Below are 55,688 nucleotides of genomic sequence, written 5' to 3' on the forward strand. Positions count from 1 at the left end.
AACGGACGCTTCCTTTGTACTCACCCTCTCGGGCTTTCCTCCGGGCTTTCGTTCTGTGTTGTTCTGTTCTTGCGTTTCCGACTCTATCAGACTCTCTCGGGCCCGATTTCCTCGGTGCTTTCCAGGTCATGCGCTTCCGCGCTTTTCCCTTTCCGGCGATTCCAACTCTACCAGATCATTTCCGGGCCGTTTGTCGACCTGAATTTGAATTCGGTGACCGTTGGGGGTCTTTGGCCTTTCGGCGCTCCGCTACGTTAGCGCTTCCCCCTCGCGACTCATAATCGAGCCGACGGCGAGTAATTCGGGCATGCCGAAAAGGACCCCGCCAGGGGTAAGTCGTAGGTAGTGGTTTGGCCGTTCTGGGGGTCTGCTGAGGCAGTGCCCCGTTCAAGCGGCTCGGACTACGTTAGGCGTCCGGAAGGGTGGAGTCAAGTTGTCCGGCGGCGTGGTGCGTGAGCGCGGTACGGGCTGACCGTGGGGTCGTCCGTGATCCAGTAGCGGTACGGGTGGGCGGCGCCGGCGCCGCCCACTCCCGTGCGCGGGCCGTTGCTCACCAGGTCGGCCGGGGTGGCCGTGCCGGTGAGGAGGGACAGGGGGGAGTCCGGGCCGGCGCAGAGGTCGGTGCCGTCGAGCGAACGGTCCACGTCCAGGGCGGTGGCCAGACGGGCGGGGCCCTTGGCCAGTTCGCGCGGGTATTTGGCTGAGAGCCGACGTTTGGCGGCCAGGTCGGCGCCGACGGTGATCTCGCCGGCGCGCAGGAGTACGCCGCTCGCGTGGCCGGGCGGGCCGCAGACCAGGTTGAGGCTGAACCACATGCCGTAGATGAAGTAGACGTACGCGTGTCCGGGCGGACCGAACATCGATGCGTTGCGGGCGGTGGGGCCGCGGTAGGCGTGGGAGCCGGGGTCGGCCTGTCCCTCGTACGCCTCCACCTCCGTGATGCGCAGTTCGAGGGGGCCGTCCGGGGTGCGGCGGACCAGGGTGCGGCCCAGCAGGTCCGGGGCCACCGTGAGGACCGGGCGGTCGAAGAAGGAACGGGGCAGGGGCGTACGGTCGGGGCGCGCGCTCATCCGGTCGAGCGTAACGGAACGCGCCTCCCTGCAACCGGGGCCTAAGGTTCCGCGTTGGTAAAGGGGGTAGGCGCGTGAGTCGCCACGTCCTTCGTACAGGCCTTAAGGGGAGTTTGAGCATGGGGTTCAGGAAGCTGTTCGCGAGCCTGGGTGCCGGCGGTGCGTCGGTGGACACGATCATCACCGAGCCGAACGTGGTGCCGGGCGGGATCGTCCAGGGTGAGGTGCGGATCCAGGGCGGGTCCGTGGAGCAGCAGATCGAGGGGCTGTCCGTCGGGCTGCAGGCGCGGGTGGAGGTGGAGGGCGGCGACCAGGAGTACAAGCAGGACGTCGTCTTTTCGAAGCAGCGTCTCGGGGGTGCCCTCCAGGTGCAGGCCGGCGCACTGCACGTGGTGCCGTTCGGGCTGGAGATCCCGGCGGAGACGCCGATCACCCACTTCGGGGGTCAGCACCTGCACGGGATGAACATCGGGGTCAGCACCGAGCTGGAGATCGCGCGCGCGGTCGACGCCGGTGACCTGGACCCGATCAACGTGCACCCGGTGCCCGCGCAGCAGGCGATCCTCGACGCGTTCCGGCAGCTGGGCTTCTCGTTCCGCAGTGCGGACATGGAGCGCGGGCACATCCGCGGGACCCGGCAGACGCTGCCGTTCTACCAGGAGATCGAGTTCCTGCCGCCGTCGCAGTACCGCGGGCTGCACCAGGTGGAGCTGACCTTCGTCTCCGACGGGCGCGAGATGGACGTCGTGCTGGAGATGGACAAGAAGCCGGGGCTGTTCAGCGAGGGCAGCGACACCTACCGCTGCTTCCAGGTGGGGCTGCAGTCGTACCAGGAGACCGACTGGGCCGCGTACCTGAACCAGTGGATCGCGTCCGTCGGTTCGCAGCGCAACTGGTTCTAGGCTCGGACCGGTACGCGCAGTCGATCAGGAGGTTCAACAGTGGTTGAGCAGCACAGGGCGCCCCTCCCCCACGCCTTCCACCCGGAGGTCCCCTCCTTCACCGTGACGAGCGCCGATCTGGCGTCCGGCGCGGAGTTGGGCGGGGACCAGGTGCTGTCGGGCGGGAACGTCTCGCCGGCGTTGCGGTGGGAGGGGTCCCCGAGGGGACGAAGAGCTTCGCCGTGACCTGCTTCGATCCGGACGCGCCGACGGGCAGCGGGTTCTGGCACTGGGTGCTGTTCGACCTGCCGGCCTCGGTGACCGAGCTGCCGGCCGGGGCGGGCAGCGGGAAGTTCGAGGGACTGCCCGCCGGGGCCGTGCACGTGCGCAACGACTACGGCACGAAGGACTTCGGCGGAGCGGCCCCGCCGGCCGGGGAGCGGCACCGGTACGTGTTCACGGTGTACGCGGTGGATCAGGAGAAGCTCGGGCCGGACGGGGACGTGTCCCCCGCCGTGGTCGGGTTCAATCTGCGCTTCCACACCCTCGGGCGGGCCCAGCTGATCGGTGAGTACGCGGAGCCCGCGGGCTGATCGTTCGCCGAACGTTTGCCCGGTCCTGGTCTAAAGACGGCCAGGACCGGGCATTTTTATTGCGTTGTCCCGCGTGGCGCGCGCGGCCAGAGTGGTGACGGGCCCTGCCGCCGGTGTGGTCGCGGGCCTGCACACGGGAGGTGGGCGAGATGCGGGACACGCTGGTGCTGAACGCGAGCTTCGAGCCGCTGTCGACGGTGACCTTGAACCGGGCGGTGGTGCTCGTGCTCCAGGACAAGGCCGTGGTCGAGCAGTCGCATCCCGAGCTGCGTGTGCGGGCGGCCACCATGGAGCTTCCGATGCCGCGGGTGATCAGGCTCTGCCGGTACGTGCGGGTGCCCTTCCGAAGACATGCTCCCTGGTCACGGAGGGGGGTGTTGGTCCGGGACCAACACCGTTGCGCGTACTGCGGGAAGCGCGCGACGACCGTGGACCACGTCCTGCCGCGCGCCCAGGGCGGTGGGGACTCCTGGCTGAACACGGTGGCCTCCTGCGCCGAGGACAACCACCGCAAGGCGGCGCGGACTCCCGAGGAGGCCGGCATGCCGTTGCTGCGCAAACCGTTCGTGCCGTCGCCGGCCGACGCGATGCTGCTCGCGCTGGGGGTGGGCGGGCGGGACCCGCTGCCGGAGTGGCTGTCGCGGTCCGCTTAGTCGTCCGCCCCGCGCGCCCGGTTGCCGGGTGCGCGGGGCGGCGTATGTCTCCTACGTCGTTCAGCGGAGCAGGATCTGGACGATGGCGAGGATTCCGACCGTCACGATGACTCCGCGCAGGACGGTCGGCGGGAGGCGGCGTCCGACCTTCGCGCCGATCTGTCCGCCGAGCGTGGAGCCGACGGCGATGAGGAGGACGGCCGTCCAGTCGAACTCCGCGACGAAGAGGAAGAAGACGGCGGCGATGCCGTTCACGAGGGCGGCGATGACGTTCTTGACGGCGTTGACGCGTTGCAGGTCCTCGTGGAGCAGCAGGCCCATGAGGCCGAGGTAGAGCACGCCCTGGGCGGCACCGAAGTACCCTCCGTACGCGCTGGAGAACAGCATGCCGGTGAGGAGGACGGGGCCGCCTTCGCCTTCCGCCGTGTCGGCGCCGGCGGCTTCCCGGCGGCGGCGCAGGGACGCGGCGAGGCGGGGTTGGAGGACGACGAGGACGAGGGCCAGTCCGATGAGGACGGGCACGATCGTGTCGAAGGACTCCGGGGGCAGGACCAGGAGCAGGACCGCTCCCGCGAGGCCGCCGACGAGGGAGACGGCGCCGAGGCGCAGGATGCGGTCGCGCTGCCCCTTGAGTTCGTTGCGGTAGCCGATGGCGCCGCTGATGGAGCCGGGCACCAGGCCGAGGGTGTTGGAGACGTTGGCGGTGACCGGGGGCAGGCCGGTGGCGAGGAGCACCGGGAAGGTGATCAGGGTGCCGGAGCCGACGATGGTGTTGATCGTGCCGGCGCCGATTCCGGCGGCGAGGACCGCGAGTGATTCCCAGATGGACATGGACATGGACGGAGCCATCCCCTTTGCGTGAGTGAGTCGCCTCCCCGCCATGAAGGTCGAGGGGCCTCACCGATCATGCACGAGGGGAGGCCGGGTCAGTCGATGGGGGGCTGCTCGCGCCGGTCGCCGGCGCCCGTCGTGTCGGTGCCGCCCTTGCCGTTGTTCTGCGGGTTGAAGCCGCTCGGGCTGCCGCCGCCCATGGGGCCGAAGTTGCCCATGGCGCCCGAGAGGCCCTTGAGCGCGTCTCCGATTTCGCTGGGCACGATCCAGAGCTTGTTGGCGTCGCCCTCGGCGATCTTCGGGAGCATCTGGAGGTACTGGTAGGCGAGGAGCTTCTGGTCGGCGTCGCCGGCGTGGATGGACTCGAAGACCGTACGGATGGCCTGGGCCTCGCCCTCGGCGCGCAGGGCGGCGGCCTTGGCGTCACCTTCGGCGCGCAGGATGGAGGACTGCTTCTCACCCTCGGCGCGCAGGATCTCGGACTGCCGGACACCTTCGGCCTGGAGGATGGCGGCGCGCTTGTCGCGGTCGGCGCGCATCTGCTTCTCCATCGAGTCCTGGATGGAGGTCGGCGGCTCGATGGCCTTGAGCTCGACGCGGTTGACGCGGATGCCCCACTTGCCGGTGGCCTCGTCGAGGACTCCGCGCAGGGCCGCGTTGATCTCCTCGCGGGAGGTCAGGGTCCGCTCCAGGTCCATGCCGCCGATGATGTTGCGCAGGGTGGTGACGGTGAGCTGCTCGATGGCCTGGATGTAGCTGGCCACTTCGTACGTCGCGGCGCGGGCGTCGGTCACCTGGTAGTAGATGACGGTGTCGATGTTGACGACCAGGTTGTCCTGGGTGATCACCGGCTGCGGCGGGAACGGCACGACCTGTTCGCGCAGGTCGATGCGGTTGCGGATCGAGTCGATGAACGGGACGACGATGTTGAGGCCCGCGTTGAGCGTGCGGGTGTAGCGGCCGAAGCGCTCGACGATGGCTGCGCTGGCCTGCGGGATCACCTGGATCGTCTTGACCAGGGCGATGAAGACCAGAACCACCAGGATGATCAGGACGATGATGATCGGTTGCATGCGGTTCCCCGTGCCCTTCCGGCTGTCTGTGCTGCCCCGTTGAGCGGAGTCTCGCAGACCCCGGGGCCGCGGGTCGGCTGCTTTCTCACATCACGACGGCGGTCGCTCCGTCGATGTCGACGACGTCGACGGACCGGCCGGGTTCGAAACTGGTGTCCGCGTCGAGGCTCCGGGCGGACCAGACCTCGCCGGCCAGTTTGATCCGGCCGCCGCTGCCGTCCACGCGTTCCAGGACGACGGCGGTCCTGCCCTTCAACGCGTCGATGCCGCTGCGGTGTTGGGGGCGTTGGTTGCGGTGCCGGTTGGCGATCGGGCGGACCACGGCGATGAGCGCCACGGACACGATCACGAACACCAGGACCTGGGCGACCACTCCCCCGCCGAGGGCCGCCGTGACGGCGGCCGCCACCGCGCCGACGGCGAACATGCCGAACTCCGGTAGGGCGGTGAGGACCAGGGGGATGCCCAGTCCGACCGCGCCGATGAGCCACCACACCCATGCGTCGATGTCCACATGGTCATGGTAGGTCGGTCGGACGCGGTCGGGACAGGGTGCGACCGGTACGGACCGCTAGCGCAGGGGCAGTCCCTGGGCGGTCCAGCGGTCGTGGTCGTTGCGCTCGACGACCAGCGGGAGGCCGAAGCAGAGGGACAGGTTGCGGGAGGTGAGTTCGAGGTCGATGGGGCCGGCGGCGACGACCTTGCCCTGACGGATCATCAGGACGTGGGTGAAGCCGGGGGCGATCTCATCGACGTGGTGCGTGACCATGACCATGGAGGGGGCGAGCGGGTCCCGGGCGAGGCGGCCGAGGCGGCGTACGAGGTCCTCACGACCGCCGAGGTCGAGGCCGGCGGCGGGCTCGTCGAGGAGGAGCAGCTCGGGGTCGGTCATCAGGGCGCGGGCGATCAGGGTGCGCTTGCGCTCGCCCTCGGAGAGCGTGCCGAACCTGCGCTCCAGGTAGTCGGTCATGCCGAGGCGGTCGAGGAAGGCGCGGGCGCGCTGCTCGTCGATGTCCTCGTACTCCTCGTGCCAGGTCGCCGTCATGCCGTAGGCGGCGGTGAGCACGGTCTGCAGGACGGTCTGCCGCTTGGGCAGCTTGTCGGCCATGGCGATGCCGGCCACACCGATGCGGGGGCGCAGCTCGAACACGTCGGTACCCGGCTTGCCGAGGGTGCCGCCGAGGATCGTGGTGGTGCCCTTGGTGGGGTACAGGTAGCTGGAGGCGAGGTTCAGCAGGGTGGTCTTGCCGGCGCCGTTGGGGCCGAGGATCACCCAGCGCTCCCCCTCCTTCACCGACCAGGAGACCTGGTCCACCAGAGCCCGGCCCTCGCGGACCACGGATACGTCCACCAGCTCCAGAACATCGCTCATGAGCGTGTTGTCACCCCTTGCAGTCACGGTTCTCTGTGCGCCGGCAGGCGCAGCCCCTGGGGAAAACCTACGCCACTCGGGGAGGGGTCCGGTTCCGGGGCCGGGTGCCGGGGCCGATCCGTAAAGTGGGGGGATGCTTTTCGAACCACGTTCAGGGCGGCTGGCCGCCTGGGGGAACGCGCTGCTGGCCGGTTTGGTGTCGCCCGACGAGGCCGCGTCGTCGATCGTCGGTGAGGACGCCGTGCACCGGGTGTCCGGGCTGCCGGGGGAATCGGGTCCGGTGGGGCTCACGCTGGCGCTCGGCCGGTTGCGGGTGCTGGGGGTGAGCGGGCTGCGGGTGGCGCTGCCCGCGCCGGGGCATCCGTTGGGGCTGAGCGGGCCGGCGGAGTTCAACGCGCGGGCGTTGGAGGCCGAGGAGGCGGTGGTCGCGGTGGGGGCGGCGCTGGGATTGGTGCCGGAGGTGGCGGAGGCCGGGCCGGCCGGGGACCTGCACGTCTCGGTGACCTGGCACTGCCTGCCGGTGCGGGAGGCCCCGCCGGCGGACGTGCCGTCGCTCGGGGAGGCGGAGCGGGAGCTGGCGGAGGCGCTGCGCGAGGCGACGGTCGTCCTGACCCGGCTGGACGTGGCGGGGTCGGGGCCGGTCGCGGACGCGGCCCTGTCGGCGTACCGGGCGCGGGCGGAGGCGGGGCGTGACGTCCTGGCCCCGGGGTATCCGCCGCGGGCGGTACGGGTGCTGGCGCTGGCGCAGCGGGTGGACCTGCTGGTGTCGCTGGCGTACGCGAACGGGCCCGGCGGTGCGGTGGCCGCCTCGGAGATGGCGGCGCGCTCGGAGGCGCTGCGGCCGGTGGAGCGGGTGGCGCGGCGGGCCCTGGTGGCGGCGTACAACGCGGCGGTCGAGGAACGCGAGCGGGGCTGACGCCGGAACCGACCGCGCCGCGGCCCCGCTTCCCGGGGAGAGGTGGGGAAGCGGGGCCGCGGGCGTGGGTCAGTGGTTGACGCCGAAGTTGCCGAAGGCGGGGTTGAGCAGGCCGATCACGTTGACGGTGTTGCCGACGACGTTGACGGGGACGTTCACGGGGACCTGGAGCAGGTTCCCGGAGGCCACGCCGGGCGAGTGCTGGGCCACGCCCTCCGCGGACGCACCGCCGTGCGCCGAGGAGACACCCGCGCCGGCGGCGACGAGGCCGCCCGCGATCATGGTGACGGCTGCGGCCTTCTTGAAGTTCTTCACGTTCTCGTCCTCCAGTACGTCTGCCGCGACCAGCCGTCGCGGCACGCCATGGAGAACGCCCGGCCGACGGCCGGGATACGCCATGTGGGGTACATACACCCGACCGTATGAATCTCTGCTGAATCGCCGTGCGCGCACCGATGATCTGATCAGCGCGCCGCGCTCCGCCGTTCCGTCCTACTCCACCATTCCGTGCCTGACCGCCCACAGCGCGGCCTGGGTCCGGTCGGAGAGGTCCAGTTTCATCAGGATGTTCGAGACGTGCGTCTTGACCGTCTTCTCCGACAGCACCAGCGCCCGGGCGATCTCCCGGTTGGAGCGGCCGTCCGCGATCAGGCCGAGGACCTCGCGTTCGCGGTCGGTCAGGGAGCCCGGGCGACCGGCCGAGGAGGGCTGGTCCTCCTGGGCGAGGAGCGCCTGTGCCACCTCCGGCTGGAGCAGGACGTGGCCCGCGTGGACGGAACGGATGGCTCCGGCCAGCGCGTCGGGGTCGATGTCCTTGTAGACGTAGCCGGCCGCGCCGGCCCGCAGGGCGGGGACGACCGTGCGCTGCTCGGTGAAGCTGGTGACGATCAGGACGCGTGCCGGGTTGCCCAGCGAGCGCAGCCGGCGCAGGGCCTCGACGCCGTCGAGGCCGGGCATCTTGACGTCCATCAGGATGACGTCGGGCCGCAGTTCCTCGGCGCGCTCGATGCCCTCCTCGCCGTCGCCGCCCTCGCCGACCACCTCTATGTCGTCCTGGACCTCCAGGAACGTGCGCAGGCCGCGCCGGACCACCTGGTGGTCGTCGACGAGCAGGACGCGGATGCGGGCCGGGGTGTCAGCCACCTGGTACCTCCATCTCGATCGTGGTGCCCTCGCCGGGCTCGGAGCGGACCTCCAGCCGTCCGCCGGAGCCGCTCGCGCGGTCCCGCATGGAGACCAGGCCGAGGTGCCGGCCGGCCTTGCGGACCGTGGAAGGGGAGAAGCCGCACCCCCAGTCGCGCACGCGCAGGACCGCGCCGCCCGCGGGGGTCCGGGCGAGGGTGACCTCGACGCGGTCGGCGCCGGAGTGCCGCAGGGCGTTGTGGAGGGCTTCCTGGGCGACGCGCAGCAGTGCCTCCTCCTGGGTCGCGGGCAGGGCCCGTACGCCGTCGCTGGTGAAGGAGACGTGCGCGGTGTGGGCCCGGTCCAGGACGCGGACGTGGTTGCGCAGGGTCGCGACGAGGCCGTCCTCGTCCAGTGCGGCCGGGCGGAGCTCGGTCACGGCGGCGCGCAGTTCGTCGGCGGCCTCCGCGGCCAGGACGGCGACCTGGTGGAGTTCGCCCTTGGCCCGGCCGGGGTCGCGGTCCACGAGGGCGGCGGCGGCCTGGGCGGTCAGGCGCAGGGAGAAGAGCTTCTGGCTGACGGCGTCGTGCAGCTCGTGGGCGAGGCGGGAGCGTTCCTCGGCGATGGTGAGTTCGCGGCTGCGCTCGTAGAGGCGGGCGTTGGTCAGGGCGATGGCCGCGTGCTGGGCGAGGAGGGAGAGGAGCTCCTCGTCCTCGTCGGTGAAGCCGGGGCGGTCGCTCCCGTCGGCGGGGGCGCCGTGGGCGTGGCGCTTGTTGGCGAGGAAGAGGGCGCCCAGGGTCTCCTCGCCGTCCTTGATGGGCATGCCGAGGAAGGCGGACATGTCGGGGTGGGCGGCGGGCCAGCCCCCGAAGCGCGGGTCCTGGCGTACGTCGGCCAGTCGCTCGGGGGCGTCCTGGTGGAGCATCGCGGCGAGGACGCCGTGCTGGCGGGGCAGGGGGCCGATGCGGCGCCACTGTTCCTCGCTGATGCCGTCCACGACGAACTGGGCGAAGCCCCCGTGGTCGTCCGGGACGCCGAGGGCGGCGTACTCGGCGTCGAGCAGTTCGCGGGCCGACGCGACGATGGTGCGCAGTACGTCGTGGACCTCCAGGCGGCGGCTCATGGCGAGCAGCGCGGTGCTGACGGCAGCGAGTCCCGTACAGGGTCCGTAGTGCATGGGCTCACCGTACCGGCGGCCCTGACCTGCGGGATCGGGCTTCGGGCCTAGGTCGGGCGGCCCGGGGCGTACGGCGGAGGGAGGGGGTCGGGCGGGCGCCGGCTCTGCCCCGGGGACGAGGCGGGAAGGGGTGGGGTCCTCCTCAGGGATGAGGCGGGCGGGCCGGCGGTCACGTTGCGCATTGCTGTCGCAACACCTGGTGAGACCGTTACGTGCCCGATGTGAGCCCCGGCATAGGACCCACATCACTTACGAAGCTGCGTAGTGGACAGGTAAAGGTCCTGTCAGGTCCGGTGCGCCTAGTGCGGTGTCCGTCATTCCCGCTTCGTCCGGGGGCCCTGATCCACTAAGCGGGATCGTACGTCACACCTTTGCCAGGCGTTTTTGCCACCGCTAAGAATGTCGACGTCGCACAGCGCCGCGGATCCCGGATCCGAGCGGCGCCTTCCTGCGACTCCCGCTATTCGAAGAGGTTGCCCCGCCATGTCTGCTTCCAGCACTCCCGGTCACAGTCGTCTGACGAAGGCACACAAGCTGTCCGCTGCCGGCGTCGCCACGCTCGGTGCCGCCGCGCTCGCCTTCTCCCTCGTCCCGGCCGGTGCCGCGCAGACGCAGCAGGCGGTGACGATCAACGCCGCTCCGGTGGCGTGGACCCCCTCGGTACAGCAGCACCTCGGCGCGCAGCAGGCCGTCGCGAACAAGCTGGCGAAGGACTCGGCGGCCGCGAAGGCCAAGGCCGCGGCCGCCGCCAAGGCGGAGCGCGACAAGACGGCGGCCGCGAGCCGGTCCGCCGTCCGCACCCCGGTCTTCGCGAACAACCTCGACGGTTGGATCAAGGAAGCGCTCTTCATCATGAAGCGCGAGGGGATTCCGGGCTCGTACGCCGGTATCCACAAGAACGTGATGCGCGAGTCCAGCGGCAACCCGCTGGCGATCAACAAGTGGGACATCAACGCCCAGAACGGCATTCCCAGCAAGGGGCTGCTCCAGGTCATCCTCCCGACCTTCAAGGCGTACCACGTCAAGGGCACCAAGTTCGACCAGTACGACCCGGTCGCGAACATCGTCGCCGCCTGCAACTACGCGGCCGACCGCTACGGCTCGATGGACAACGTCAACAGCGCCTACTAGGCCGCCGACGCCCCCCAGAACCCCCCATGCGCCTCAGGGCGGCCCCCGGAACCGGGTGGCCGCCCTGAGGCGTTTTCGTGCGCCGGCGGGGCGCGGGGCCCGCGTGCGCGGCGCCGTTACTTGCCGGCGCGCATGACCTCGGGCTCGTGGCGGCGCAGCAGGCGCTGGACCAGGAAGCCGCAGGCGATGCCGATGAGCAGCAGGACGGTGATGTTCAGGCTCCACTGCCCGATGGTGGCGTCCCAGAGCGGGTCGGTGTTCGTCGGGTTGTCGCGGTCCCACGGAGGCATGAGCCTGCCGAGGTTCAGCGTGGCGCCGGCGGCGGCGATGGCCCAGCGGGAGGGCATCAGCCAGGCGAACTGTTCCAGGCCCGGGGAGTCGTAGACCTGGAAGAGGATGCCGGTGAAGACGACCTGGACGATCGCGAACATGACCAGCAGCGGCATGGTCTTCTCGGCGGTCCTGACCAGCGAGGAGATCACGAGGCCGAACATCATCGAGGTGAAGCCGAGGGCGATGACCGACAGGCACAGCTCGACGGCCGGCGGCATCAGCAGGCCCTCGGCGGGCAGGTCGCGCGGGAAGAAGCCGATCGCGCAGATGACCACGCCCTGGACGGCCGTGATGACGCCGAGGACGATCACCTTCGACATGAGGTACGCGGACCGGGACAGGCCGGTCGCGCGCTCACGTTCGTAGATGACGCGTTCCTTGATCAGTTCTCGGACCGAGTTCGCGGCGCCCGAGAAGCACATGCCGACCGCGAGGATCAGCATGATCGTGCCGGCGTCGCCGTTGAACTGGGACGGCGGCCGCGGGGGCGCGAGTCCGAAGGTCGCGGGGATGACCGTGGAGACCACGCCCAGCACCGCGGGCAGGATCAGCATGAGGCCGATGAAGCCCTTGTCGGAGGCGATCACCGAGACGTAGCGGCGGATCAGCGTCCAGAGCTGCGAGCCCCAGCCCTGCGGCTTGGGCGGGCGCATCTGCTGCGGCGAGGGGAAGGCGACGGACTGCGGGGCGACGGCGTCGATGTCGGCGGCGTACAGCTGGTAGTGCTGCGAGCCCTTCCAGCGGCCGGCCCAGTCGTAGTCGCGGAACTCCTCGAAGGCGGAGAACACGTCGGCCCAGGTGCTGTAGCCGAAGAAGTTCAGCGCGTCGTCCGGCGGGCCGAAGTAGGCGACCGAACCGCCGGGCGCCATGACGAGCAGCTTGTCGCAGATGGCCAGCTCGGCGACGGAGTGGGTGACGACGAGGACCGTGCGGCCGTCGTCGGCGAGACCGCGCAGCAGCTGCATGACGTCGCGGTCCATGCCCGGGTCGAGGCCGGAGGTCGGCTCGTCCAGGAAGATCAGCGACGGCTTGGTGAGCAGCTCCAGGGCCACGGACACGCGCTTGCGCTGACCACCGGAGAGCGAGGTGATCTTCTTGTCCTTGTGGACGTCGAGCTTGAGCTCGCGCAGCACCTCGTTGATGCGGGCGACGCGCTCGGATTCGGCGGTGTCGCCGGGGAAGCGGAGCTTGGCCGCGTACTTGAGCGCGGTGCTGACCTTGAGTTCCTTGTGCAGGATGTCGTCCTGCGGGACCAGGCCGATGCGCTGACGGAGCTCCGCGAACTGCTTGTACAGGTTTCGGTTGTCGTAGAGGACGTCGCCCTGGTCGGCGGGCCGGTAGCCGGTCAGCGCCTTCAGGAGCGTCGACTTGCCGGAACCGGAGGGGCCGATGACGCCGATCAGCGACTTCTCGGGGACGCCGAAGGTGACGTCCTTGAGGATCTGCTTGCCGCCGTCGACGGTCACGGTGAGGTGGCGGGCCGAGAAGGAGACCTCGCCGGTGTCGACGAACTCCTCCAGCCGGTCGCCGACGATGCGGAACGTCGAGTGGCCGACGCCGACGATGTCGTTCGGGCCGAGGAGCGCCGTACCGGACTTGGCCAGCGGCTGACCGTTGACGTAGGTGCCGTTGTGGCTGCCGAGGTCGTGGATCTCGAAGCGGCCGCCGGGCATCGAGCGGAACTCGGCGTGGTGGCGGGAGACCTGGAGGTCGGAGACGACCAGCTCGTTCTCCAGCGCGCGACCGATGCGCATGACGTTGCCCAGCGAGAGCTGGTGGAACGTCGTCGGGCTGCGGTGGTCGTGGTGGCCGGGGTTCGGCGCGCTCTGCGCCGGGCCGCCGCCCTGCTGCTGCGGCACGTGCGGCTGCTGGGCCTGGTGCTGCTGCGGCTGGTGCTGCTGGTGCTGCGGCGGCTGCTCCCAGGGCTGCTGCTGGACCGGGGCCTGGTAGGCCGGGGCCTGCTGGTGCGCCTGCCCCTGCGCGGCCGGGACCTGGTAGGCCGGGGCGGACCGGGCGGCGGCCGGGGCGGCGGCGGTCAGGTTCAGCCGCGGTCCGTCGGTCGCGTTGCCGAGGTGGACCGGCGTGCCGGGTACCAGCTCGGTCTGCTGGACCCGCGCTCCGTGCACGTAGGTGCCGTTGGTGCTGCCGTGGTCCTCGATGCCCCAATTCCGGCCGTTCCAGGTGATGGTGGCGTGCCGCCACGACACCCGGGCGTCGTCGATCACCACGTCGCCCTGGGGATCACGCCCCAGTGAGTACGACCGGGACGGATCCAGCGTCCAGGTCCTGCCATTCAATTCCAGTACGAGTTCCGGCACTCCAGCCCCACTTAAGTCCCCCGAGAATCCCCCTGACGTCAGGGAGTCTAGGGATGGCGAACATCCGGGGGAACTATTTCAGGCCTGCGGCCACATGTGGAATCGGGGCCCGACGGGGGTGCCCGCGGTCGCCCCCGGGCGGGGGTAGAAGTCGCCCGGAGAGTGAGATACGGGGACTTCTCGCCCGGGATCCGCCCGGGTGCGGGACCCCTGCGGGGCCGGTGCGGGGCCGGTGCGGGACCCCTGCGGGGCCGGTGCGGGGCCGGTGCGGGGCGGCGGACGGGCCCGTGCGAAGGGGGCGGCTCAGGGAGTGGGACGGATGTCCGTCCGGCGGGGCCGGGAAGATACGGTGAGAGCACCATGAGCGCTTCGCAGACCTCCGACGTCCCCACCCTCCTCGTCAAGATCTTCGGCAAGGACCGTCCCGGGATCACCGCCGGGCTGTTCGACACCCTCGCCGCCTATTCCGTCGATGTCGTCGACATCGAGCAGGTCGTCACCCGTGGCCGCATCGTCCTGTGCGCCCTCGTCACCAAACCGGCCGGCGCCGGCGAGGGCGAGTTGCGGGCCACCGTCCACAGCTGGGCAGAGTCGCTCAAGCTCCAGGCCGAGATCCTCTCCGGGACCGGCGACAACCGGCCGCGCGGCAGCGGCCGCTCCCACGTGACCGTCCTCGGGCACCCGCTCACCGCGGAGTCCACGGCGGCCATAGCGGCTCGGATCACCGGGTCCGGCGGCAACATCGACCGCATCTTCCGGCTCGCCAAGTATCCGGTGACGGCGGTCGAGTTCGCCGTGTCCGGCGTGGAGACGGCTCCGCTGCGCACCGCCCTGGCCACCGCCTCCGCGCAGATCGGCGTCGACGTGGCCGTGGTCTCGGCGGGGCTGCACCGCCGCGCGCAGCGGTTGGTCGTCATGGACGTGGACTCGACCCTGATCCAGGACGAGGTCATCGAACTGTTCGCCGCGCACGCGGGCTGCGAGGCCGAGGTCGCCGAGGTGACCGAGCGGGCGATGCGCGGGGAGCTGGACTTCGAGCAGTCCCTGCACGCCCGGGTCGCGCTGCTGGCGGGGCTGGACGCCTCGGTGATCGACAAGGTCCGCTCCGAGGTCCGGCTGACCCCGGGCGCGCGGACGCTGATCCGCACGCTGAAGACCCTCGGTTACCAGGTGGGCGTGGTCTCGGGCGGTTTCACCCAGGTGACGGACGACCTGCGGGAGCGGCTCGGACTGGACTTCGCCTCGGCGAACACTCTGGAGATCCTGGAGGGCAAGCTGACCGGCCGGGTCACGGGCGAGATCGTGGACCGTGCCGGCAAGGCCCGGCTGTTGCGGCGATTCGCCGCCGAGGCGGGTGTTCCGCTGGCCCAGACGGTGGCGATCGGGGACGGTGCCAACGACCTCGACATGTTGAACGCGGCGGGTCTGGGAGTGGCCTTCAATGCGAAGCCCGTGGTGCGCGAGGCCGCGCACACGGCGGTGAACGTGCCTTTCCTGGACGCCGTCCTGTACCTGCTCGGCATCACCCGCGAGGAAGTCGAGGCCGCTGACCTGGCCTGACGGGCCAGAGGCACCACATCCGACGTTCCGTACCGCCCGGCCGGGTTCTTCCGGCCGGGCGGTCTTTCGTATCCGGCCACCCGAAGCCCTCCGCCGGGCGCCCGAACCGGCCACGACCGGCGTCCGGGGAGCGGCGCACGGCATGGCGGATCAACGCAATGCGCCCCGGCACAAGAGCAGTCCCGGCCAACGGTCGCTCGAAGTCGCGCTATTCGCGGCGCACTTGCGACAAATACTGTGACCGCGCTGTCGTGAACGCGACGGCGCCCATCGCTCTGTCGTGATCGTTCAAGGGGAAACAATGGTGACTCGAAGTGTCCTCGTCACCGGGGGTTCGGGCGGTATCGGCCGGGCCTGCGTGGAGAGGTTCGCCCTGGAAGAGGACTGGACGGTCTGGTTCACCTACCGCAACGGCCGGGCCCGGGCCGAGGAGCTGGTGCACGAACTGGCCCTCACCGGCCACGCCAAGGTGGAGGCCTTCCCCTTCGACCAGGGCAACTGGGAGGACCACGAACGGCTCCTGGACCGGCTTCCCGGCCCGGTCGAGGTCCTGGTGAACAACGCCGCCGTCGGATCCAAGACCATCGACCACTACACCGACGGCGCCCGGCACGAGAAGGCCTCGGAGTTCTTCCGGATCAACGCGGTGGGCCCGCTGTGGCTCACCGAACAGTTACTTCCCGGCATGGTGGAGAACGGCTACGGCAAGATCATCAACGTCTCCAGCGTGGGCGGCGGGATCTTCCAGTTCCCCGGCTTCCACCCCGCCGACGGCATGAGCAAGGCCGCGCTCACGTACCTGACCCGCCATCTCGCCGCCGACCTCGTACACAGCCCGGTGGACGTGTTCGCCGTCTGCCCCGGCGCCGTCGAGACCGCGATGTTCCAGGCCAGCACCCTCGACCAGCTCTCCCCAGAGGAACTCGCGGACCTGACGTCCAGGCTGCCCAAGAGGCGCCTGATCCGCTCCGAGGAGATCGCGGAACTCATCTGGTGGCTGGCCGGCGAGCACTCCACCTCGCTCCACGGCGCCGTGATCGACGCCTCCATGGGCCTCGGGGTCAACCCGGGACTGCTCACCGCCGCCGGCGTCGACAGCGGGAGGGCCCGATGATCTCCCGCCAGGCCGCCCGCCTCCTCGCCGACACCCCGGCCATCGCCGAGGCCCACTTCCGCGCCGAGGCCGAGCCCTACGACGCGCTGCTGCGCCCCGACGGCTACCTCAACCTCGGCACCGCCGAGAACCGGCTGCTGTGGGACCTGCTCCGCGACAAGCTCGCCGCCCTTCCCCCGCTGACCGAGGCCGGCGCCCGCTACGCGCCGCTGCACGGCACCGACGAACTGCGCGGGCGGGTCGCCGACCTGCTCTCCGCGACCTGCCGGACCCCGCTGGACGCCGACGACCTCGTGGTGATCAGCGGTGCGACCGGGGCGCTCGACGCCATCGCCTCCGTCCTGTGCGACCCGGGCGAGGCCATCGTGGTGCCCGCCCCCTACTACGGGGCCTTCGACACCGATCTCGGCGGCCGTTCCGGTGCCCGGATCCTGCCCGCCCCGCTCTCCCCGGAGGACGGCTTCCGGCTGACCGCCGACGCCGTCGACCGGGCCCTGAAGGAGGCCCGGTCCGAAGGCACCACGGTCCGCGCGGTCGCCCTGTCCTCCCCGTCCAACCCGATCGGCGAGGTGCACCCGCCCGAGGTCCTCGCCGACCTGTTGCGGGTGGTCCGCGAGCACGACGTCGACCTGATCTCCGACGAGATCTACGCCCACGCCGTCTTCGGCGACCGCCCCTTCACCAGCGCCGCCGATCCGGCCGTCAACCCGTACTGGGCCGAGCGCACCCACGTGGTGTGGGGCTTCGCGAAGGACTTCGGGCTGCCCGGCCTGAAGACCGGCGTCCTGCACACCCGCGCCCCGCGCGTGCGCGACGCGGCCCGGGCGATGGCCTACTTCGCCCCCGTCTCCACCGCCACCCAGGCCACCCTCGCCGGGCTCCTCGCGGACCCGGCGTGGGTCGCCGCCTTCCTCGCGGCGGGCCGCGCCCGGCTGGCCTCCTCGTACGGGCACCTCGTCGCGCTGCTGGAGGCGCACGGCATCCCGTACGCCCCGGCCGAGGCGGGCTTCTCCGTCTGGCTGGACCTGCGCCGGTGGCTGCCCGGCACCGACTTCGAGGCGGAACGCCTGCTGTGGCGCGCCCTGTTCGAGACCGCGAAGGTCAGCATCCTGCCCGGCGGGGCGTTCCGCTCCCCGCAGCCGGGCTGGTTCCGGCTCTGTCACACCGTCGACGCGCCCCTGGTGGCCGAGGCGGTCCGTCGGATCGCCGCCCACCCGGGTCCGGCCGGCGCGCCGCCGGCCCCCACCGGCGAGGACCTCTCCGCCCCCCTCCCCCACGCACCGAACGGAAGACGCCCATGAGCACGGCCCCAGGCCCCCTCGACCGCTGGTACGAGACCGCGGGCGTACGCGGCGGCGTCCGGCGGATCTTCCACGCCGAGGCCGAGCAGGGCCGGGTGTTCTTCCCCGACGCCCTGGTACCGCACCTGTCCCACCCCGAGGTGAAGGCCCTGGAGCCGGAGCTGGTCCGCGAGGTCTCCGTACGGCACCTCTACCAGTTCCTGCACTCGACCACCCACCTGGAGACACGGGTCGTCAACGGGGCGGCCGAGCCCGTCGCCAACGGGAACTCCGGCCTGCACTTCCCCACCGCGCTGCGGATGGACGCCTTCAAGGTGTACTGCGACGAGGGCTACCACGCCCTGTACAGCCTGGACCTCGCCGACCAGGTGGCGGCCGTCACCGGCATCGCCGTGCCCGACGTCGACTACGGCGGGTTCGTCACGGCGCTCCAGGACACCGGACGCCGGCTGCTGCCCGAAGACCCGATCCTCGCCGGGCAGTTGCAGGCGGTCGTGTTCGAGACGCTGATCACCGCCGTCCTCAACGAGGTCCCGCAGGACCCGAGCGTGGTGAGCACGGTGCGCGAGCTGATGCGCGACCACGCCAAGGACGAGGGCCGCCACCACCGCTTCTTCTCCGCCTTCTTCCTCGAACTGTGGGCCCGCCTCGACCAACGGCGCCGGATCCTCGCCGCCCGGGCCCTGCCCGCGATGATCCGCGCCGCCCTCGACTGGGACCTGGAGCCGGTGTACGACTCGCTGCGCCGCGCCGGCCTGGACGAGGACCGCACCGAAGCCGTCCTGACCGACACCTACGGCGGGGACGCGGGCATCGACCGCATCCAGACGATCTCCCGTTCCACGCTGCGATTGTGCGCCCAGGTCGACGCCTTCGACCTGCCCGGCGTCACCGACGCCTTCGCCCTGTACGGACTGCGCGCACCGGAGGACTCCGATGTCTGACACCGTCACCTACGCCGACTACCTGCGACTGCCCGAACTGCTGACCCTCCAGGTGCCCCTGGCCGACGGGGTGCGCGACGAGCGCCTGTTCATCACCGTCCACCAGGTGCAGGAACTGTGGTTCGGGCAGCTCCTCGACGACCTGAGCGGGGCCCGCGACCGGATCCTGGACGGCGACCCGCGCGCCGCCCGGGCCGGGCTGGCCCGCGGCGCGGTGATCACCCGGGCCCTGATCGCCGGGATCCATCCGCTGCGCGGCATGCCGCCGCGGGAGTTCCACGCCTTCCGCGGGGCGCTCGGCAGCAGCAGCGGCGCCCAGTCCGCGCAGTACGTGGAGATCTCGGCGCTGTCCGGGGCGGACTGGGTGCACGGTCCGTACGGGGCCCGCGTCGCGGCCGGGCTGAGCCCCGCCGAGCGGGAGCGGCTGCGGACGCGGCTCGAAGAGCCCTCGCTGTGGGAGGCGTTCGTCGGGCTGCTGGGCAAGGCCGGCTTCGAGGTGGCGACGCAGGACGGCCGACGGGCGGCGTACGCGCGCCTCGCGGACCGCCCGCGCGACGGGGACCCGGCCGAGCTCGCCGAACTGGCCGAGCTGGCGGAGGCACTGGTCGACCACGACGAGGTCTGGACGGAGTGGCGGGCCTGCCACGCGCTGCTCGTGGAGCGGCAGATCGGCGGGTTGCCGGGCACCGGGGGCAGCACGGGCGTGGCCCACCTGCGGGCGGCGGTGTACCGGCGGTTCTACACGGAGTTGTGGGAGGCGCGGGGCGCGGATCCGGCGGTGCCGCCCGGCCGGTGACGGCTCCCGGACGCGCCGGAGCCCGAGCCGCTCACGAGGGCGGCCCGGGTTCCGCGGCGATCGGGACCCGGGGCTCCGGGATCACGTCGTCCGGTCCCGGGCGGCGGGCCCGCTCAGTGGTCCTTCGGGGTCCAGAAGTCCAGCAGGGTTCCCACCCCGTGCTCCAGCGACTTCCACGAGCCGGTGAAGGAGACGATCGCGAGGGCGGCGGTCGGGAAGCCGGTCCGCGTCATCCGGGCCAGGGCGTCGCCCTCGGCGCGGGCGCAGAGGGCGTCGGCGAGGGCGTGCATGCCCGGATTGTGGCCGATGACCAGCAGGTCGCGGACCTCGTCGGAGGTCTCGTTCAGCAGGGCGATGAGCTCGCCCGGCGAGGCGTCGTAGACGCGTTCCTCGTACGAGGTCCTCGGCCGGTGCGGGAGTTCCTGGACTGCGAGCTTCCACGTCTCCCGGGTGCGGGCGGCGGTGGAGCAGAGGGCCAGGTCGAAGCTGATGCCCGTCTCGGCCAGCTTCAGCCCGACGGCCGGTGAGTCCTTCCGGCCGCGTTCCGCCAGCGGGCGTTCGTGGTCGGCCACCTGGGGCCAGTCGGCCTTGGCGTGCCGGAGGAGGGCGATCCTGCGGGGTGTATCGGCGCTCATGACTCCCAGCTTCGCATGAAATGAGCCACGGGGCGCAGGGTGTTGGGAGGCCGCCGTCCGCCGGTGGAGCGCGGCCCGGCGCGGGGGGTCAGCCGACGGCGCGCAGGAGTTGCTGGGTGACCTGGATCAGTCCCGAGGGCTCGGCGGGGACCGCGTGGGCCTCGCCGGATCCGGCGAGGAGCAGCAGGAGCAGGCCGAAGGCGAGGGCGGGCAGGGCCAGTGCCCACCAGTGCAGTCGGGCGTTCGCGCCGGCGTGGGCCGGGGTGCGGCGGCGGGCGGGGCGCGCGGTGCGGGACGGGGTCTGTGCGGGGGCCGACATGGCCGCCTCCGGGGGGGTGCTGGGCCGGGACTGGATCGCTGCTACGAATCTATGGATCCGAAGCGGCGGTTCCCATCCGGGGCGCACCCCAGTCGACCCTGAGCCTGACCCCCTAGGGGAGGGTGGGGTTGGCCCCACCCCCGCGGGAGCGGGCCGGGGCTCAGGGGGAGGCGATGGTCGCGATGACGGCGATGATCACGGTCACGGCGAGCATGGCGCCGAGCACCAGGCCCAGCTTCTTGCGGCCGTTCTGGGGGTTCGGTTCGAGTACGGGCGACATGCCGTTCAGTTTCGCATGCCGCATTCGTCCTCGATCGTGCGGTCCCGTCCCGCGAGGACACCGAGCGCGATCTGCGGGACGAGGAGGCCCGCCATCAGGGCGAGGGGCAGGTCCCAGCCCCCGCTGTGCTGGTAGAGGGTGCCGATGACGAGCGGGCCCGGGATGGAGATGAGGTACCCGGTGCTCTGGGCGAAGGCGGAGAGCTTGACGACGCCGGCCGGGGACTTGGCGCGCAGCCCGATCATCGTGATGACGAGGGGGAAGGCGCAGTTGGAGATGCCGAGCAGCAGCGCCCATGCCCAGGCGCCGGCGGCCGGGGCGAGGTAGAGCCCGAGGTAACCGGCGAGGCCGAAGAGGCCGAGGGCGACGGCGATGGGTCCCTGGTGGCGCATCCGGCCGGCGAGGCCGGGGATGACGAAGGCGAGCGGGACGCCCATGACCATGGTGACGGCGAGCAGGACGCCGGCGGTGGAGGCGGAGACCCCGGCGTCGCGGAAGATCTGTGGGAGCCAGCCCATGGTGACGTAGGCGCCGGTGGCCTGGAGGCCGAAGTAGCAGGCCAGGGCCCAGGCGGTGCGGCTGCGGACGACGGAGGGGCCGCTGTCCTCGCGCGGGGCGGCGGGCGCGGCGGCCTTCTCGCGGCGGCTCGCGGCGGCGATGGGCAGCCAGGGCAGTACGGCGGCCGCGGCGAGGGCGGCCCAGATCAGCAGGCCGGTGCGCCAGCTGCCGCCGAGGGCGGAGGTCAGCGGGACGGTCGCGGCGGCGGCCAGGGAGGTGCCGGCGGCCAGGGCCATGGAGTACAGGCCGGTCATGGTGCCGACGCGGTCGGGGAACCAGCGCTTGACGATGACCGGGAGCAGGACGTTGGTCAGGGCGATGCCGGCCAGGGACAGGGCGCTGGCGGCGAGGAAGCCCGCGGCGTTGGTCGCGAAGGGGCGGATCAGCAGTCCGGCGGCGACGGCGGCCATGCCCGCGCAGACGACGGCGGCCGGCCCGAAGCGGCGGGAGAGCCGGGGCGCGGTGACGCCGAAGACGGCGAAGCAGAGGGCGGGCACCGAGGTGATGAGCCCGGCGACGGCGCCGCTCATGTGCAGGCCGGTGCGGGTCTCCTCGAAGAGGGCGCCGAGGCTGGTGATGGCGGGCCGCAGGTTCAGGGCGGCCAGCACGATTCCGACGATGAGCACCGGACCGAGCCACTGGGGGGTGGTGTGGGCGGCGGGGAGCGTCCGGTCGACAGGGCCGGTGACGGCCTGCGGGCGGGGGAGGGTCTGGATTTCTTCGTCGGACATTCGACCATCATAGAATCATGGGATGATTAATTGTCCAGTCGCGCTCACGTCACACTGGAGCTCGCGCCCCTCGTGAACTCGCGCCCCGCACGAGTTCACGGCGCACCGGAGTCCGCGTCCCGCCCGAGAGGAACCCATGCCACTGACCTCGCCCCGCCGGTCGGCGCTCGTCGACCAGGTGATCACCCAGCTGCGGAACCAGATCACCTCCGGCGAGTGGCCCGTCGGCTCCCGCATCCCCACCGAACCGGAGCTGGTGGAGCTGCTGGGCGTCGCCCGCAACACCGTGCGCGAGGCCGTCCGCGCGCTCGCCCACAACGGGCTGCTGGACATCCGACAGGGTTCGGGCACGTACGTGATCGCCACCAGCGAGCTCGCCGGGGTGATGCACCGGCGATTCGCCGGCGCCGACCCGCGGCACATCGCGGAGCTGCGTTCGACGCTGGAGTCCTCGGCCGCCCGGCTGGCGGCGGAGCGGCGGACCGCGCGGGACCTCGTCCAGCTGGACGCGCTGCTGGCCCGGCGCGAGGAGGCGTGGGAGAGCGGGGACGCGGAGCTGTTCGTGGCGGCGGACGTCAGTCTGCACATGGCGGTGGTGACGGCCTCGCACAACGACGTGCTGATCGAGCTGTACGCGGACCTCGGCGACCTGGTGGCCGACTGGCTGCGCACGGACGTGGGCACCGAGCTGACGCCGGCCTCCCACCTGGACCACGCCCGGCTGATCGAGGCGATCCGCGGCGGGGACGCGGACGCGGCGGCCTCGGAGGCGGCGGGCTACCCGTTCGTCTGCCTGGGCCGGGAGTGACGGCCCGCGCCGGATCCGTCCCCGCGCGCCTCAGGTCGCCGGCCTGCGGTGGGTCACCCAGGCCGAGCGGACCTCCTTCCAGCAGCGGCCGGTGAGCCGGATGCGGCCCGCCGGGTCCAGGGCCACGACCGCGGCGTCCCCGTCCACGTCCCACCAGCGGTCGCACTCCACGTGCAGCCGGATCAGGTCGGTCTCGGGATAGGCGTTGTGGCAGTACGCCGTCACCTGCGAGCCCTCGATCGAGGTGTCGCAGTCGGCGCCGTACAGGGCCCGATCGAGGGACGGCGCGGGCCCCACGGGCGGCTCCGCCGGGTACTCGGCGAGGTCCGCGACCGCCGGGACCGCCGCCTCGGGGCCGGGGGCGGGGTCGGGCCCGGCGGACTGCGCGACGGCCCCCGGCATCAGGAGTCCGGTCAGCACGACCGAGGTGATCAGCAGGGATACCGTCCGGTTCGGCCTCGTACGCACGCCGTACCTCCGCCCCGACCACGCCGGGAAGATCCCGACGAGGTCAGTTTGCAGTCATCTGTCCGGGTTTTCGACTCGGAAAGATCCGGCCGGACGACGAACATCCGATCGAACCGGAGCCCGCATCCCGGCCCCCGTACGCGAGACGGCGGTGGCCGCGCCTCCCCCGAGGGGGAAGCGCGGCCACCGCCGTACGGACGCGGGACGCCGTGATCCGGGGTGCCGTGATCCGGGGATGCCCGGGGTCAGGCACCCATCGCGTGCAGACCGCCGTCCACGTGGACGATCTCGCCCGTGGTCTTCGGGAACCAGTCCGACAGCAGGGCGACGACGCCCTTGCCGGTCGGCTCCGGGTCGCTCATGTCCCAGTCCAGCATCGAGCGGGAGTTCCAGACCTCGGCCAGCTCGCCGAAGCCCGGGATGGACTTGGCGGCCATGGAGCCGATCGGACCGGCCGAGACCAGGTTGCAGCGGATGTTCTCCTTGCCCAGGTCGCGGGCGAGGTAACGGCTGGTGGCCTCCAGGGCCGCCTTGGCCGGACCCATCCAGTCGTACTGCGGCCAGGCGAACTGCGCGTCGAAGGTGAGACCGACGATGGCCGCGCCCTCCGCCGGGAACAGCGGCTTGCAGGCCATGGCGAGCGACTTCAGCGAGAACGCCGAGACGTGCATGGCCGTGGCGACCGACTCGAACGGCGTGTTCAGGAAGTTGCCGCCGAGGGCGTCCTGCGGGGCGAAACCGATCGAGTGCACGACGCCGTCGAGGCCACCGAGCTCGTCACGGACCAGGCCCTCCAGGCGGTCCAGGTGCTCCTGGTTGGTGACGTCGAGCTCGATCACCTTGACCGGCTTCGGCAACTTCTTGGCGATGCGCTCGGTCAGCGACGGACGCGGCCACGCCGTCAGGATGACCTCGGCGCCCTGCTCCTGGGCCAGCTTGGCGGTGTGGAAGGCGATGGACGATTCCATCAGCACCCCGGTGATGAGGATGCGCTTGCCGTCGAGAATTCCGCTCATGTGATCAGTGACCCATGCCCAATCCGCCGTCAACGGGAATGACGGCTCCTGTGATGTACGCGGCGTCGTCGGACGCCAGGAAGCTCACGGCTGCCGCGATCTCCTCGGGCCGCGCGTACCGGGCCAGCGGCACCTGGGCCACGATGCCCGCGCGCTGCTCGTCGGTGAGCACCTTCGTCATGTCGGTGTCCACGAAGCCGGGGGCGACCACGTTGAAGGTGATGTTGCGGGAGCCGAGCTCTCGGGCGAGCGAGCGGGCGAAGCCCACCAGCGCCGCCTTCGAGGCAGCGTAGTTGGCCTGGCCCGCGGATCCCAGCAGTCCGACGACCGAGGAGATCAGGACCACGCGGCCCTTCTTCGCGCGGAGCATGCCGCGGTTGGCGCGCTTGACGACCCGGAAGGTGCCGGTGAGGTTGGTGTCGACGACGGACGCGAAGTCTTCCTCCGACATCCGCATCAGCAGCGTGTCCTTGGTGATACCGGCGTTGGCCACCAGTACCTCGACCGCGCCCTGCTTGTCCTCGATCTCCTTGTAGGCCTGCTCCACCTGATCGGAGTCGGTGATGTCGCAGCGCACCGCCAGAACACCCAGCGAGGTGAGTTCCTCCGGTGGCTCGCCCGACCGGTACGTGATCGCGACCTTGTCGCCGGCCTGCGCGAACGCTCGGGCGATGGCGAGGCCGATGCCCCGGTTTCCTCCGGTGACGAGAACCGAGCGGCTCAACGGATCACCCTTTCGCTAGCTGTCTTGATTACCGAAAACCTATAGGCCGCCCCGGGCATCCGGAGAATCCGGCTCCGACAGGGCCTCGGGGCGGGCTCTGTCGAGTCCCTACAGAAAGATGTAGGCACAACGGCCTTGAGCGCGACATGATCGGGGCTATCGGCCCCGACCCCGGGAGGACTTCCGTGGCCCATTCCATCGACGCGGCTTTCACCGCGCTGCCCCTGCGGGCGCTCGCCGACGCGGCGCTCGCCCGGGCGCGCGCGCTGGGCGCCGACCACGCCGACTTCCGGCTGGAGCGCATCCGCAGCGCCTCCTGGCGACTGCGTGACGCCAAGCCCTCCGGCGGCTCCGACACCACCGACCTCGGGTACGCGGTGCGCGTCGTGCACGGGGGCAGCTGGGGCTTCGCCTCCGGTGTGGACCTGACCATGGACGCCGCCGCCAAGGTCGCCTCACAGGCCGTGGCCATGGCGAAGCTGTCCGCCCAGGTGATCAAGGCCGCGGGCTCCGACGAGCGCGTGGAACTGGCCGCCGAGCCGGTGCACGCCGACCGGACCTGGATCTCCGCGTACGACGTGAACCCGTTCGAGGTGCCGGACGGCGAGAAGGCCGCGCTGCTCGCCGACTGGAGCGCACGCCTGCTGGCCGCCGACGGCGTCGCACACGTCGACGCCTCGCTGCTCGCCGTCCACGAGAACAAGTTCTACGCCGACTCCGCCGGCACCTCCACCACGCAGCAGCGCGTACGGATCCACCCGCAGCTCACCGCCGTCGCCGTGAACGGCGTGAGCGGCGAGTTCGACTCCATGCGCACCATCGCCCCGCCCGCCGGGCGCGGCTGGGAGTACCTGACCGGCACCGGCTGGGACTGGAACGCCGAGCTGGAGGAGATCCCCGGCCTGCTCGCCGAGAAGATGCGGGCCCCGAGCGTCGAAGCGGGGCGCTACGACCTCGTCGTGGACCCGTCCAACCTGTGGCTCACCATCCACGAGTCCATCGGCCACGCCACCGAGCTGGACCGGGCGCTGGGCTACGAGGCGGCGTACGCGGGGACCTCCTTCGCCACCTTCGACCAGCTGGGCAAGCTCAAGTACGGCTCCTCGATCATGAACGTGACCGGTGACCGCACGGCCGAGCACGGCCTGGCCACGATCGGCTACGACGACGAGGGCGTGGAGGCGCAGAGCTGGGACCTCGTCAAGGACGGCACCCTGGCCGGCTACCAGACCGACCGGCGGATCGCGAAGCTGACCGGCCTGGGCCGCTCCAACGGCTGCGCCTACGCCGACTCCCCCGGGCACGTGCCGGTCCAGCGGATGGCGAACGTCTCTCTCCAGCCGGATCCCGGCGGGCTGTCCACGGATGACCTCATCGGCGGGGTGGAGCGCGGGATCTACGTGGTCGGCGACCGTTCGTGGTCGATCGACATGCAGCGCTACAACTTCCAGTTCACCGGGCAGCGCTTCTTCCGCATCGAGAACGGCCGGCTGGCCGGGCAGCTGCGCGACGTCGCGTACCAGGCCACGACGACCGACTTCTGGGGCTCGATGGAGAAGGTCGGCGGACCGCAGACCTACGTCCTGGGCGGCGCCTTCAACTGCGGCAAGGCCCAGCCCGGCCAGGTCGCGGCGGTCTCGCACGGCTGCCCGTCCGCCCTGTTCCGCGACGTGAACATCCTGAACACCACGCAGGAGGCCGGCCGATGAGGGCTGACGCTCACTCCCCCGCCCCCCGGGGGTCCGGGGGGCGCCCCCCGGGACGGCACAGTCTCAACACCACGCAGGAGGCCGGACGCTGATGTCGACCCGAACCAAGCCGCACGAGATCGTCGAACGGGCCCTGGAGCTGTCCACGGCCGACGGCTGCGTCGTCATCGCCGACGAGGAGTCGAGCGCCAACCTGCGCTGGGCCGGCAACGCCCTGACCACGAACGGCGTCACCCGGGGCCGGACCCTGACGGTCATCGCCACCGTCGACGGCAAGGAGGGGACGGCCTCGGGGGTCGTGTCACGCTCCGCCGTCACCGCCGCCGACCTGGAGCCGCTCGTACGGGCCGCCGAGGCGGCCGCCCGCGGGGCCGGGCCGGCCGAGGACGCCCAGCCACTGGTCACCGGTACGCCGGCCTCCCCGGACTTCACCGACGCCCCGGCGGAGACCTCCTCGGCGGTGTTCGCCGACTTCGCGCCGGCCCTCGGCGAGGCCTTCGCCCGGGCCCGCGCGGGCGGCCGGGAGCTGTACGGCTTCGCCAACCACGAGCTGGTCTCCACGTACGTCGGCACCTCCACGGGCCTGCGGCTGCGCCACGACCAGCCGAACGGGACCCTGGAGGTCAACGCCAAGTCCCCGGACCGGCTGCGCTCGGCCTGGGCGGGTCGGTCCACCCGGGACTTCAAGGACGTCGACCCGACGGTCCTGGACGCGGAACTCGCGGTGCGCCTGGGCTGGGCGGAGCGGAAGGTCGTGCTGCCCGCCGGGCGGTACGAGACCCTGCTGCCGCCGACGGCCGTGGCCGACCTGCTGATCTACCAGATGTGGTCGGCGGCCGCCCGGGACGCCGTGGAGGGCCGGACGGTCTTCTCCCAGCCCGGTGGCGGCACCCGGCTCGGTGAGCGGCTGTCCCCGCTGCCGCTGACCCTGCGCAGCGATCCGAACGCGCCGGGCCTGGAGTCCGCGCCGTTCGTGATCGCGCACAGCTCCGGCGACGACGCGTCCGTCTTCGACAACGGCCTGCCGGTCCCGCCGACGGACTGGATCGCCGAGGGCGAGCTGAAGCGGCTGACGACGACCCGGCACAGCGCCGCACTGACCGGGCTGGACCTCTCCCCCGGCTTCGGGAACCTGATCCTGGACGGGGGCGGCGAGAAGTCCCTGGAGGAGATGGTGGCCGGCACCTCGCGCGGGCTGCTGCTGACCTGCCTCTGGTACATCCGCGAGGTGGACCCGGCCACGCTGCTGCTCACGGGCCTCACCCGGGACGGCGTGTACCTGGTGGAGGACGGGCAGGTCGTGGGCGAGGTGAACAACTTCCGGTTCAACGAGTCCCCCGTCGACCTGCTGTCGCGGGCGACGGAGGCCGGCCGGACCGAGAAGACCCTGCCGCGCGAGTGGGGCGACTGGTTCACCCGGGCCGCGATGCCGGCGCTGCGCATCCCGGACTTCAACATGAGCTCGGTCAGCAAGGGCGTCTGACCGACCTAGACTGACCATGGCAATTTCAGACACCGAAGGAGTCGAGAGACCGTGACGGACATCGTCGACGAACTGAAGTGGCGCGGGCTCTTCGCCCAGTCCACCGACGAAGAAGCGCTGCGCAAGGCGTTCGCGGACGGTCCGGTCACGTTCTATTGCGGCTACGACCCGACGGCGGCCTCGCTGCACGTGGGTCACCTGGTCCAGGTCCTGACCATGCGCCGGCTCCAACTGGCGGGCAACCGTCCGCTGGCGCTGGTCGGCGGGGCCACCGGTCAGATCGGCGACCCGCGTCCGACGGCAGAGCGCACCCTGAACGACCCCTCGGTCATCGCGGAGTGGGTCAACCGGCTGCGTTCGCAGATCGAGCCGTTCCTGTCCTTCGAGGGCGAGAACGCGGCGGTCCTGGTGAACAACCTGGACTGGACGGCGGGCATGTCCGCCATCGAGTTCCTGCGGGACATCGGCAAGCACTTCCGCGTCAACAAGATGCTGACGAAGGACTCGGTCGCCAAGCGGCTGGAGTCGGACCAGGGCATCAGCTACACCGAGTTCAGCTACCAGCTGCTCCAGGGCATGGACTTCCTGGAGCTGTACCGGCGCCACGGCTGCGTGCTCCAGCAGGGCGGCTCGGACCAGTGGGGCAACCTGACGGCCGGCCTCGACCTGATCCACCGGGTCGAGCCGGGCGCGCGGGTGCACGCGATGGCGACGCCGCTGATGGTCAAGGCGGACGGCACGAAGTTCGGCAAGACCGAGGGCGGGGCCGTCTGGCTGGACCCGGAGATGACCACCCCGTACGCGTTCTACCAGTTCTGGCTGAACGTGGACGACCGGGACATCTCGACCTACATGCGGATCCTGTCCTTCCAGTCCCGTGCGGAGCTGGAGGCACTGGAGGCGCAGACCGCCGAGCGGCCGCAGGCGCGCGCCGCCCAGCGGGCGCTGGCCGAGGAGCTGACCACGCTGGTGCACGGCGCGGACCAGTGCGCCGCCGTGATCGCCGCGTCGAAGGCGCTGTTCGGGCAGGGTGAGCTGGCGGAGCTGGACGAGGCCACGCTGGCCGCGGCCCTGTCCGAGCTGCCGCACGCGAAGGTCGCCGAGCCGGGCCAGGTCGTGGACCTGTTCGCGGAGACCGGCCTGGTCGCCAGCAAGTCGGCGGCCCGACGGACCGTGAAGGAGGGCGGTGCGTACGTGAACAACGTGAAGGTCACCGCCGAGGACGCGGTCGCCTCCCCGGAGGACCTGCTGCACGGCCGTTGGCTGGTGCTGCGGCGCGGCAAGAAGAACCTGGCCGCCGTCGAGGTCACCGGCTGACATACCCCGCACGCGGCGAGGGGCCGGTACGGACGCACTGTCCGGTACCGGCCCCTCGTCGCGCGTGCGGTGCGGCGTCAGGCGGTGCGTTTGTTGCCCCGCAGCGCCATGTAGGCCATGTCGCCGAGGCCGACGATAAGCACCGCTCCGACCAGTTGCAGCAGGTGCCTGATCCAGTCGATGCCCTTGGTGTCGGCGACCCCGATCCAGGTGGCGACGGCGTTGCCGAGGACGCTGCCGATGATGCCGAAGATCACGGTCAGCCAGAGGGGCTGGTGCTGCTTGCCGGGCAGGATCGCCCGGGCAATCAGGCCAAGTACCAAACCGACGATGATCGCCCACAACCAATGCATGTCGCCTCCTCCGGCGCGGTGTGCGCATGTCGCACCAGTCTCGATCCGCGCGATGAACGGCGCATTTCGGCCAGAGCCGTTCGGGGGACACCCCCTCACCACGCCGGCCGACGGGAAGCGTACGGTGGAAGGGTTCCGGACCGGGGTGCGTCCGGCGGGTGGATCGGTGGTGGAACGTGCGGCTGACGAAGCGGAACGAGGCCGAGGTCTTTCGGATCACCGGGGCCCGGATGGGCCTCGCCGAGGACGTGCGGGGGCGACAGCGCCGGTACGTCATCTCGATGACGATCAGGACCCTCTCGGTCATCGCGACGGTGGTCCTGTGGAACGTGGAGCGCCACGTGGCGATCGTGACGTTGGTCGCCGGCGCCCTGTTGCCGTACGTCGCGGTGGTCATCGCCAATGCCGGGCGGGAGTCGACGCCCTCCCTGCCCTCGCACTTCGTGCCGGCGCCCGTGCGCCCCGCGCTGGAGCCCGAAAACCTCAATAAGAGCTCAGATCAATCCTGAAGTTCCGGTGCACCCGACCGGGTCCTGCGTGACATACTGCCTACGCGCTCCGCATCCCCCGTCGGAGCGACGGACCGACGCCGGGCAGCTCCCCCCGTGGCTGCCCGGCGTCGCCCATCCGAAGCCCTCCCGGGTGCTGTTTGTAGGGTTGAGCCGTGAACTCCCCTGATGTGAACGCACCGGACCCCGAGGCGGCTCCCGAACCCGCCCCCACTTGCTCCGCCAAGGGCTGCCGCGACGCGGCCGTGTGGGTCCTCGCGTGGAACAACCCGACGCTGCACACCCCGCAGCGGCGCAAGACCTGGCTGGCGTGCGAGGAGCACCGCGAGCACCTCTCGCAGTTCCTCGGGGTGCGCGGCTTCCTCAAGGACGTCGTGAAGATCGAAGAGTGGGTGCAGCCGGAGGGCTCGGAACGCGCCTGAGCCCCGGTCGGGGCCGGGGCTCGGGCAGGGCTCGTCGCGGTGGGCGCGGCGGGTCGGACGCCGGTCCGGGCCCGCTCAGCCGCCGATCGCGGACATGGGGCGGTCGGGCTGGAGGAACGACGGGTCGTCCAGGCCGGAGCCGGCCTTCTTGCCCCACATCGCCACCTTCCACAGGCGGGCGATCTCCTCGTCCGGGGCTCCGGAGCGCAGCGCGGCCCGCAGGTCGGACTCCTCGGTGGCGAACAGGCACGTACGGATCTGGCCGTCGGCCGTGAGCCGGGTGCGGTCGCACGCTCCGCAGAAGGGGCGGGTGACGGAGGCGATGACGCCGACCGTGGCCGGGCCGCCGTCGACCACCCAGCGCTCGGCGGGGGCGGAGCCGCGTTCGTCGGCGCCTTCCTCGGTGAGCGTGAAGCGGGTGCGCAGGGACTCCAGGATGTCCCCGGCGGTGATCATGCCGTCGCGCTTCCAGCCGTGCTGGGCGTCCAGGGGCATCTGCTCGATGAAGCGGAGCTCGTACTCGTTCTCCACGGCCCAGGCGAGCAGGTCGGGGGCCTCGTCGTCGTTGAGGCCGGGCATCAGGACGGCGTTGACCTTGACGGGCGTCAGGCCGGCCTCGCGGGCGGCCGACATGCCCTCGATGACGTCCTTGTGACGGTCACGGCGGGTCAGGGTCTTGAAGACGTCGGGGCGCAGGGTGTCGAGCGAAACGTTCACCCGGTCCAGGCCGGCCGCCTTCAGCGCCCCGGCGGTGCGCTTGAGGCCGATGCCGTTGGTGGTCAGCGACATCCGGGGGCGGGGCTCCAGGGCGGCGCACTGCTCGACGATGCCGACCAGGCCGGGCCGGAGCAGCGGCTCACCGCCGGTGAAGCGGACCTCGGTGATCCCGAGCCGTGTCACGGCGATGCGGATCAGCCGGACGATCTCGTCGTCGCTCAGCAGGTCCGACTTGCCGAGCCACTGCAGTCCCTCTTCGGGCATGCAGTAGGTACAGCGCAGGTTGCACCGGTCGGTGAGTGAGACGCGCAGGTCAGTGGCCACGCGGCCGTACGTGTCGAGAAGCACTGTGGCCCCCCTCTCCTGTCCGTTCAGCCGAGTAGGACGCCGTCGCGGGGACGCGGTGGCGCTGCCTTCGAGCGTACGCGACCTGGTTGGCGGGTTGGCGTGCCCGATTGAACGAGACGCGACGTGGCCGTGTCGTACGGAAGTACGACACGGCCACGCTGCGTGTTCGGTGGATCTCAGTGCGCCCCTGTTCCGGTGAGGGAGCGCACCTCCAGCTCGGCGAACTTCTGCGGGTCGGCCTTCTCCTTGGTGAGGACGGTTCCCAGCCATCCGAGGAGGAAGCCGAGGGGGATGGAGATGATGCCGGGGTTCTCCAGCGGGAACCAGTAGAAGTCGGCGTCCTTGAACATCGAGGTGGGCTTGCCGGAGACCACCGGGGAGAAGAGGACCAGACCGACCGCCGAGATCAGGCCGCCGTAGATCGACCACAGGGCGCCCTGGGTGGTGAAGCGCTTCCAGAACAGGCTGTAGAGGATGGTCGGGAGGTTGGCGGAGGCGGCCACCGCGAAGGCGAGGGCGACGAGGCCGGCCACGTTCAGGTCGCGGGCCAGGGCGCCGAGGCCGATGGCGACGGCGCCGATGACCACGGTGGACCAGCGGGCCGCGCGGACCTCCTCCTTCTCGGTCGCCTTGCCCTTGCGGATGACGTTCACGTACAGGTCGTGCGCGAAGGACGACGAGGACGCGAGGGTGAGGCCCGCGACCACCGCGAGGATGGTGGCGAAGGCGACGGCGGAGATCACCGCGAGGAGGATCGCGCCGCCGGTGGATCCCGCGCCGCCGCCGATCTCCTGGGCGAGCAGCGGGGCCGCGGTGTTGCCGGCCTTGTTGGAGGCCAGGATGTCGGCCCGGTTGAGCAGGGCCGCGGCGCCGAAGCCGAGGGCGATGGTCATCAGGTAGAAGGCGCCGATGATGCCGATGGCCCAGTTCACGGACTTCCGGGCGGCCTGGGCGGTGGGGACCGTGTAGAAGCGGATCAGGATGTGCGGCAGGCCCGCGGTGCCGAGGACCAGGGCGAGGCCCAGCGAGATGAAGTCCAGCTTGCTGAGGGAGTCCTTGCCGTACTTGAGCCCGGGCTCCAGGAACTTGGTGCCCTGTCCGCTGTTCTCGGCGGCCTGGCCCAGCAGCGAGGAGATGTTGAAGTTGAACTCCAGCAGCACCAGGAAGGTGATCAGCAGGGCGCCCGCGATCAGCAGCACCGCCTTGATCATCTGGACCCAGGTGGTGCCCTTCATCCCGCCGATGGTCACGTAGACGATCATCAGGAGGCCGACCAGCGCGACCACGGCCACCTTGCCGCCGTCGCTGGTGATGCCGAGGAGCAGCGAGACCAGGACGCCGGCGCCGGCCATCTGGGCGAGCAGGTAGAAGATCGAGACCACGATGGTGGAGGTACCGGCCGCGGTCCGCACGGGCCGCTGGCGCATCCGGTACGCGAGGACGTCTCCCATCGTGTAGCGGCCGGAGTTGCGCAGCGGTTCGGCGACCAGGAGCAGGGCCACCAGCCAGGCCACGAGGAAGCCGATGGAGTAGAGGAAGCCGTCGTAACCGAACAGTGCGATGGCTCCGGCGATGCCGAGGAAGGACGCGGCGGACATGTAGTCGCCGGAGATGGCCAGGCCGTTCTGGAAACCGGTGAACTGGCGGCCGCCCGCGTAGAAGTCGGCGGCGTCCTTGGTCTGACGGCCGGCCCAGATCGTGATGATGAGCGTGGCGACGACGAACAGGCCGAACAGGGTGATGATCAGCGGGCGGTGCTCGGTCGCCCCGGCCGCGAGGGTCAGCTGTGGGATCGCGCTCATTCTCCGGCCTCCATCCGGGCCTTGATGGCCTGGGCCTTGGGGTCGAGCTTGGTGGCGGCGTGCCGCGAGTACAGCCACGCGATGAGGAACGTCGTGGCGAACTGGGCGAGGCCGAGGACCAGGGCGACGTTGATGTTCCCGAAGAGCTTGATCCCCATGAAGCCGCCCGCGTAGCTGGACAGCAGGACGTAGAGCAGGTACCAGGCGATGAAGGCGACGGTGAGCGGGAACGCGAAGGAGCGGTACGAGCTGCGCAGTTCGGCGAACTCCGGGCTCTGTTGGACGCGTGTGAAGTCTTCGGCCGTGGGACTCGCGGGGGTCGGTCCCGCGCTGCCGTGGGGCGGCGCTGCTTCGGTGGTCACGGGGGGCTCTCCCTGTGTCGCGGGTGCGGTGGGGACGACGGACAAAACAACCTCCGTAGGGGGGACGGTGGTGCCGAGGTCCCCTGTCAACGGCACGGCCGGCGCGTCGGGGCGGTTCAACACCTGTGATTTCTTTGAAAACTGATTCCTCGAACTGATGGCGGAGAGGGGAACACCGGCACTAGGTTCGCGTGTCATGAACCCGTCCCGCGCAAACCGCGTGCGGACGGCTTTTTCACGGATGATGTGGAGAACCCATGGCGCATCTGGGGTCGCGTACCGACCGGAAGAGCAAGCGTCTGGCCGTACCGGTCGGACTGGCGCTCACCGCTTCGCTCGCCTTCCTGCCCTCGGTCGCGGCGTCCGCCGCCCCGCTCGGCAACACGGCGGCCACGGCCACCGCGGCGAAGCCCGCCGCGGACGGCCCGAAGCTCTCCTACGTGGCGAACCTGACCGCGTACGGGACGGCCAAGCAGGCGAAGAAGGCCATCGAGCGGGCCGGCGGAACGGTGGTGACGACCCATGAGCAGATCGGGGTCGTCGTCGCACACTCCCAGAACCCCGAGTTCGCCAAGACGCTGCGCTCCCAGCGCAGCCTCTTCGTGTCGGTGGGCGCCACTCGGACGGCCCCCCTCTCCGCAATGCAGACCACCGAGGAGGGCGCCACGCAGAAGCTGAGCGCGGCCGACGCCGCCAAGGCGGCGGCGCAGGCGACACCGGGGCAGGAGCCGCTGGAGCCCAACCAGTGGGACCTGCGGACGATCAAGGCCGACCAGGCTCACAAGATCAACGATGGCAGCCCGAACGTCACCGTGGGCGTCATCGACACGGGTGTGGACGACACCCACCCCGATCTCGCCCCGAACTTCTCCAAGAGCCAGTCCGCCAACTGTGTCGGCGGCGTCGCGGACACCTCCGAGGGCGCCTGGCGTCCGTACCCGGACGGCAGCGACCACGGCACGCACGTGGCGGGCACCATCGCGGCACCGCGCAACGGCGTGGGCGTCAGCGGTGTCGCGCCGGGCGTGAAGGTCGCCGGCATCAAGGTGAGCGAGCCCGCGACCAGCCTCTTCTACACCGAGGCGGTCGTCTGCGGCTTCATGTTCGCCGCCGAGAAGGGGATAGAGGTGACCAACAACAGCTACTACGTCGACCCGTGGAACTACACCTGCAAGAACGACGACGACCAGAAGGCGCTGGTGGAGGCCCTCGCCCGGGCGACGAAGTACGCGGAGCGCAAGGGCGTGCTCAGCGTGGCCTCGGCCGGCAACTCCGACCACGACCTGGCCGGGGACTCGATCCTCGACGACACCAGCCCGAACGACAGCACCCCGGTGCCGCGCCCCATCGACCCGAAGGTCTGCCTGGACCTGCCCACCCAGCTGCCGGGCGTGGTCACCGTCTCGGCCACCGGTGACCAGGGGCTGCGCTCGTACTACTCCAGCTACGGCCTCGGCGTCGTGGACGTCGCCGCTCCCGGCGGCGACAAGTGGCAGGTGCCGGCGACCCCGGACGCCAACGGCCGCGTCCTGTCGACCGTCCCGGGCGGCGGCTACGGCTACAAGCAGGGCACCTCGATGGCCGCCCCGCACGTCGCCGGCGTCGCGGCGCTGCTCAAGAGCGCCCACCCGTGGGCCTCGCCCTCGCAGCTCCAGGCGATGCTGAAGGGCCAGGCGACGAAGGTCGCCTGCCCGACGAAGATCTACGACGGCACCGGCAACCTGATCGACGCCACCACGTGCGAGGCCAAGTGGGGCCAGACCGGCTACTACGGCGCCGGTGTGGTCGACGCGCTCAAGGCCGTCAAGTAACGGCGCTCGAAACCGTCGGGCAACAACGCGGCGGGCCGGCCCCGGGAGTGTCCCGGGGCCGGCCCGCCGGCTTGCGTACGCCGGAGCGTCAGGGCGTCAGGGCGTCAGGGCGTCAGGGCGTGATCATGACCTTCAGTGCGCTGCGGTCGTCCATCGCGCGGTAGCCGTCCGGGACCTCGTCCAGGGACACGGTGCGGTCGAAGACGGGCGCCGGGTCGATCGCGCCGCTCAGCACGTCCACCAGCAGCTCCGGGATGTACGCGCGCACCGGTGCCACACCGCCGCGCAGGGTGATGTTGCGGTTGAACATCACGCCGAGGTCCAGACCGGTACCGCTGCCGTGCGGGACGCCGACGTAGCCGATGGCCCCGCCGTCGCGGGAGATGTTGACCGCGGTGCGCATGGACTGTTCGGTACCGACGGCCTCGATGACGGAGTGCGCGCCCTGCCCGCCGGTCAGCTCGCGGACGGCCGCCACGGCCTCCTCCCCGCGCGCGGCGACCACGTCGGTGGCGCCGAAGAGCTTGGCGATGTCCGTCCGGACGGCATGCCGGCCCAGGGCGATGATCCGCTCGGCGCCGAGCCGCTTGGCGGCCAGTACGCCGCACAGGCCGACCGCGCCGTCCCCGACGACGGCGACCGTGGAGCCCGCGCGGACGCCGGCGCCCAGGGCGGCGTGGTGGCCGGTGCCCATGACGTCGGAGAGCGCGAGCAGGCCCGTCAGCAGGTGGTCGTCGGAGACGGCCTCGGCGGGCAGCTTCACCAGGGTGCCGTCGGCGTACGGGACCCGGACGGCCTCGCCCTGGCCGCCGTCGTGACCGACCGCGCCCCAGAAGCCGCCGTGCTCGCAGGAGGTGTACAGGCCCTCGGAGCAGTAGGCGCAAGTGCCGTCCGACCACATGAACGGGGCGACGACGAGGTCCCCGGCGCGCAGGCCGGAGACGGCGGAGCCGGTCTCCTCGACGACGCCGAGGAACTCGTGCCCGATGCGCTGACCGGGCTGCCGCGCGGCCTCGCCGCGGTAGGCCCAGAGGTCGCTGCCGCAGATGCAGGCGCGCAGCACGCGGACGACGGCGTCCTCGGGACGCCGGATCGCGGCGTCGGGCACCTCCTCCACGCGGATGTCGTGCGGGGCGTGGATGACGGTGGCGCGCATGGTGGTGCAGCCCTCCGGAGTGCGGTCCTGTATGACCGTCCTACCGTACGCCCGTCCCCGGATCGGGGCGGCCCGGGACCCGGCCCAGCACCCCGATGGCCAGCAGGTACTGGGCCGCCAGGTAGGTCGCCATGATCCAGAAGTCGGGCCGGGGCAGCTGGGGCCACTCGGCGACCCCGGTCGCGATGAGGGTGTCGGAGAGCAGGAACAGCGCCCCGCCCGCTCCGGCGACCCGGCCGAGGGCGCTCGCCCGGTAGGCCATGGCGGTGAGCAACAGGCTGTAGCCGGCGACGGGGATCCGCAGGTCGGCCGGCAGGTCGCCCCACAGCAGGGCGACGGTCCCGATCAGGGCCGCGGCGTACGCGGCGCCGAGGAGCGGGCCGGTGCGGCGTCGGCCGAACAGGACGAGGTAGCAGACGTGCCCGGCGGCGAAGGAGCCCATGCCGAGCAGGAAGGCGATCTCGGCGTCGAAGAGCAGCGCCAGGTCCCCGCCCCAGCCGAACAGCAGCGCGGCGACCAGCAGCCGGGGGGCGCGGCGGGTGATGACGTGGGCCACCAGCAGCGGCATCAGCAGCGGCTTGAACAGGACGTGCCCGAGGTGCCAGTCGGCGAGGAGGGAGCCGAGGTCGGCGACGGCGGCGACCACGAAGGCCGCGAGCAGGATCCGTCCGGCGCGATCGGAGGCGGCGGCGGACCCGGGGCGGGCGGCCCAGGAGGGGGTACGGGCCGCGGTGGCGCTCACGCGGCCCGCTCCGGCTCCGGAGCGACGGCGGCCCGGGGGGCGGCGGGGGGTGCGGCAGCGGCGGGCGCGGTTTCGGGGGCGGCCCCGGCGTCGGCCGGTGCCGGGCGGGCGGGCTGCCAGCCGGGGCCGCCGAAGACGCGTCCGGCGCGTTCGCGCCAGGTGTCGGCGGCCCGGACGTCGCGCGCGATGGCGGCGTACTCGTGGGTGGCCACCCGCAGCGGGTTGTGGGTGCCGATGTTCTTGGTGAGGCCGTAGACGGGGCGCTCGGTCTCCCCCACCCAGGAGCCGAACATCCGGTCCCAGACGATCAGGATCCCGCCGAAGTTGCGGTCCAGGTAGCCGCCCTGGGAGGCGTGGTGGACGCGGTGGTGGGAGGGGGTGTTGAAGACGTACTCGTAGGCGCGGGGCAGTTTCCCGATGCGCTCGGTGTGGACCCAGAACTGGTAGAGGAGGTTGATCCCGTAGCAGAACGGGATCGCCGCCGGGTGCACGCCGAGGGCGACCATCGGCAGGTAGAACCACCAGGTGGTGGCGCTGGTCCAGGGCTGGCGCAGGGCGGTGGTGAGGTTGAACCTGCGGCTGCTGTGGTGGACCACGTGGCAGGCCCACAGGATGCGGATGACGTGGTGGAGCCGGTGCTGCCAGTAGTAGAGGAAGTCCTGGACGAGCAGCATCAGCAGTGCCGTCCACCACAGGAACGGCACCCGCAGCGGGGTGAGTTCGTACACCGCCGTGAAGACCGCGACGACCGGGATCTTCCACAGCAGGTCGAAGCCGATGCTGCCGAGCCCCATCGTGACGCTCGTGACGGCGTCCTTGGTGTCGTACCCGGTCGCGTCCTCGTCGGGATGCAGCCGGTAGCTCACCACCTCGATGACGGTGAGCAGCACGAAGGCAGGTATGGACCACAGCACGACATCGGGCAGGTTCGGCATGTCCCGCACCATAGAGCCGGCTCCGGGGGCGCCGCTAGGGGTTGTTACCGATCGGTATCCGACGGCGTTACCCCGGGTACCGGAGTGGCCTCCCGCAGCCGGACCGGACCCGGCGGGGCGGCTCCCGCGCTTGGCGGGAGCCGCCCCGCCGGGTGGGTCACCAGACGCGGACCGAGGCGCCGCGGGCGAAGGCGGGGCTGGTGGCGCCGGCGGGGATCTCGTCGAGGGGCTCGGCGATCTCCCGGACCAGGGGGCCGTGCTTGGCCGCCAGGGTGTCCAGGAAGGGCAGGTCGAAGCCGTAGACGCGGGCGGCGTTGCCGCCCACCATGGCGGCGACCTCCTCCCGGGGCAGGCCCGCGTAGGCGATGCGCAGGCCTTCGCGGGAGAAGGGGGTGGTGCCCTCGTCGTGGGGGAAGTCGCTGCCCCACATGATCTTGTCGAGGCCGATGCGGTCCCGCAGCGGGACCTCGTGGGGGCGCATGAAGCTCGCCCCGACGAAGCAGTTGTCCCGCCAGACCTCGCTCGGCCCCTTGCCCATGGACGCGGCCAGCCCGGCGCCGAACTTGGCCTCGGCGGTGGACGAGGCCGCGACCAGCCGGCCGTGGTAGTAGTCCAGCATCTCCAGCACGCCCGGGATCCAGCCGGAACCCTGCTCGGTCAGGACCAGCTTGAGGTTCGGGTGGCGCCGGAAGGCGCCGCCGAAGATCAGGTGCCACAGGGCCCGGTGCGAGAACCAGGTGGTCTCCACCATGAACACCGCCCGGGCCGCCGGTTCGTCGCCGAGCGGCGGCGAGGCCGATCCGCCGTGGTGGTTGACCGGGACGTCCAGTTCGGCGCAGACCGCCCAGAGCGGGTCGTACGCCGAGGAGTACAGCTCGGGGACGGGTGAGCCCGGCGGGACGCCCGGCAGCAGGATGCCGCCGGTCAGCCCGTCCGTCCGGGTGCGGCGGATCTCCGCGACCGCCGCGTCCACGTCGTTGAGCAGGATCTGGACGACGCCGGCCCGCCGGCCCGGCGCGTCGGCGCAGAAGTCCGCGAGCCACCGGTTGTGGGCCTGGAGGCCGGCCCAGCGCAGCTCGTACTCGTCGCGGGTGGGCGGATGGGCCATCAGGGAGGCCTTGGGGAAGAACGGCGGGATCGTGTTCGGGAAGAGGACCTCGGCGACGATCCCGTCCGCTTCGAGTTCCGCCACGCGGCGGGCCGAGTTCCAGTTCAGGTCGGCGGTGTCGGCGAGGAGGTCCTCGTACGGGTTGACGTAGCCGGCCGCCCAGGCGTCGAAGGCCTCGTGGTGGCGCTCGGCCAGGTACGGCCGGTAGTCCAGCAGGTCGGCGCCCGCGTGGCAGTCGGCCGAGATGACGGTGTAGCGGTCGTCCGTCACGGTGAGACCCCCAGGACCGGGAAGTCGTGCCCGGTCAGCCAGTGCCGGCCGGTCTCGCGCGAGCGGGCCCAGGAGGCCTCGACCGACGCCTGGTCCGGGGACTGGCCGAGCTCGGCCGGGGTGGGGCCGATGCGGCGGGCGATCGGGGCGAGGGCGTCGGTGTCGAAGCCGAAGACCTCGGCCGCCGCCAGCCCGAGCATGCGGCGGGTCTCGGTGACCGGGATGTCGTGGAAGGTGTTCCGCAGCCAGTTGCGGGTGTCGGGCCACGTCCCCTCGGGGTGCGGGAAGTCGGAGCCCCAGAGGATGTTGTCCACGCCGATCTCGTAGCGCTGGGCCAGTTCGCGGCGCTTGGTGTTGGTCGCGCAGACGAAGACCTGGCGGTCCAGGTATTCGCTCGGCGGCCGTTTCAGCTCCTCGAACGGGGACAGCTTCTTGCCGCCGTGCGCGCCGAGGTAGAGCCGGTCCATGAACCACAGCTGGTTGGGAAGCCACCAGCAACCCGACTCGGCGACGCCGAACTTGAGACCCGGGTGCCGTTCGAAGACCCCGGACCAGAGCAGGAACCACAGGGGGCGGGCGGGCCACCAGGTGACCTCGGAGACGAAGATGCCCAGGTGGTCGCCGTACTCGTGGCGGGGCGAGGAGCCGGAGTGTGTGACGATCGGCATCCGGGTCTCGGCGGCCGCCGCCCACACGGGGTCGTAGCGGCGGTCGTGGTAGGGCGCCTTGTCCACCCACATGGCGGGGATCATCAGCGCGCCGAGGCCGGACTCCTTGGCCCGGTGGACCTCGGCGACGACCTTGTCCGGCTCCGCGGTGATGGGGAGCAGCGCCACACCGCAGTGGCGTTCGGGATGCTGCGAGACGAACTCGGCGAGCCAGCGGTTGTGCGCCCGCGCTCCGGCCATGCCCAGTTCGGGGTCCTGGTCGCCGGAGAGGCCGAGGCCCACCCCGAAGGGGGCGGCGGTCCGGCTGTCGACGGCGTCCGCGTCGGGGAAGACGACCTCGCCGGCCACGCCGTCGCCGTCGAGTTCCTTCAGCCGCTGTCCGGTGTCCCAGCCTCCGCGCAGGCCCTCCTCGTGGTCGTGGAACCACTTCTCGGCGAACGCCTCGTTGCGGACGCCGAGTCGGGTGGCCTCCTCCCGGCGGGCGTCGCGCTGACCGAGGAACTCGTCGAACGGGCGGTGGAAGCGGGAGTCGAGGTAGGGGCGGTACCGCTCGGTCGGCAGGCCCGCGTGGCAGTCGGAGGAGATGATCAGGTACGGGTCCTCGAACCCGTCCCCGGACCGCGCTGCGGCCGGGTCGTTCGCATGCGTGTCAGGCACGGCGGGCCCCTCAGTCGAGGATGAAGCGTTCCAGGTAGGCGGGGTTGGCGCGGTCGAGCATCGACTGCGACCGGGCGCGGATCTGACGGTCGCTGTGCTCGCCGGCCGGGAGCATCCAGAAGCGGTCGGCGCGGATGCCGTCGACCACGTGCTCGGCGACCTCCTCGACCGGCGTGAACCGCACCTCCTGCCCGGCCTCCCGCATCGCGGCCTCGTACTGGTCGAGGGTGCGGTAGGGGGACCTGCGCGGCCGCTCCTTCGCATAGCGGTCCGGCCGGTTCCGGTGCGACTCCCACAAACCGGTGCGCAGCATGTGCGGTCCGGGGAACAGGACGGAGGCGCCGACGGACACGCCCTCCGCCCTGAGGTGGGCGTACAGGGACTCGGTCATGGTGACGACGGCCGCCTTGGTGACGGCGTACACGGAGGCGGTGGGCAGCGGGGCGATGCCGCCGTCGCCGGACGAGGTGTTGACGACGTGGCCGGGGACGCCGCCCGCGATCATGCGGGGGACGAAGGCCTGGATGCCGTGGAAGACGCCCCAGACGTTGACGGCGAAGGCCCACTTCCAGTCGTTGGGCTCGTGCTCCCACATCCGGCCCTCGGCTCCGGAGCCGACGCCCGCGTTGTTGCACAGGACGTGGACGGCGCCGAAGGTCTCGTACGCGGCGTCGGCGAGGGCGGTCACGGAGTCGCGGTCACTGACGTCGACGAGCCGGGCGAGCACCTCGGCGCCGTCGGCGGTGAGTTCCCCGGCGGCCTTGCGCAGGGCGCCCTCCTCGACGTCGGCGAGGACCACCTTCAGGCCCTCGGCGGCGAAGCGGCGGGCCATCGCGAGGCCGATGCCGCCGGCCGCGCCGGTGACGACGGCGACCTGTCCCGGTTCGAGCCGCATGTCACACCGCCCCTTCGGGAGGTCCGTCCAGGATGTGCAGGGGGTCGTCGTAGCGCTGGTGGATGTACGGCAGGAGCGCTTGGGCGCTGACCCGCTCGACGACCCGACCCTTCTGGTCGGTGGTCTTCTCGCCGATGGTGATCTCCACGATGCGGCGCACGACGAGGTCGGCCACCGGGTCGAACATGGACTCGCGCAGGACGACGTCCCCGGTGAGGTGCTCCAGCTTGCGGACCTTCTCGTTGCGCGTGCAGTGGACGAGGACCGGGTCCGCGTCGAAGCCCGAACCGTCCACCGCGGGCAGGAACTTGAAGTAGAAGTCGGTCTTCTGCGTGGGTTCGGGCAGCGGCAGCGCCCGGTCGACGGCGCCGCGGACCTCCACGAAGGCGATCCCGTGCCGGGCGAGGACGGCCCGCACGACGAGCCCGTCGCGCTCGACGGTGACCTCGCCCAGCTTCTTGGGCTCGCCGAACACCTCGCGGCCGCCGATCAGGGCGCGCTCGTGGGTCATCGGCATGACCAGCGGGTACCAGCCCTCGACCCCGCCGTGTTCGGCGGCCACTGCGACCGAGCCGGCGCCGAGCGGGTAGCCGGGCAGGTCGACCTTGCTGATGTTGGCCCGTACGAGGGGCCGTGCGGCGGGCTTGAGCGGCGGGGGCAGGACCGCCGCGACCACGTCCGGGTCGCTCTCCCAGACGGCGACCACGCCGGTGGACCAGATGTCGGGGAGCTTGGAACTCTTCGCGCGCGACGCCGCGATCTCGGCCTCGGTCCGCGCTCCGTACCGTACGCGTGCCATGTCCAGCACCACCCTTCGGTCGGTTCTGTAACACAGTTACACTGCCGTCGGTGAAGGGTAAAGCCCCCTGCACCCAAGAACTGACGATTCGACAGACGAGGTGCCCGCCGATGACGAGGAACGCGCTGACCCGCGAGGAGGTACTGGCGGCGGCCGCGTCCCTGGTCATGCGGGACGGCCCGGCGGCGCTCACCATGCGCGGGCTGGCCGCAGCCCTGGGCACGGCGGTGACCTCCATCTACTGGCACGTCGGCAACCGCGAGTCGCTCCTCGACGCACTCGTGGAGCGGACCGTGCGCGAGGTGGGCGCGATCACCCCGACCGGGACCACGCCCGCCGCCCGCATCCTGTCGGTGGCCCGGATCCTGCGCCGCGAACTGCGCACCCGTCCGCACCTGGTCGCGATGGTCCACGAACGCGGGCTCACCGACCGGATGTTCCTCCCCGCCCAACAGGCCCTGGTCCACGAGGTGCACGCCGCCGGACTGCGCGGCGCGCGGGCCGCCGACGCGGTGCGCGCCATCCAGTTCCAGATCGTCGGGTTCCTGCTCGTCGAACGCAACCGCGAGCGCTCCCCCGCCCAATCACCCGCCGAGGGCGAACTGTGGGACCCGGCGGCCGCACCGGACGACCCGGCGCTCGCCCGCGCCCTGGCCCGGCCCGCCGACCCGGAGCACCTGTTCCTGCTGTCCGTACGGGCGCTGACCGAGGCCCTGCTCACCCCGGGCGGGTAGGCCGTGCCTTCCGGACCCTGCCCGGCCGGCGTCGTGCGGCGACCGGGCCGACATATCCGTTTGCGGCCGCGCGCGGACCCGTGATGGGATCGATGGTGCGGGGGCGGCTCCGCGGCGTGCATCCTTCTCATTCCTTTACGAAAAGTTCCGCGCGCCCACTCTCCGCCCCCGCTTTGTCGTTCGCGGAGGGGAACCAGAGCTGTGTCCGTCATCGATTCCGTCCTGCTGCGCCGGCTCGGGACCGTCCACGTGGACCGGCCGCGGGCCGCCGCCTCACCCGACCGTGAAGGGGTCCGCCCCCTGGAGGGCGAGCTCCTGGAGCGCGGCCACGCGCTGAGCCCGGAACTGCACGCGGCGCTGTCCGCGCTCGCGCCCACCGACCTCGCCGAGGAACGCCTGCGGCTGCTCGCGCTGGTGGACGAACTGATGGGCGCCGACCGGGTGCACAAGCCGCTCTTCCGCCGCTTCCCCTTCTCCGTCCCGCGCGACACCGAGCGCTGGTACGTCCGCCGCGTCTTCGCCCTGCTGGCCCAGGAACCCGAGCAGCCGTGCGTGCTGTGCGGCGAGCCCGGCACGGTCCACGCCGTCGACCCGTGCGCCCACCTCGTCTGCCGCGCCTGCTGGGACGGCTCCAACCTGACCGGTTGCCCGGTCTGCCACCGACGCGTCGACCCCGCCGACCCCTTCCTGCGCCCCGAGCGCGCCGCCCCCTCCGCCGCGGGCCGGTCCCGCAAGGACCGCGGGCTGCCCGCGGGCCCGCTGCGCCTGCTCCGGCTCTGCGCCGACCCGGCCGCCGAGGCGGCCTCCGTCGTCGCGGCGCTGCTCGCCCGGCGGACGCCGCTCCCGCCCCAGGACCTCGGGGACCTGGCCGTCCTGCTGCCCGCCACCCCGGCCGACCCGCACTGGCTCCCCGAGGACATACCCGTACGGGAGACCAAGGCCTTCGTCCTGGGCCGGTTGCTCCCCCGCACCGAGGACCGGGCGCCGCTGCTGCGTCGCCTCACCACCGCCACCGACGTGCTGCGCCTGCTGGCCGTGCTCTCCTGCGGCGAGGCCGGCCTGCGCCCGCTCCCCCGCTTCGCCGGCGTCGACCGGCGGCTGCGCCGCGAACTCCTCGGCGTGCTCGACGCGTTGCCGACCCCCTACCTGATCGAGGACGTGCTGCGGCACCCGGCCGGCTGGAAGCGGGCCGGGGAGAGCCTGCACCCCTTCGAGAAGCCCGCCCGGCATCCGCGGGCCGCGCTCGCCTTCGCCGTGCTGCGCGCCACCACCGTGTCCCCCCTCACCCCCTTCGGCGCCGCCCTGCTGGAGACGGCCGCCGCACACCCCGACGCGGTCCGCGTGGACGGGCCCCGCATCCGCCCCGCCACCTGGGCGGGCCGGCTGGAACAGGCCCTCGGTGAGGGGGACGCGGCGGCCGCGGCCGCGCTCGCCGGGCAACGCCCCGGGGAACTGCTGCGCCGCCTCGACCACCTGCTGCGCCTCCACCCGGGCGGGGAACCCCTACCCGAACTGGAGGCGGCCCTCGACCACGGGCTGCCGGCCGTCGGCGCGGGCCCCCTGCTGTCGGCGCTCGGCGCCCTGCGGGTGCGTGCCGAGGACCGCACCGGCACGCGGCGGGTGTTCTTCCCGGCCGGTCGGGTGACCTCCGCCCTGTCGGTGGTCGAGGAACGACCGCCGCTGCCCGGCCCGCTCGTCACGGCGGTCGTGTCCCGGCTGGAGGCGGAGGTGCTGCGCAGGTTCGCCGCCGCCGACGGGGACCCGTACGACCTGGCCGTCCTCGACCCGGCCCTGTCGGACCTGATGGCTCCCTTCGCCGAGCGGACGGCGGCCCGGGCCCTGGTCTCCGTACCGCGGGGCAGTACGCAGCACCTGCCCGCGGGCGAGGTGCTGCGGTTGTTCCTGCACTGGACGGAGCCCGCGGGCGAACGCACCGACCTGGACCTGTCCGTGGCCTTCTTCGACGCCGACTGGAAGTACACCGGCCTGTGCGACTACACGAGGCTGCGGCACGGGGGCGAGGCGGCCGTGCACTCGGGCGACCTCACCTCGGCCCCCGCGCCGGACGGCGCCACCGAGTACGTCGACCTGGACCTCGCCGCCCTCGCACGGCGCGATGACGCCTTCGCCGTGCCGATGGTGTTCAGCTTCAACAACGTGCCCTTCGACACGCTGCCGGACGCCTTCGCCGGGTTCATGACCCTGTCCGCGGACCGCCCACGAGGCTCCTCGTACGACCCGCGCACCGTGCGTCAGCGCTTCGACCTGGCCGGCGCATCACAGGTCTGCATGCCGATGGTGGTGGACCTGGCGGCCCGGCGCGCGCTGTGGACGGACGTCCATCTGCCGCCGTCCGGCGGCTTCCAGAGCGTCTCCTCCCACGGGGACCGGCTGGCCGAGGTGGCCCGCGACGTCAGCGAGCACTTCGCCGCCGGCTCCCGCACGACCCTGTGGGACCTCGCGGTGTGGCGGGCCGCGGCCCGGACCCGCGAGGTGGCCGTCGTACGCCGGGCACCGGTGCCCGGCCCCGTCGACGAGGTGTGGCTGTACCGGGCGCGGCCCGCCGAGGAACCGGCCGCGTTCGCCGCCCGCATCCGCGCCCTCAAGGCCCCGGATGCCCGGATGCCGCGGTCGGACTCCTACGGGGGCGCCGCCGAAATGGCCGCGGGCCGACGGGTGTTCCTGGCGACGGTCCATGCGGGCCCGGCGCAGGCCGGGGCGTCGGGGACCTCGTACCGGCTGTTCCCGGGACCGGTCGAAGTACCGGACTCCTTCGCCCGGGTGAGCGCCGGGGACCTCGTGGCCGAGCTGGGCTGAAGGGGCGTCGGGCCACGGCTGTCGGTCGGGCCCGATATCCTCTGTGACCATGCTCGCCGACCGTACGACCGCAGAGACGACCTGGCCGACCGCGTACCCACAGGGGTACGCGGTCGTCGACGTGGAGACCACCGGGCTCGCTCGCGACGACCGGATAGTGTCCGCGGCCGTCTACCGGCTCGACGCGCAGGGCAACGTGGAGGACCACTGGTACTCCCTCGTCAACCCGCGCCGGGATCCGGGACCGGTCTGGATCCACGGCCTGACGAGCGACATGCTCCGGGACGCGCCGCTCTTCGAGGACATCGCCGAGGAGTTCGCCGGTCGGCTCGACGGCCGGGTCCTGGTCGCGCACAACGCCATCTTCGACTGGCAGATGATCGCCCGGGAGTACGCGCGGGCCGCGGCGACCGCGCCGGTCCGTCAGCGGCTGTGCACCATCGCCCTGTCGAAGGAACTGAACCTGCCGCTGCCCAACCACAAGCTGGAGTCCCTGGCCGCGCACTTCGGCGTGGTGCAGCAGCGCGCCCACCACGCGCTGGACGACGCCCGCGTGCTCGCGGAGGCCTTCCGCCCTTCCCTGCACACGGCCGCCCGGGACGGCGTACGACTGCCGCTGCTGGAGTGCCGTCCGCTGACGGAGTGGTCGGACACCCCCGCCGCGCCCCGGATCGGCCACCAGGCCTCGTACGGCGGGGGCAGCTGGCGCGCCTCGCGCAAGCGGCCGCCGTGCCCGCACCCGAACCCGGGGCGGTTCGAGGACGGCAAGCCGCTGAAGCAGGGCATGCGCATCGCCTTCTCCGGGGACACCTCCGTGGACCGGGAGTTGTTGGAGGACCGGGCGGTGGAGGCGGGCCTGCACATCGCGACGAGCGTGTCGCGGCTCACCAGCATGCTGGTGACGAACGACCCCGACTCGGCGACCTCCAAGACGCTCAAGGCCCGCTCGTTCGGCACTCCCGTCGTGGACGAGGCCGCCTTCACCCAGCTCCTGCGGGACGTCGCGCCGGCCGACTGAGCACCCGTCCGGCCGTCGCGCCGGCCGCCCCGGGGCGGCTACGCCAGCCGGGTTGAAGTTCTCCGACGACACGAGGACGTCGACCCGCCCGGGCGGTCCGAACCTCCACGATGCCGCCATGGCACGTTGCGAAGTATGCGGAAATGACTACGACCTGGCGTTCTACGTGGAGACCCAGGACGGCGCGCGGCACGTCTTCGACTCGTTCTCCTGCGCGATCCACCGGATGGCGCCCATCTGCGAGCACTGCCGGGTGCAGATCATCGGCCAGGGCGTCGAGGCGGATGGTCACTGGTACTGCGGGGCGCACTGCGCCCGCGCCGAGGGCAAGGCGGGGATCATCGACCGGGTGGGCAGCGCCGCGGGCTGACCCGGGCGCCGCCCGGCGGCCGGTCCGCCTCACGTCCCGCCCCGTCGTCCTCCCGTCCGATCCCGTCGTCTCCCGTCCGATCCCGTCGTCCTCCCGACCCCGGAAGGCCACCCGGCCGCCGGGGTCGTCGCCGCTGGGGGTACCGTCGTGGACGTGTACCGCTTTGTACTGACCCGGCAGTGGGTGTGCCTCACCCTCGTCGCCCTCGCCCTCATCCCCGCGATGATCAAGCTGGGCTTCTGGCAGTTCCACCGCCATGAGCACCGGGTCGCCCAGAACGAGCTGATCGCCCGAAACCTGTACGGGAAGCCCGTGCCGATGACCGGGCTCACCTCCCCCGGCCACACCGTTCCGCGCTCCGACTTCTGGCGTGCCGTCACCGCCACCGGTACCTACGACCCCGCCCACGAGGTGGTCGTGCGGATGCGGACCTCGAACGACGACAAGGTCGGCTTCCACGTCGTGACCCCGCTGGTCCTGACCGACGGGCGGGCCGTGCTGGTCAACCGGGGCTGGGTGGCGGGCGGCGGCGACGCCCGGGCCTACCCGCCGGTGCCGGCCGCGCCGACGGGCGAGGTGACGGTCACCGGCCGGCTGAAGGCGGACGAGACGAGCGGCGGCAGCGGCATCAAGGACCGCAGGGGCCTGCCCGACCGCCAGGTGATGCTGATCAACAGCGAGCAGCAGGCCGCGTCCCTGGGCCGGCCCGTCCTCGGCGGGTACCTGGAACTCACCGCCCCGGCCCCCGCCGAGGGAGGCCCGGAGCCGGTGGGCGAGCCGGACCACGACTCGATCGGCGCGCACATGGCGTACGCCGTGCAGTGGTGGCTGTTCGCGGCGGCCGTGCCGGTCGGCTGGCTGGTCCTGGTCCGCCGGGAGCGGCGCGACCGCGAGGAGGCCGCCGCCGTCGCGGCGGCGAAGGCCGTGTCCCCGGAGCCCGCTTCGGCGTAGCGTGGCCCGCATGGATCTTGGACTGAAGGACCGTGTCTACGTCGTCACCGGAGCCACCCGCGGCCTGGGCTTCGCCTCCGCGCGGGAACTGACCGCCGACGGGGCGAAGGTCGTGGTGACGGGCCGCGACGCGAAGCGGGCCGCGGACGCGGCCGCCGCGCTCGGCCCGAACGCGGTGGGCGTCGCGGCGGACAACGCCGACCCGGCGGTGGCCGCGCGGCTGGTGGCGACCGCGAAGGAACGCTTCGGCCGGTTCGACGGCGTCCTCATCAGCGTGGGTGGGCCGGCCCCGGGCCTTTCGGCCGACAACACCGACGAGCAGTGGGCGGCGGCCTTCGAGGCGGTGTTCCTGGGCGCGGTGCGGCTGGCGCGGGCGGCCGCGGCCGAGCTGGGTGAGGGCGGGGTCATCGGCTTCGTGCTGTCGGGCTCGGTGCACGAGCCGATCCCCGGGCTGACCATCTCCAACGGCCTGCGGCCGGGCCTGGCCGGTTTCGCCAAGTCGCTGTCGGTGGACCTGGGCCCGCGCGGGATCCGCGTCGTCGGTCTACTGCCGGCGCGGATCGACACGGACCGGGTGCGCGAACTGGACGCCCTGTCGGGCGACGCGCAGGCGGCGCGGGCCGCCAACGAGTCCCGCATCCCGCTGCGGCGGTACGGCGCCCCGGAGGAGTTCGGCCGCACGGCGGCGTTCCTGCTGTCACCCGCCGCGTCGTACCTGACCGGGGTGATGGTCCCGGTCGACGGCGGTTTCCGGCACGGCTTCTGACCGACCACTCCTTCGGCGGGGGTTCGGATCTCCGGGCACCCGCCGCCGGCGATCCGCTCAGGTCACGCGGTGCGCCCGGTGCGGGGAGACCCTGAGGCGGGCCGCCGCCGGAAGTTCGGGCCGGCCCGCCGAATCAGGGGCGTGCGCGAGGGCCGGCCCGCGCAGCGCGGCCGGCGCGTCGACCGGGACGGCGCACGGCCCCGGTTCCCGCGCGATCCGCAGGTTCGGGGCGTGCCCGCCGGCCAGGTTCTTCGGATCAGTCCGAGAGGCCCGCCAGATCGCGCAGTCGGCGGCCCTGCGCGGCGCGCTCGGCGGTGCGCTGGGCGTCGTACGAGCGGGAGCCGGCGTCGCGGAGCAGTGCCTTGGTCTCGATGACCGCATCGCGGGGCGGTGCGAGCAGGGCGGTGGTGAGGTCCTGTACGGCGGCGTCGAGTTCGTCGGCGGGGACGACCAGGTTGGCCAGGCCGACGCGCTCGGCTTCCTCGGCGTGCACGAAGCGACCCGTGGCGCAGATCTCCAGCGCCCGGGCGTAACCGACCAGCGCGGTCAGGGGCTGGGTGCCCCCGAGGTCGGGGACGAGTCCCAGGCTGGTCTCGCGCATGGCGAACTGCACGTCGTCCGCGACCACCCGCAGGTCGCACGCGAGCGCGAGCTGGAAGCCGGCGCCGATCGCATGCCCCTGCACGGCGGCGACGGAGACGATGTCATTGCGTCGCCACCAGGTGAAGGCCTCCTGGTACTCGGCGATGGTGGAGTCGAGCAGCTCATCCGCACCACGTGCCAGATCGAGGAAGGACGGCTCGCCCTCGAAACCCTCGGGAGCGAACGCCTGCCGGTCGAGACCCGCGGAGAAGGACTTGCCCTCGCCGCGCAGGACCACGACCCGGACGGTGCCCGGCAGTGACTGTCCGGCTTCCGCCAACGCCCGCCAGAGCGCGGGGGACTGGGCGTTTCGCTTGGCCGGATTGGTCAGGGTCACCGTGGCGACCGAGTCGTCGATGGTGAGCCGTACGCCGTCCTTGTCGAGCAGAGCCATCTGGTGCCTCCGGGTGCAGTCGGCCGCATGCTCGGCCTAAGTGACTGCACAGTAACCACCCGATCGACCACGGGGCCGACCGGGGGGTCACCGAAGGAACCGCGTGTGGAACAGAATCGTCAACCCATCAAGCGTGGAGCCGTCGAGCTTCTCCGGCACCACCCCGGGCCTCCCGGCACGGGGTCAGGCCGCAGCCGCCTTCTTGCCGCGTGTCGCGCCTCCGCGACCGCGCAGCGTGACTCCGGACTCGCTGAGCATCCGATGGACGAATCCGTAGGACCGGCCGGTCTCTTCGGCCAGTGCCCGGATACTCGCACCGGAGTCGTACTTCTTCTTCAGGTCTGCCGCGAGCTTGTCGCGCGCGGCGCCGGTTACCCGGCTGCCCTTCTTCAGAGTCTCGGCCACCCGTGCCTCCTCATGGGAAGTGCGCTCTGGACTTCTCATGATCACCCCTCTCCGGCTTCCTGGCCACCCATTCGGCAAGGTCGGTACGCCGGCATTTCTCGAAGCGTGGACACCCGAGCAGAACGGAATCTTCTCTTCCGCTGCATGACCTCCGTCACACTTCCGCGCCGTCCGGGGAAATCGCCAGGTCAGGGGGCTGGCACGGATGAGCCGAAGACCCCGGTCGCGCATCCTCGGGGATGCGGCCGGGGTCGGCGTACAGCGCGCAACGGTACGAGACCGTCTCACTCAGATGATGGATCACACCTGAGCCGAATGATCCAGAAGGAACTGGATCAACGCCTCGGCGCCGGTCAGGCGAGCGCGACGAGGTCCCGGTAGTCCGGGCCCCACAGGTCCTCGACGCCGTCCGGGAGCAGGATGATGCGCTCCGGTTCCAGGGCCTCCACGGCGCCCTCGTCGTGGGTGACGAGGATGACCGCGCCCTTGTAGGTCCGCAGGGCGCCCAGGATCTCCTCGCGGCTGGCCGGGTCGAGGTTGTTCGTGGGCTCGTCGAGGAGCAGGACGTTCGCGGAGGAGACGACCAGGGTGGCCAGGGCCAGCCGGGTCTTCTCGCCGCCGGAGAGCACGCCCGCCGGCTTGTCGACGTCGTCGCCGGAGAACAGGAACGAGCCGAGCGTCTTGCGCACCGCGACCAGGTCCAGGTCGGGCGCCGAGGAACGCATGTTCTCCAGGACGGTGCGCTCGGGGTCGAGCGTCTCGTGCTCCTGGGCGTAGTAGCCGAGCTTGAGGCCGTGACCCGGGACGACGGTGCCGGTGTCCGGCTTCTCCGTGCCCGACAGCAGGCGCAGCAGCGTGGTCTTGCCGGCGCCGTTGAGGCCCAGGATCACGACGCGCGAGCCCTTGTCGATGGCCAGGTCGACGTCGGTGAAGATCTCCAGCGAGCCGTAGGACTTCGACAGGCCCTCGGCGGTCAGCGGGGTCTTGCCGCAGGGCGCCGGGTCCGGGAAGCGCAGCTTGGCGACCTTGTCGGAGACGCGGACGGCGTCGAGGCCGGCGAGCAGTCGGTCGGCGCGCTTGGCCATGTTCTGCGCGGCGACGGTCTTGGTGGCCTTGGCGCGCATCTTGTCGGCCTGCGAGTTCAGGGCCGCGGCCTTCTTCTCGGCGTTCTGGCGCTCGCGCTTGCGGCGCTTCTCGTCGGCCTCGCGCTGCTGCTGGTAGAGCTTCCAGCCCATGTTGTAGACGTCGATCTGGGCGCGGTTGGCGTCCAGGTAGAACACCTTGTTGACGACGGTCTCGACCAGGTCGACGTCGTGGGAGATGACGATGAAGCCGCCGCGGTAGTTCTTCAGGTAGTCGCGCAGCCAGACGATCGAGTCGGCGTCGAGGTGGTTCGTGGGCTCGTCGAGAAGCAGGGTGTCGGCGTCCGAGAAGAGGATCCGCGCGAGCTCGACGCGGCGGCGCTGACCACCGGAGAGGGTGTGCAGCGGCTGGCCGAGGACCCGGTCGGGCAGGCCGAGGGCGGCCGAGATGGTGGCGGCCTCCGCCTCGGCGGAGTAGCCGCCCTTGGTCAGGAACTCGGTCTCCTGGCGCTCGTACTGCTTCATCGCCTTGTCCCGGGTGCCGCCGGAGCCAGAGGCGATGCGCTCCTCGTTCGCGCGCATCTTCTTGATCAGGACGTCGAGTCCGCGCGCGGACAGGATGCGGTCGCGGGCCAGTACGTCGAGGTCGCCGGTGCGCGGGTCCTGCGGCAGGTAGCCGACCTCGCCGGAGCGGGCGATGGACCCGGCGGCGGGCTGGCCCTCGCCCGCGAGGCACTTGGTGAGGGTGGTCTTGCCCGCTCCGTTGCGGCCGACGAGGCCGATGCGGTCGCCCTTGGCGACGCGGAAGGAAGCGGACTCGATGAGGATGCGGGCGCCGGCGCGCAGCTCGATGCCGGTTGCGGTGATCACGGAAATACTCCAGGGCGGTGGGGACGGCGGAAGGCAGGACGCGCGATGCTTCGACGCCGCTAATCCGCAAGGAGATTTGCCATGCGGACCATTCTACCGGGGGTGCGCAACCACTTTTGGGGCACCCGATGGTCCGGGTCCGCTCTCCCGGCACGCCGGTCCGTCGCCCGTTCGGCCCACGGACCGGGCGGCCGCGTCGGGGCGCGTACCAGGATGAACGGGTTGATACTCGCCGCAGGGGTGATCACGTGGCCCCTCGGCGGCACGAATGGCTGCACGGAGACAGAGGCGGTGCGGGATGCAGTTCGACGACAACGCCCATCTGGACACGTCCGAGGTGAACGACGTGCGCGGCAGCCGCATCCCCGGCGGGAGGGCCACGATCGGCGGCGGACTCGTCGGCATCATCGCGCTGATCATGGGGTTGCTGTTCGGGGTCGGGCCGGAGCAGTTGGGGCTGTCGTCGGGCAACGAGGAACCGGCGCCGTCCTCCTCGTCCGTCAACCAGGTGCAGCAGAGCTGCCGGACCGGGCAGGACGCCAACACGCGCGAGGACTGCCGGCTGGTCGCCGTGGTGAACAGCACACAGGACTTCTGGCGGCAGGAGTTCCAGCGGCGCGCCGGCCAGTACAGCCCGGCGCAGACGGTCTTCTTCACCGGCCGGGTGGGAACCGCCTGCGGGGCGGCCACCTCGGCGGTCGGGCCCTTCTACTGCCCCGCCGACCGGAAGGTCTACCTGGACCTGGGCTTCTTCGACGACCTGCGGACGAAGTTCGGCGCGAGCGGCGGCCCCTTCGCCCAGGCGTACGTGGTCGCGCACGAGTACGGGCACCACATCCAGAACCTGACCGGCACCCTCCAGCGGGCCCAGGACGGGCAGCAGGGCGCGAACAGCAACGCCGTCAAGGTCGAGCTCCAGGCCGACTGCTACGCGGGGGTCTGGGCGCACAACGCGACGAGGACCCCGGACGAGTCCACGGGGCGGCCGCTGATCACCACCTTGACCGACCAGGACATCCAGGACGGGCTGGACGCGGCGGCGGCCGTCGGCGACGACCGGATCCAGGAGAAGTTCCAGGGCCGCGTGAGCCCCGAGTCCTGGACGCACGGCTCGGCCGAGCAGCGCCGGCAGTGGTTCTACCAGGGCTACCGGACGGGCGACATGGCCCAGTGCAACACCTTCCGCTGACTGTCGGTGGCGCCTGCCATGCTGTGGTGCGGGTCACATCGACGCACCGGCCCGTTCACGAGAGGGAGTGATCGTCATGGCAGGCGTTCCGTCCATCGCCCCGACCCTGCTCTACCGCGACGCGAAGGCGGCGATCCAGCAGCTGACGGAGGCGTTCGGATTCACCCGGGTCTCGGTCTACGAGGGGGACGACGGCGCGGTGATGCACGCCGAGCTGTCGTACGGGAACGGCGTGGTGATGCTCGGCAGCAAGGGCACCGGCGGCGTCTTCGACAAGGCGATGGAGCACGCCGGGCCGGCCGGGGTCTACGTCGTCGTGGACGACGTGGACGCGCACCACCGGCGGGCCGTCGAGCACGGGCTGGAGATCCTCATGGAGCCGACCGACCAGGACTACGGCTCGCGGGACTACATGGCGCGCGACGCCGAGGGCAACATCTGGAGCTTCGGCACGTACGCGCCGCAGGTCTGACGCGCCGCGGGTCCGACGCGCCGCGGGTCCGACCCGCGGCGCGCGGTTCCCTCCCGTACGTCCCGGCCGTCGGCCGGTCACACGCCGCCGGTGTGGACCTGGAAGGCCGCCCGGCGGACTGCTTTGGCCAGGGCCGGGTCGGGGTGGGCGGCGGCCAGCGCCACCAGGACCTGCACGGTGCGGGGGTGCCCCACCGCGCGGACCTCGTCGAGCAGTCGGGGGACGGTCGTGCGGACGGCCGAGTCGAGGTGGCGGGCCAGCAGGTCCGCCTCGCCGTGGTCGGCGATGGCGGCCGCCGTGTCCACCCAGAGCCAGGTCGACTCCTCGGCGGTCAGGACGTCCTGGGCCTCGTCGGGGTCGACCCCGTCGTGCTCAGCGAGCCACAGCAGGACGTAGGGGCGCAGGGCGGGTTCGCGTACGGCGGCGCGGACCTCGCGCTCGGCGGGGGCGCCGACCACGCGCAGCGCCTCGAAGGCCAGGCCGCGCAGGAGGGCGTCCTCCCCCCGGGCCGCGTGCAGCAGCTCGCTGACGGCGTGGCCGACGGGCCGGGCGGCGAGCCAGGCCTGGTACTCGGCGCGGGCCGGTCCCGGGGTGAGCCGGGCGCAGCCGTGGAGCATGGCGGCGGCGGACTGCTCGATGTTCCCGGCCGGGCTCTGCGCGGCGACGCAGATCTGCTCCAGCTTGACCCAGACGGCCCAGCTGCCGAGCGGAGTGAGGGTGGCCCGGGCGGGGCCGAGGGTGACGGCGTCGACGGCGGCGAGGCCGCCGAGCGCCCAGCGCAGCAGCCGGGCGAGGGGCAGGGGCCGGGACTCGGCGGGGGCGGCCTCGCCGGCCGCTTCCCGGGATCCGGCGGGCTCCCCCGCGTACGGCACCTCGCAGCGCTCGTCGCGCAGTTCGGTGACGCGCTGGTCGAGGAGGTCCAGCAGGTCGGGGACGGTGACGGGACCGGCCGACAGCTGGAGGAGGGACAGCAGCTGGGGCATCGCCTCGACGACCTCGGCGACGGATCCGGGGGCGATGTCGGCGGGGGCGGGGTGGACGAGGGACCAGGCGTCGAAGAGGGCCACCCAGCCGCGCAGGACGGCGGTGTCGTCCCGGTCCCAGGCGCGCAGGCGCCAGCCGGGTCGGGCGTGGCCGCCGTGCACCTCGACGAGGCCGGAGAGTCGGGCGCGGTCCCAGCCGACCCGGATC

55 protein-coding genes and 1 pseudogene (1 of these 56 running past the window's edge) are annotated in these 55,688 nt (G+C 71.8%); 25 read left to right on the plus strand and 31 right to left on the minus strand.

All coding sequences use genetic code 11. The features are described 5' to 3' along the window. Positions 1–428: 428 nt before the first annotated feature. Complete coding sequence (locus AB0D46_RS16760; protein WP_362878065.1) at positions 429–1,070, minus strand: DNA-3-methyladenine glycosylase; 642 nt, start codon at positions 1,068–1,070, stop codon at positions 429–431. A gap of 119 nt (positions 1,071–1,189) precedes the next feature. On the opposite strand from AB0D46_RS16760, the gene AB0D46_RS16765 reads away from it, so the two are divergent. The 3 genes and pseudogenes from AB0D46_RS16765 (at position 1,190) to AB0D46_RS16775 (ending at position 3,197) form a co-directional block, all read left to right on the plus strand. Then, a complete protein-coding gene (locus tag AB0D46_RS16765; protein WP_362878066.1) occupies positions 1,190–1,972 on the plus strand; it encodes a sporulation protein in 783 nt (260 codons plus the stop codon). A 39-nt stretch (positions 1,973–2,011) separates the two neighbouring features. Beyond that, a pseudogene (locus AB0D46_RS16770) lies at positions 2,012–2,544 on the plus strand (YbhB/YbcL family Raf kinase inhibitor-like protein). A gap of 149 nt (positions 2,545–2,693) precedes the next feature. Then, a complete protein-coding gene (locus AB0D46_RS16775) occupies positions 2,694–3,197 on the plus strand; it encodes an HNH endonuclease (protein WP_362878067.1) in 504 nt (167 codons plus the stop codon). 60 nt (positions 3,198–3,257) lie between these two features. Here AB0D46_RS16775 and AB0D46_RS16780 read toward each other — a convergent pair whose 3' ends face one another. The 4 genes from AB0D46_RS16780 to AB0D46_RS16795 form a co-directional block, all read right to left on the minus strand. After that, on the minus strand, positions 3,258–4,028 hold the full coding sequence (locus tag AB0D46_RS16780) for a sulfite exporter TauE/SafE family protein (RefSeq protein ID WP_362878192.1): 771 nt from the start codon (positions 4,026–4,028) through the stop codon (positions 3,258–3,260). A 95-nt stretch (positions 4,029–4,123) separates the two neighbouring features. Continuing rightward, complete coding sequence (locus AB0D46_RS16785; protein ID WP_362878068.1) at positions 4,124–5,101, minus strand: SPFH domain-containing protein; 978 nt, start codon at positions 5,099–5,101, stop codon at positions 4,124–4,126. A gap of 85 nt (positions 5,102–5,186) precedes the next feature. Further along, positions 5,187–5,615: an NfeD family protein gene (locus AB0D46_RS16790; RefSeq protein ID WP_362878069.1), complete on the minus strand. Its 429-nt coding sequence runs from the start codon at positions 5,613–5,615 to the stop codon at positions 5,187–5,189. A 57-nt stretch (positions 5,616–5,672) separates the two neighbouring features. Next, the gene (locus AB0D46_RS16795; protein ID WP_362878070.1) at positions 5,673–6,473 is read right to left on the minus strand and encodes an ABC transporter ATP-binding protein; all 801 of its coding nucleotides are present in this window, start codon (positions 6,471–6,473) and stop codon (positions 5,673–5,675) included. Between the two features lie 133 nt (positions 6,474–6,606). On the opposite strand from AB0D46_RS16795, the gene AB0D46_RS16800 reads away from it, so the two are divergent. Beyond that, the gene (locus AB0D46_RS16800) at positions 6,607–7,389 is read left to right on the plus strand and encodes a hypothetical protein (RefSeq protein WP_362878071.1); all 783 of its coding nucleotides are present in this window, start codon (positions 6,607–6,609) and stop codon (positions 7,387–7,389) included. 69 nt (positions 7,390–7,458) lie between these two features. On the opposite strand, the gene AB0D46_RS16805 is transcribed toward AB0D46_RS16800, so the two are convergent. The 3 genes from AB0D46_RS16805 to AB0D46_RS16815 form a co-directional block, all read right to left on the minus strand. Next, positions 7,459–7,704, minus strand: a complete 246-nt coding sequence (locus tag AB0D46_RS16805) for a chaplin (RefSeq protein WP_362878194.1) — start codon at positions 7,702–7,704, stop codon at positions 7,459–7,461. Positions 7,705–7,881: 177 nt separating this feature from the next. Then, positions 7,882–8,532 (minus strand): response regulator transcription factor, encoded by a 651-nt coding sequence (locus tag AB0D46_RS16810; RefSeq protein ID WP_362878072.1) that lies wholly within the window; start codon positions 8,530–8,532, stop codon positions 7,882–7,884. After that, entirely contained in the window at positions 8,525–9,688 is a 1,164-nt protein-coding gene (locus AB0D46_RS16815; RefSeq protein WP_362878073.1) for a GAF domain-containing sensor histidine kinase, read from the minus strand. The genes AB0D46_RS16810 and AB0D46_RS16815 overlap by 8 nt, the downstream gene beginning before the upstream one ends. Positions 9,689–10,171: 483 nt before the next feature. On the opposite strand from AB0D46_RS16815, the gene AB0D46_RS16820 reads away from it, so the two are divergent. After that, entirely contained in the window at positions 10,172–10,819 is a 648-nt protein-coding gene (locus AB0D46_RS16820; RefSeq protein WP_362878074.1) for a transglycosylase SLT domain-containing protein, read from the plus strand. Positions 10,820–10,935: 116 nt separating this feature from the next. Here AB0D46_RS16820 and AB0D46_RS16825 read toward each other — a convergent pair whose 3' ends face one another. Further along, positions 10,936–13,470, minus strand: a complete 2,535-nt coding sequence (locus AB0D46_RS16825) for an FHA domain-containing protein (protein WP_362878075.1) — start codon at positions 13,468–13,470, stop codon at positions 10,936–10,938. A gap of 360 nt (positions 13,471–13,830) precedes the next feature. On the opposite strand from AB0D46_RS16825, the gene serB reads away from it, so the two are divergent. The 5 genes from serB to AB0D46_RS16850 all read left to right on the plus strand — a co-directional run bounded on the left by serB (position 13,831) and on the right by AB0D46_RS16850 (position 19,185). Continuing rightward, positions 13,831–15,030, plus strand: a complete 1,200-nt coding sequence (gene serB / locus AB0D46_RS16830; RefSeq protein WP_362878076.1) for a phosphoserine phosphatase SerB — start codon at positions 13,831–13,833, stop codon at positions 15,028–15,030. 301 nt (positions 15,031–15,331) lie between these two features. Next, a complete protein-coding gene (locus AB0D46_RS16835; protein ID WP_362878077.1) occupies positions 15,332–16,144 on the plus strand; it encodes an SDR family NAD(P)-dependent oxidoreductase in 813 nt (270 codons plus the stop codon). Beyond that, positions 16,141–17,445 (plus strand): aminotransferase class I/II-fold pyridoxal phosphate-dependent enzyme, encoded by a 1,305-nt coding sequence (locus AB0D46_RS16840; protein WP_362878078.1) that lies wholly within the window; start codon positions 16,141–16,143, stop codon positions 17,443–17,445. Before AB0D46_RS16835 ends, AB0D46_RS16840 begins: the two co-directional genes overlap by 4 nt. Beyond that, the gene (locus AB0D46_RS16845) at positions 17,442–18,389 is read left to right on the plus strand and encodes a diiron oxygenase (protein ID WP_362878079.1); all 948 of its coding nucleotides are present in this window, start codon (positions 17,442–17,444) and stop codon (positions 18,387–18,389) included. Before AB0D46_RS16840 ends, AB0D46_RS16845 begins: the two co-directional genes overlap by 4 nt. After that, positions 18,382–19,185 (plus strand): tryptophan 2,3-dioxygenase family protein, encoded by an 804-nt coding sequence (locus AB0D46_RS16850; RefSeq protein WP_362878080.1) that lies wholly within the window; start codon positions 18,382–18,384, stop codon positions 19,183–19,185. Before AB0D46_RS16845 ends, AB0D46_RS16850 begins: the two co-directional genes overlap by 8 nt. Before the next feature lie 113 nt (positions 19,186–19,298). Here the strand turns inward: AB0D46_RS16850 and AB0D46_RS16855 are convergent, their stop codons facing one another. The 4 genes from AB0D46_RS16855 to AB0D46_RS16870 form a co-directional block, all read right to left on the minus strand. Beyond that, positions 19,299–19,820 (minus strand): histidine phosphatase family protein, encoded by a 522-nt coding sequence (locus tag AB0D46_RS16855; RefSeq protein ID WP_362878081.1) that lies wholly within the window; start codon positions 19,818–19,820, stop codon positions 19,299–19,301. A gap of 88 nt (positions 19,821–19,908) precedes the next feature. Beyond that, on the minus strand, positions 19,909–20,139 hold the full coding sequence (locus tag AB0D46_RS16860; RefSeq protein WP_362878082.1) for a hypothetical protein: 231 nt from the start codon (positions 20,137–20,139) through the stop codon (positions 19,909–19,911). A gap of 160 nt (positions 20,140–20,299) precedes the next feature. Beyond that, positions 20,300–20,419, minus strand: coding sequence for an SGM_5486 family transporter-associated protein (locus tag AB0D46_RS16865; RefSeq protein WP_281208317.1), 120 nt, complete (start codon positions 20,417–20,419; stop codon positions 20,300–20,302). A 5-nt stretch (positions 20,420–20,424) separates the two neighbouring features. Then, positions 20,425–21,708 carry an MFS transporter gene (locus tag AB0D46_RS16870; protein WP_362878083.1) on the minus strand — a complete coding sequence of 428 codons (1,284 nt, stop codon included), beginning with the start codon at positions 21,706–21,708 and terminating at the stop codon, positions 20,425–20,427. A gap of 136 nt (positions 21,709–21,844) precedes the next feature. Here AB0D46_RS16870 and AB0D46_RS16875 point away from each other — a divergent pair, with 136 nt between their 5' ends. Then, a complete protein-coding gene (locus AB0D46_RS16875) occupies positions 21,845–22,516 on the plus strand; it encodes a FadR/GntR family transcriptional regulator (protein ID WP_362878084.1) in 672 nt (223 codons plus the stop codon). Positions 22,517–22,546: 30 nt separating this feature from the next. Here AB0D46_RS16875 and AB0D46_RS16880 read toward each other — a convergent pair whose 3' ends face one another. The 3 genes from AB0D46_RS16880 to fabG form a co-directional block, all read right to left on the minus strand. Further along, positions 22,547–22,984, minus strand: coding sequence for a hypothetical protein (locus AB0D46_RS16880; protein WP_362878085.1), 438 nt, complete (start codon positions 22,982–22,984; stop codon positions 22,547–22,549). A gap of 245 nt (positions 22,985–23,229) precedes the next feature. Further along, on the minus strand, positions 23,230–24,000 hold the full coding sequence (gene fabI / locus AB0D46_RS16885) for an enoyl-ACP reductase FabI (RefSeq protein WP_362878086.1): 771 nt from the start codon (positions 23,998–24,000) through the stop codon (positions 23,230–23,232). A gap of 4 nt (positions 24,001–24,004) precedes the next feature. Then, positions 24,005–24,724: a 3-oxoacyl-[acyl-carrier-protein] reductase gene (fabG, locus tag AB0D46_RS16890; RefSeq protein ID WP_362878087.1), complete on the minus strand. Its 720-nt coding sequence runs from the start codon at positions 24,722–24,724 to the stop codon at positions 24,005–24,007. Between the two features lie 185 nt (positions 24,725–24,909). On the opposite strand from fabG, the gene AB0D46_RS16895 reads away from it, so the two are divergent. The 3 genes from AB0D46_RS16895 to tyrS all read left to right on the plus strand — a co-directional run bounded on the left by AB0D46_RS16895 (position 24,910) and on the right by tyrS (position 29,233). Continuing rightward, positions 24,910–26,433, plus strand: a complete 1,524-nt coding sequence (locus tag AB0D46_RS16895; protein ID WP_362878088.1) for a TldD/PmbA family protein — start codon at positions 24,910–24,912, stop codon at positions 26,431–26,433. A gap of 91 nt (positions 26,434–26,524) precedes the next feature. Then, positions 26,525–27,916, plus strand: coding sequence for a metallopeptidase TldD-related protein (locus tag AB0D46_RS16900; protein ID WP_362878089.1), 1,392 nt, complete (start codon positions 26,525–26,527; stop codon positions 27,914–27,916). 51 nt (positions 27,917–27,967) lie between these two features. Continuing rightward, the gene (gene tyrS, locus AB0D46_RS16905) at positions 27,968–29,233 is read left to right on the plus strand and encodes a tyrosine--tRNA ligase (RefSeq protein WP_362878090.1); all 1,266 of its coding nucleotides are present in this window, start codon (positions 27,968–27,970) and stop codon (positions 29,231–29,233) included. A gap of 77 nt (positions 29,234–29,310) precedes the next feature. Here the strand turns inward: tyrS and AB0D46_RS16910 are convergent, their stop codons facing one another. Beyond that, the gene (locus AB0D46_RS16910) at positions 29,311–29,586 is read right to left on the minus strand and encodes a GlsB/YeaQ/YmgE family stress response membrane protein (protein WP_281208326.1); all 276 of its coding nucleotides are present in this window, start codon (positions 29,584–29,586) and stop codon (positions 29,311–29,313) included. A gap of 176 nt (positions 29,587–29,762) precedes the next feature. Between AB0D46_RS16910 and AB0D46_RS16915 the strand changes: the two genes are divergently transcribed. Next, positions 29,763–30,095 carry a DUF3099 domain-containing protein gene (locus AB0D46_RS16915; protein ID WP_362878091.1) on the plus strand — a complete coding sequence of 111 codons (333 nt, stop codon included), beginning with the start codon at positions 29,763–29,765 and terminating at the stop codon, positions 30,093–30,095. Between the two features lie 155 nt (positions 30,096–30,250). Continuing rightward, the gene (locus AB0D46_RS16920; protein WP_362878092.1) at positions 30,251–30,517 is read left to right on the plus strand and encodes a hypothetical protein; all 267 of its coding nucleotides are present in this window, start codon (positions 30,251–30,253) and stop codon (positions 30,515–30,517) included. 75 nt (positions 30,518–30,592) lie between these two features. Here the strand turns inward: AB0D46_RS16920 and moaA are convergent, their stop codons facing one another. The 3 genes from moaA to AB0D46_RS16935 all read right to left on the minus strand — a co-directional run bounded on the left by moaA (position 30,593) and on the right by AB0D46_RS16935 (position 33,746). Beyond that, positions 30,593–31,582 (minus strand): GTP 3',8-cyclase MoaA, encoded by a 990-nt coding sequence (gene moaA / locus AB0D46_RS16925; RefSeq protein ID WP_362878093.1) that lies wholly within the window; start codon positions 31,580–31,582, stop codon positions 30,593–30,595. Positions 31,583–31,758: 176 nt separating this feature from the next. Continuing rightward, positions 31,759–33,384, minus strand: a complete 1,626-nt coding sequence (locus AB0D46_RS16930) for a cation acetate symporter (protein WP_362878094.1) — start codon at positions 33,382–33,384, stop codon at positions 31,759–31,761. Then, positions 33,381–33,746: a DUF485 domain-containing protein gene (locus tag AB0D46_RS16935; protein ID WP_362878095.1), complete on the minus strand. Its 366-nt coding sequence runs from the start codon at positions 33,744–33,746 to the stop codon at positions 33,381–33,383. The genes AB0D46_RS16930 and AB0D46_RS16935 overlap by 4 nt, the downstream gene beginning before the upstream one ends. Positions 33,747–34,003: 257 nt before the next feature. Between AB0D46_RS16935 and AB0D46_RS16940 the strand changes: the two genes are divergently transcribed. Then, the gene (locus AB0D46_RS16940; RefSeq protein WP_362878096.1) at positions 34,004–35,557 is read left to right on the plus strand and encodes a S8 family serine peptidase; all 1,554 of its coding nucleotides are present in this window, start codon (positions 34,004–34,006) and stop codon (positions 35,555–35,557) included. Between the two features lie 112 nt (positions 35,558–35,669). Here the strand turns inward: AB0D46_RS16940 and AB0D46_RS16945 are convergent, their stop codons facing one another. The 7 genes from AB0D46_RS16945 to AB0D46_RS16975 form a co-directional block, all read right to left on the minus strand. Next, positions 35,670–36,713: a zinc-dependent alcohol dehydrogenase family protein gene (locus AB0D46_RS16945; protein ID WP_362878097.1), complete on the minus strand. Its 1,044-nt coding sequence runs from the start codon at positions 36,711–36,713 to the stop codon at positions 35,670–35,672. Between the two features lie 40 nt (positions 36,714–36,753). Then, complete coding sequence (locus AB0D46_RS16950; protein ID WP_362878098.1) at positions 36,754–37,455, minus strand: lysoplasmalogenase; 702 nt, start codon at positions 37,453–37,455, stop codon at positions 36,754–36,756. Then, on the minus strand, positions 37,452–38,390 hold the full coding sequence (locus AB0D46_RS16955) for a sterol desaturase family protein (protein WP_362878099.1): 939 nt from the start codon (positions 38,388–38,390) through the stop codon (positions 37,452–37,454). The genes AB0D46_RS16950 and AB0D46_RS16955 overlap by 4 nt, the downstream gene beginning before the upstream one ends. A 157-nt stretch (positions 38,391–38,547) precedes the next feature. Further along, complete coding sequence (locus tag AB0D46_RS16960; protein WP_362878100.1) at positions 38,548–39,768, minus strand: amidohydrolase family protein; 1,221 nt, start codon at positions 39,766–39,768, stop codon at positions 38,548–38,550. Further along, positions 39,765–41,093, minus strand: a complete 1,329-nt coding sequence (locus tag AB0D46_RS16965) for an amidohydrolase family protein (protein ID WP_362878101.1) — start codon at positions 41,091–41,093, stop codon at positions 39,765–39,767. The genes AB0D46_RS16960 and AB0D46_RS16965 overlap by 4 nt, the downstream gene beginning before the upstream one ends. A gap of 10 nt (positions 41,094–41,103) precedes the next feature. Further along, the gene (locus AB0D46_RS16970) at positions 41,104–41,988 is read right to left on the minus strand and encodes an SDR family NAD(P)-dependent oxidoreductase (RefSeq protein ID WP_362878102.1); all 885 of its coding nucleotides are present in this window, start codon (positions 41,986–41,988) and stop codon (positions 41,104–41,106) included. 1 nt (position 41,989) lies between these two features. Then, positions 41,990–42,787, minus strand: a complete 798-nt coding sequence (locus AB0D46_RS16975; RefSeq protein WP_362878103.1) for an acetoacetate decarboxylase family protein — start codon at positions 42,785–42,787, stop codon at positions 41,990–41,992. A 110-nt stretch (positions 42,788–42,897) separates the two neighbouring features. Between AB0D46_RS16975 and AB0D46_RS16980 the strand changes: the two genes are divergently transcribed. From AB0D46_RS16980 to AB0D46_RS17005, 6 genes are all read left to right on the plus strand, one after another. Then, positions 42,898–43,521, plus strand: a complete 624-nt coding sequence (locus AB0D46_RS16980; protein ID WP_362878104.1) for a TetR family transcriptional regulator — start codon at positions 42,898–42,900, stop codon at positions 43,519–43,521. A 201-nt stretch (positions 43,522–43,722) separates the two neighbouring features. Beyond that, positions 43,723–46,338 carry an MXAN_6230/SCO0854 family RING domain-containing protein gene (locus AB0D46_RS16985; protein ID WP_362878105.1) on the plus strand — a complete coding sequence of 872 codons (2,616 nt, stop codon included), beginning with the start codon at positions 43,723–43,725 and terminating at the stop codon, positions 46,336–46,338. 49 nt (positions 46,339–46,387) lie between these two features. After that, positions 46,388–47,356, plus strand: coding sequence for a DEDDh family exonuclease (locus AB0D46_RS16990; protein ID WP_362878106.1), 969 nt, complete (start codon positions 46,388–46,390; stop codon positions 47,354–47,356). Positions 47,357–47,474: 118 nt separating this feature from the next. Next, positions 47,475–47,726 (plus strand): hypothetical protein, encoded by a 252-nt coding sequence (locus AB0D46_RS16995; RefSeq protein WP_362878107.1) that lies wholly within the window; start codon positions 47,475–47,477, stop codon positions 47,724–47,726. A gap of 153 nt (positions 47,727–47,879) precedes the next feature. Then, positions 47,880–48,677 (plus strand): SURF1 family protein, encoded by a 798-nt coding sequence (locus AB0D46_RS17000; protein ID WP_362878108.1) that lies wholly within the window; start codon positions 47,880–47,882, stop codon positions 48,675–48,677. Between the two features lie 10 nt (positions 48,678–48,687). Further along, on the plus strand, positions 48,688–49,443 hold the full coding sequence (locus AB0D46_RS17005) for an SDR family oxidoreductase (protein ID WP_362878109.1): 756 nt from the start codon (positions 48,688–48,690) through the stop codon (positions 49,441–49,443). A 256-nt stretch (positions 49,444–49,699) separates the two neighbouring features. On the opposite strand, the gene AB0D46_RS17010 is transcribed toward AB0D46_RS17005, so the two are convergent. The 3 genes from AB0D46_RS17010 to AB0D46_RS17020 all read right to left on the minus strand — a co-directional run bounded on the left by AB0D46_RS17010 (position 49,700) and on the right by AB0D46_RS17020 (position 52,836). After that, complete coding sequence (locus AB0D46_RS17010; protein WP_362878110.1) at positions 49,700–50,479, minus strand: enoyl-CoA hydratase/isomerase family protein; 780 nt, start codon at positions 50,477–50,479, stop codon at positions 49,700–49,702. 183 nt (positions 50,480–50,662) lie between these two features. After that, positions 50,663–50,884, minus strand: a complete 222-nt coding sequence (locus AB0D46_RS17015) for a helix-turn-helix domain-containing protein (protein ID WP_007263382.1) — start codon at positions 50,882–50,884, stop codon at positions 50,663–50,665. A gap of 353 nt (positions 50,885–51,237) precedes the next feature. Continuing rightward, positions 51,238–52,836: an ABC-F family ATP-binding cassette domain-containing protein gene (locus AB0D46_RS17020; RefSeq protein WP_362878111.1), complete on the minus strand. Its 1,599-nt coding sequence runs from the start codon at positions 52,834–52,836 to the stop codon at positions 51,238–51,240. A gap of 298 nt (positions 52,837–53,134) precedes the next feature. Between AB0D46_RS17020 and AB0D46_RS17025 the strand changes: the two genes are divergently transcribed. Beyond that, complete coding sequence (locus AB0D46_RS17025; RefSeq protein ID WP_362878112.1) at positions 53,135–54,025, plus strand: neutral zinc metallopeptidase; 891 nt, start codon at positions 53,135–53,137, stop codon at positions 54,023–54,025. Positions 54,026–54,101: 76 nt separating this feature from the next. Continuing rightward, entirely contained in the window at positions 54,102–54,497 is a 396-nt protein-coding gene (locus tag AB0D46_RS17030; protein ID WP_362878113.1) for a VOC family protein, read from the plus strand. A 77-nt stretch (positions 54,498–54,574) separates the two neighbouring features. Here the strand turns inward: AB0D46_RS17030 and AB0D46_RS17035 are convergent, their stop codons facing one another. After that, positions 54,575–55,688: the 3' portion of a hypothetical protein gene (locus AB0D46_RS17035; protein ID WP_362878195.1), read on the minus strand. 227 nt of this gene lie beyond the right edge of the window; 1,114 of the gene's 1,341 nt are visible here — the last part of the coding sequence; the start codon falls outside the window, past its right edge — the gene reads right to left on this strand; its stop codon occupies positions 54,575–54,577.

The sequence above is a fragment of the Streptomyces sp. NPDC048383 genome, assembly GCF_040651775.1.
Lineage (GTDB): Bacteria > Actinomycetota > Actinomycetes > Streptomycetales > Streptomycetaceae > Streptomyces.

What these genes read in the sequence shown, in the direction of transcription:
- AB0D46_RS16900 (WP_362878089.1), top strand. Translation starts at nt 26,525, where the DNA reads ATGTCGACCCGAACCAAGCCGCACGAGATCGTCGAACGGGCCCTGGAG.
- AB0D46_RS16765 (WP_362878066.1), top strand. Translation starts at nt 1,190, where the DNA reads ATGGGGTTCAGGAAGCTGTTCGCGAGCCTGGGTGCCGGCGGTGCGTCG.
- AB0D46_RS16800 (WP_362878071.1), top strand. Translation starts at nt 6,607, where the DNA reads ATGCTTTTCGAACCACGTTCAGGGCGGCTGGCCGCCTGGGGGAACGCG.
- AB0D46_RS16990 (WP_362878106.1), top strand. Translation starts at nt 46,388, where the DNA reads ATGCTCGCCGACCGTACGACCGCAGAGACGACCTGGCCGACCGCGTAC.
- AB0D46_RS16845 (WP_362878079.1), top strand. Translation starts at nt 17,442, where the DNA reads ATGAGCACGGCCCCAGGCCCCCTCGACCGCTGGTACGAGACCGCGGGC.
- AB0D46_RS16910 (WP_281208326.1), bottom strand. Translation starts at nt 29,586, where the DNA reads ATGCATTGGTTGTGGGCGATCATCGTCGGTTTGGTACTTGGCCTGATT.
- AB0D46_RS16970 (WP_362878102.1), bottom strand. Translation starts at nt 41,988, where the DNA reads ATGCGGCTCGAACCGGGACAGGTCGCCGTCGTCACCGGCGCGGCCGGC.
- AB0D46_RS16855 (WP_362878081.1), bottom strand. Translation starts at nt 19,820, where the DNA reads ATGAGCGCCGATACACCCCGCAGGATCGCCCTCCTCCGGCACGCCAAG.
- AB0D46_RS17025 (WP_362878112.1), top strand. Translation starts at nt 53,135, where the DNA reads ATGCAGTTCGACGACAACGCCCATCTGGACACGTCCGAGGTGAACGAC.
- AB0D46_RS16995 (WP_362878107.1), top strand. Translation starts at nt 47,475, where the DNA reads ATGGCACGTTGCGAAGTATGCGGAAATGACTACGACCTGGCGTTCTAC.
- AB0D46_RS17005 (WP_362878109.1), top strand. Translation starts at nt 48,688, where the DNA reads ATGGATCTTGGACTGAAGGACCGTGTCTACGTCGTCACCGGAGCCACC.
- AB0D46_RS16820 (WP_362878074.1), top strand. Translation starts at nt 10,172, where the DNA reads ATGTCTGCTTCCAGCACTCCCGGTCACAGTCGTCTGACGAAGGCACAC.
- AB0D46_RS16980 (WP_362878104.1), top strand. Translation starts at nt 42,898, where the DNA reads ATGACGAGGAACGCGCTGACCCGCGAGGAGGTACTGGCGGCGGCCGCG.
- AB0D46_RS16815 (WP_362878073.1), bottom strand. Translation starts at nt 9,688, where the DNA reads ATGCACTACGGACCCTGTACGGGACTCGCTGCCGTCAGCACCGCGCTG.
- AB0D46_RS16795 (WP_362878070.1), bottom strand. Translation starts at nt 6,473, where the DNA reads ATGAGCGATGTTCTGGAGCTGGTGGACGTATCCGTGGTCCGCGAGGGC.
- AB0D46_RS16975 (WP_362878103.1), bottom strand. Translation starts at nt 42,787, where the DNA reads ATGGCACGCGTACGGTACGGAGCGCGGACCGAGGCCGAGATCGCGGCG.
- AB0D46_RS17030 (WP_362878113.1), top strand. Translation starts at nt 54,102, where the DNA reads ATGGCAGGCGTTCCGTCCATCGCCCCGACCCTGCTCTACCGCGACGCG.
- fabI (WP_362878086.1), bottom strand. Translation starts at nt 24,000, where the DNA reads ATGAGCGGAATTCTCGACGGCAAGCGCATCCTCATCACCGGGGTGCTG.
- AB0D46_RS17010 (WP_362878110.1), bottom strand. Translation starts at nt 50,479, where the DNA reads ATGGCTCTGCTCGACAAGGACGGCGTACGGCTCACCATCGACGACTCG.
- AB0D46_RS16780 (WP_362878192.1), bottom strand. Translation starts at nt 4,028, where the DNA reads ATGTCCATCTGGGAATCACTCGCGGTCCTCGCCGCCGGAATCGGCGCC.
- AB0D46_RS16940 (WP_362878096.1), top strand. Translation starts at nt 34,004, where the DNA reads ATGGCGCATCTGGGGTCGCGTACCGACCGGAAGAGCAAGCGTCTGGCC.
- AB0D46_RS16860 (WP_362878082.1), bottom strand. Translation starts at nt 20,139, where the DNA reads ATGTCGGCCCCCGCACAGACCCCGTCCCGCACCGCGCGCCCCGCCCGC.
- AB0D46_RS16870 (WP_362878083.1), bottom strand. Translation starts at nt 21,708, where the DNA reads ATGTCCGACGAAGAAATCCAGACCCTCCCCCGCCCGCAGGCCGTCACC.
- AB0D46_RS16785 (WP_362878068.1), bottom strand. Translation starts at nt 5,101, where the DNA reads ATGCAACCGATCATCATCGTCCTGATCATCCTGGTGGTTCTGGTCTTC.
- AB0D46_RS16850 (WP_362878080.1), top strand. Translation starts at nt 18,382, where the DNA reads ATGTCTGACACCGTCACCTACGCCGACTACCTGCGACTGCCCGAACTG.
- AB0D46_RS16775 (WP_362878067.1), top strand. Translation starts at nt 2,694, where the DNA reads ATGCGGGACACGCTGGTGCTGAACGCGAGCTTCGAGCCGCTGTCGACG.
- AB0D46_RS16930 (WP_362878094.1), bottom strand. Translation starts at nt 33,384, where the DNA reads ATGAGCGCGATCCCACAGCTGACCCTCGCGGCCGGGGCGACCGAGCAC.
- AB0D46_RS16865 (WP_281208317.1), bottom strand. Translation starts at nt 20,419, where the DNA reads ATGTCGCCCGTACTCGAACCGAACCCCCAGAACGGCCGCAAGAAGCTG.
- AB0D46_RS16945 (WP_362878097.1), bottom strand. Translation starts at nt 36,713, where the DNA reads ATGCGCGCCACCGTCATCCACGCCCCGCACGACATCCGCGTGGAGGAG.
- AB0D46_RS16835 (WP_362878077.1), top strand. Translation starts at nt 15,332, where the DNA reads ATGGTGACTCGAAGTGTCCTCGTCACCGGGGGTTCGGGCGGTATCGGC.
- serB (WP_362878076.1), top strand. Translation starts at nt 13,831, where the DNA reads ATGAGCGCTTCGCAGACCTCCGACGTCCCCACCCTCCTCGTCAAGATC.
- AB0D46_RS16840 (WP_362878078.1), top strand. Translation starts at nt 16,141, where the DNA reads ATGATCTCCCGCCAGGCCGCCCGCCTCCTCGCCGACACCCCGGCCATC.
- AB0D46_RS16875 (WP_362878084.1), top strand. Translation starts at nt 21,845, where the DNA reads ATGCCACTGACCTCGCCCCGCCGGTCGGCGCTCGTCGACCAGGTGATC.
- AB0D46_RS16760 (WP_362878065.1), bottom strand. Translation starts at nt 1,070, where the DNA reads ATGAGCGCGCGCCCCGACCGTACGCCCCTGCCCCGTTCCTTCTTCGAC.
- AB0D46_RS16955 (WP_362878099.1), bottom strand. Translation starts at nt 38,390, where the DNA reads ATGCCGAACCTGCCCGATGTCGTGCTGTGGTCCATACCTGCCTTCGTG.